Source organism: Streptomyces sp. NPDC093801, from assembly GCF_040701585.1.
Classification (GTDB): domain Bacteria; phylum Actinomycetota; class Actinomycetes; order Streptomycetales; family Streptomycetaceae; genus Streptomyces.
The window spans coordinates 260894-317911 of record NZ_JBFBDP010000002.1 but is presented as its reverse complement, the minus strand read 5'-3'; the positions used below and the strand labels follow the sequence as shown (position 1 = coordinate 317911).

50 protein-coding genes and 2 pseudogenes (1 of these 52 running past the window's edge) are annotated in these 57018 nt (G+C 75.0%); 33 read left to right on the top strand and 19 right to left on the bottom strand.

Annotation, left to right across the window (positions count from 1 at the left end):
- Positions 1-429, bottom strand: the 5' portion of a protein-coding gene (locus AB0469_RS03315) for an alpha/beta hydrolase (protein WP_366449596.1). Its footprint begins 306 nt before the window's first position; only the first 429 of its 735 coding nucleotides appear in the window; it begins with the start codon at positions 427-429; the stop codon falls past the left edge of the window.
- A gap of 415 nt (positions 430-844) precedes the next feature.
- Between AB0469_RS03315 and AB0469_RS03310 the strand changes: the two genes are divergently transcribed.
- Together AB0469_RS03310 and AB0469_RS03305 are read left to right on the top strand one after the other, a co-directional pair.
- Positions 845-1057: a hypothetical protein gene (locus AB0469_RS03310; RefSeq protein ID WP_366449595.1), complete on the top strand. Its 213-nt coding sequence runs from the start codon at positions 845-847 to the stop codon at positions 1055-1057.
- A 1-nt stretch (position 1058) separates the two neighbouring features.
- Positions 1059-2429 (top strand): cytochrome P450, encoded by a 1371-nt coding sequence (locus tag AB0469_RS03305; protein WP_366449594.1) that lies wholly within the window; start codon positions 1059-1061, stop codon positions 2427-2429.
- On the opposite strand, the gene AB0469_RS03300 is transcribed toward AB0469_RS03305, so the two are convergent.
- The 4 genes from AB0469_RS03300 to AB0469_RS03285 all read right to left on the bottom strand — a co-directional run bounded on the left by AB0469_RS03300 (position 2399) and on the right by AB0469_RS03285 (position 6311).
- On the bottom strand, positions 2399-3265 hold the full coding sequence (locus AB0469_RS03300; RefSeq protein WP_366449593.1) for a hypothetical protein: 867 nt from the start codon (positions 3263-3265) through the stop codon (positions 2399-2401). The genes AB0469_RS03305 and AB0469_RS03300 overlap by 31 nt on opposite strands.
- Positions 3262-5076, bottom strand: a complete 1815-nt coding sequence (locus AB0469_RS03295) for a GMC family oxidoreductase (RefSeq protein WP_366449592.1) — start codon at positions 5074-5076, stop codon at positions 3262-3264. The genes AB0469_RS03300 and AB0469_RS03295 overlap by 4 nt, the downstream gene beginning before the upstream one ends.
- Complete coding sequence (locus tag AB0469_RS03290; protein ID WP_366449591.1) at positions 5073-5462, bottom strand: hypothetical protein; 390 nt, start codon at positions 5460-5462, stop codon at positions 5073-5075. Before AB0469_RS03290 ends, AB0469_RS03295 begins: the two co-directional genes overlap by 4 nt.
- Before the next feature lie 198 nt (positions 5463-5660).
- Complete coding sequence (locus AB0469_RS03285) at positions 5661-6311, bottom strand: DUF998 domain-containing protein (protein WP_366449590.1); 651 nt, start codon at positions 6309-6311, stop codon at positions 5661-5663.
- 280 nt (positions 6312-6591) lie between these two features.
- On the opposite strand from AB0469_RS03285, the gene AB0469_RS03280 reads away from it, so the two are divergent.
- Positions 6592-6996, top strand: a complete 405-nt coding sequence (locus tag AB0469_RS03280) for a VOC family protein (protein ID WP_366449635.1) — start codon at positions 6592-6594, stop codon at positions 6994-6996.
- Positions 6997-7022: 26 nt separating this feature from the next.
- Here AB0469_RS03280 and AB0469_RS03275 read toward each other — a convergent pair whose 3' ends face one another.
- Positions 7023-8267 (bottom strand): DUF4041 domain-containing protein, encoded by a 1245-nt coding sequence (locus tag AB0469_RS03275; RefSeq protein ID WP_366449589.1) that lies wholly within the window; start codon positions 8265-8267, stop codon positions 7023-7025.
- 562 nt (positions 8268-8829) lie between these two features.
- Here AB0469_RS03275 and AB0469_RS03270 point away from each other — a divergent pair.
- The gene (locus AB0469_RS03270) at positions 8830-9540 is read left to right on the top strand and encodes an SDR family oxidoreductase (protein ID WP_366449588.1); all 711 of its coding nucleotides are present in this window, start codon (positions 8830-8832) and stop codon (positions 9538-9540) included.
- Positions 9541-9563: 23 nt separating this feature from the next.
- Here the strand turns inward: AB0469_RS03270 and AB0469_RS03265 are convergent, their stop codons facing one another.
- Entirely contained in the window at positions 9564-11597 is a 2034-nt protein-coding gene (locus AB0469_RS03265) for an NAD-binding lipoprotein (RefSeq protein WP_366449587.1), read from the bottom strand.
- Positions 11598-11836: 239 nt separating this feature from the next.
- Between AB0469_RS03265 and AB0469_RS03260 the strand changes: the two genes are divergently transcribed.
- Complete coding sequence (locus AB0469_RS03260) at positions 11837-12346, top strand: GDSL family lipase (protein ID WP_366449586.1); 510 nt, start codon at positions 11837-11839, stop codon at positions 12344-12346.
- Here AB0469_RS03260 and AB0469_RS03255 read toward each other — a convergent pair.
- Positions 12262-15252 (bottom strand): AAA family ATPase, encoded by a 2991-nt coding sequence (locus AB0469_RS03255; protein ID WP_366449585.1) that lies wholly within the window; start codon positions 15250-15252, stop codon positions 12262-12264. The two genes, AB0469_RS03260 and AB0469_RS03255, sit on opposite strands and share 85 nt — an antisense overlap.
- A 316-nt stretch (positions 15253-15568) precedes the next feature.
- Between AB0469_RS03255 and AB0469_RS03250 the strand changes: the two genes are divergently transcribed.
- The 3 genes from AB0469_RS03250 (at position 15569) to AB0469_RS03240 (ending at position 19135) form a co-directional block, all read left to right on the top strand.
- Positions 15569-16231, top strand: a complete 663-nt coding sequence (locus tag AB0469_RS03250) for a response regulator transcription factor (RefSeq protein ID WP_366449584.1) — start codon at positions 15569-15571, stop codon at positions 16229-16231.
- 166 nt (positions 16232-16397) lie between these two features.
- Positions 16398-17114: a DUF4255 domain-containing protein gene (locus AB0469_RS03245; protein ID WP_366449583.1), complete on the top strand. Its 717-nt coding sequence runs from the start codon at positions 16398-16400 to the stop codon at positions 17112-17114.
- A gap of 20 nt (positions 17115-17134) precedes the next feature.
- Complete coding sequence (locus AB0469_RS03240; protein ID WP_366449634.1) at positions 17135-19135, top strand: AAA family ATPase; 2001 nt, start codon at positions 17135-17137, stop codon at positions 19133-19135.
- Positions 19136-19163: 28 nt separating this feature from the next.
- Here AB0469_RS03240 and AB0469_RS03235 read toward each other — a convergent pair whose 3' ends face one another.
- Positions 19164-20561, bottom strand: coding sequence for an RICIN domain-containing protein (locus AB0469_RS03235; RefSeq protein ID WP_366449582.1), 1398 nt, complete (start codon positions 20559-20561; stop codon positions 19164-19166).
- A gap of 80 nt (positions 20562-20641) precedes the next feature.
- On the bottom strand, positions 20642-22366 hold the full coding sequence (locus tag AB0469_RS03230; protein ID WP_366449581.1) for a DUF4157 domain-containing protein: 1725 nt from the start codon (positions 22364-22366) through the stop codon (positions 20642-20644).
- 265 nt (positions 22367-22631) lie between these two features.
- On the opposite strand from AB0469_RS03230, the gene AB0469_RS03225 reads away from it, so the two are divergent.
- The 15 genes from AB0469_RS03225 to AB0469_RS03155 all read left to right on the top strand — a co-directional run bounded on the left by AB0469_RS03225 (position 22632) and on the right by AB0469_RS03155 (position 40180).
- Positions 22632-24236 carry a phage tail sheath family protein gene (locus tag AB0469_RS03225; RefSeq protein ID WP_366449580.1) on the top strand — a complete coding sequence of 535 codons (1605 nt, stop codon included), beginning with the start codon at positions 22632-22634 and terminating at the stop codon, positions 24234-24236.
- An 81-nt stretch (positions 24237-24317) separates the two neighbouring features.
- A complete protein-coding gene (locus AB0469_RS03220) occupies positions 24318-24761 on the top strand; it encodes a phage tail protein (RefSeq protein ID WP_366449579.1) in 444 nt (147 codons plus the stop codon).
- The gene (locus AB0469_RS03215) at positions 24761-25273 is read left to right on the top strand and encodes a hypothetical protein (RefSeq protein WP_366449578.1); all 513 of its coding nucleotides are present in this window, start codon (positions 24761-24763) and stop codon (positions 25271-25273) included. The genes AB0469_RS03220 and AB0469_RS03215 overlap by 1 nt, the downstream gene beginning before the upstream one ends.
- A complete protein-coding gene (locus AB0469_RS03210; protein WP_366449577.1) occupies positions 25270-25428 on the top strand; it encodes a DUF6760 family protein in 159 nt (52 codons plus the stop codon). The genes AB0469_RS03215 and AB0469_RS03210 overlap by 4 nt, the downstream gene beginning before the upstream one ends.
- A gap of 3166 nt (positions 25429-28594) precedes the next feature.
- Complete coding sequence (locus tag AB0469_RS03205; protein WP_366449576.1) at positions 28595-29077, top strand: hypothetical protein; 483 nt, start codon at positions 28595-28597, stop codon at positions 29075-29077.
- Between the two features lie 92 nt (positions 29078-29169).
- Positions 29170-29592 (top strand): phage tail protein, encoded by a 423-nt coding sequence (locus tag AB0469_RS03200; protein ID WP_366449575.1) that lies wholly within the window; start codon positions 29170-29172, stop codon positions 29590-29592.
- Between the two features lie 32 nt (positions 29593-29624).
- Positions 29625-30347, top strand: a complete 723-nt coding sequence (locus AB0469_RS03195) for a LysM peptidoglycan-binding domain-containing protein (RefSeq protein ID WP_366449574.1) — start codon at positions 29625-29627, stop codon at positions 30345-30347.
- A complete protein-coding gene (locus AB0469_RS03190) occupies positions 30347-32260 on the top strand; it encodes a VgrG-related protein (RefSeq protein ID WP_366449573.1) in 1914 nt (637 codons plus the stop codon). The genes AB0469_RS03195 and AB0469_RS03190 overlap by 1 nt, the downstream gene beginning before the upstream one ends.
- Before the next feature lie 61 nt (positions 32261-32321).
- Positions 32322-32750, top strand: a complete 429-nt coding sequence (locus AB0469_RS03185) for a GPW/gp25 family protein (protein ID WP_366449572.1) — start codon at positions 32322-32324, stop codon at positions 32748-32750.
- On the top strand, positions 32750-34708 hold the full coding sequence (locus AB0469_RS03180) for a putative baseplate assembly protein (protein ID WP_366449571.1): 1959 nt from the start codon (positions 32750-32752) through the stop codon (positions 34706-34708). The genes AB0469_RS03185 and AB0469_RS03180 overlap by 1 nt, the downstream gene beginning before the upstream one ends.
- Complete coding sequence (locus AB0469_RS03175; protein ID WP_366449570.1) at positions 34705-35277, top strand: phage tail protein; 573 nt, start codon at positions 34705-34707, stop codon at positions 35275-35277. Before AB0469_RS03180 ends, AB0469_RS03175 begins: the two co-directional genes overlap by 4 nt.
- Complete coding sequence (locus tag AB0469_RS03170) at positions 35274-36908, top strand: zinc ribbon domain-containing protein (RefSeq protein WP_366449569.1); 1635 nt, start codon at positions 35274-35276, stop codon at positions 36906-36908. Before AB0469_RS03175 ends, AB0469_RS03170 begins: the two co-directional genes overlap by 4 nt.
- Positions 36909-37092: 184 nt before the next feature.
- Positions 37093-38208, top strand: a complete 1116-nt coding sequence (locus tag AB0469_RS03165) for a hypothetical protein (RefSeq protein ID WP_366449568.1) — start codon at positions 37093-37095, stop codon at positions 38206-38208.
- 108 nt (positions 38209-38316) lie between these two features.
- Complete coding sequence (locus AB0469_RS03160; RefSeq protein WP_366449567.1) at positions 38317-39450, top strand: serine hydrolase domain-containing protein; 1134 nt, start codon at positions 38317-38319, stop codon at positions 39448-39450.
- A gap of 136 nt (positions 39451-39586) precedes the next feature.
- The gene (locus AB0469_RS03155; protein WP_366449566.1) at positions 39587-40180 is read left to right on the top strand and encodes a hypothetical protein; all 594 of its coding nucleotides are present in this window, start codon (positions 39587-39589) and stop codon (positions 40178-40180) included.
- Positions 40181-40497: 317 nt separating this feature from the next.
- Here the strand turns inward: AB0469_RS03155 and AB0469_RS03150 are convergent, their stop codons facing one another.
- Positions 40498-40860 carry a carboxymuconolactone decarboxylase gene (locus AB0469_RS03150; protein WP_366449565.1) on the bottom strand — a complete coding sequence of 121 codons (363 nt, stop codon included), beginning with the start codon at positions 40858-40860 and terminating at the stop codon, positions 40498-40500.
- A 139-nt stretch (positions 40861-40999) separates the two neighbouring features.
- Positions 41000-41533, bottom strand: coding sequence for a hypothetical protein (locus tag AB0469_RS03145; RefSeq protein ID WP_366449564.1), 534 nt, complete (start codon positions 41531-41533; stop codon positions 41000-41002).
- Between the two features lie 415 nt (positions 41534-41948).
- Between AB0469_RS03145 and AB0469_RS03140 the strand changes: the two genes are divergently transcribed.
- Positions 41949-42221: a hypothetical protein gene (locus tag AB0469_RS03140; RefSeq protein ID WP_366449563.1), complete on the top strand. Its 273-nt coding sequence runs from the start codon at positions 41949-41951 to the stop codon at positions 42219-42221.
- 150 nt (positions 42222-42371) lie between these two features.
- Entirely contained in the window at positions 42372-43766 is a 1395-nt protein-coding gene (locus AB0469_RS03135) for an EF-hand domain-containing protein (RefSeq protein ID WP_366449562.1), read from the top strand.
- A gap of 99 nt (positions 43767-43865) precedes the next feature.
- Here AB0469_RS03135 and AB0469_RS03130 read toward each other — a convergent pair whose 3' ends face one another.
- From AB0469_RS03130 to AB0469_RS03120, 3 genes are all read right to left on the bottom strand, one after another.
- A complete protein-coding gene (locus AB0469_RS03130; RefSeq protein ID WP_366449561.1) occupies positions 43866-44939 on the bottom strand; it encodes a GNAT family protein in 1074 nt (357 codons plus the stop codon).
- A gap of 105 nt (positions 44940-45044) precedes the next feature.
- On the bottom strand, positions 45045-45713 hold the full coding sequence (locus AB0469_RS03125) for a hypothetical protein (RefSeq protein ID WP_366449560.1): 669 nt from the start codon (positions 45711-45713) through the stop codon (positions 45045-45047).
- Positions 45714-46139: 426 nt separating this feature from the next.
- Entirely contained in the window at positions 46140-46478 is a 339-nt protein-coding gene (locus tag AB0469_RS03120) for a PadR family transcriptional regulator (protein ID WP_366449559.1), read from the bottom strand.
- Positions 46479-46647: 169 nt separating this feature from the next.
- Here AB0469_RS03120 and AB0469_RS03115 point away from each other — a divergent pair, with 169 nt between their 5' ends.
- Positions 46648-47121, top strand: a complete 474-nt coding sequence (locus tag AB0469_RS03115; RefSeq protein ID WP_366449558.1) for a tRNA adenosine deaminase-associated protein — start codon at positions 46648-46650, stop codon at positions 47119-47121.
- Positions 47122-47126: 5 nt separating this feature from the next.
- On the opposite strand, the pseudogene AB0469_RS03110 reads toward AB0469_RS03115, so the two are convergent.
- Positions 47127-47282 (bottom strand): annotated as a pseudogene (locus AB0469_RS03110) (sulfite exporter TauE/SafE family protein); the annotation flags it as partial.
- Between AB0469_RS03110 and AB0469_RS03105 the strand changes: the two are divergent.
- Positions 47269-47433 (top strand): annotated as a pseudogene (locus tag AB0469_RS03105) (helix-turn-helix domain-containing protein); the annotation flags it as partial. The pseudogenes AB0469_RS03110 and AB0469_RS03105 overlap by 14 nt on opposite strands.
- A gap of 111 nt (positions 47434-47544) precedes the next feature.
- Here the strand turns inward: AB0469_RS03105 and AB0469_RS03100 are convergent.
- The gene (locus AB0469_RS03100; protein WP_366449557.1) at positions 47545-48939 is read right to left on the bottom strand and encodes a S53 family peptidase; all 1395 of its coding nucleotides are present in this window, start codon (positions 48937-48939) and stop codon (positions 47545-47547) included.
- 396 nt (positions 48940-49335) lie between these two features.
- Here AB0469_RS03100 and AB0469_RS03095 point away from each other — a divergent pair, with 396 nt between their 5' ends.
- The 3 genes from AB0469_RS03095 to AB0469_RS03085 all read left to right on the top strand — a co-directional run bounded on the left by AB0469_RS03095 (position 49336) and on the right by AB0469_RS03085 (position 52828).
- Positions 49336-51375: a M4 family metallopeptidase gene (locus AB0469_RS03095; protein ID WP_366449556.1), complete on the top strand. Its 2040-nt coding sequence runs from the start codon at positions 49336-49338 to the stop codon at positions 51373-51375.
- Between the two features lie 246 nt (positions 51376-51621).
- Positions 51622-52194 (top strand): hypothetical protein, encoded by a 573-nt coding sequence (locus AB0469_RS03090; protein ID WP_366449555.1) that lies wholly within the window; start codon positions 51622-51624, stop codon positions 52192-52194.
- 388 nt (positions 52195-52582) lie between these two features.
- Positions 52583-52828, top strand: coding sequence for a PQQ-binding-like beta-propeller repeat protein (locus AB0469_RS03085; protein ID WP_366449554.1), 246 nt, complete (start codon positions 52583-52585; stop codon positions 52826-52828).
- On the opposite strand, the gene AB0469_RS03080 is transcribed toward AB0469_RS03085, so the two are convergent.
- Positions 52782-53516 carry a TetR family transcriptional regulator gene (locus AB0469_RS03080; RefSeq protein WP_366449553.1) on the bottom strand — a complete coding sequence of 245 codons (735 nt, stop codon included), beginning with the start codon at positions 53514-53516 and terminating at the stop codon, positions 52782-52784. The two genes, AB0469_RS03085 and AB0469_RS03080, sit on opposite strands and share 47 nt — an antisense overlap.
- 111 nt (positions 53517-53627) lie before the next feature.
- Here AB0469_RS03080 and AB0469_RS03075 point away from each other — a divergent pair, with 111 nt between their 5' ends.
- Together AB0469_RS03075 and AB0469_RS03070 are read left to right on the top strand one after the other, a co-directional pair.
- Entirely contained in the window at positions 53628-54821 is a 1194-nt protein-coding gene (locus AB0469_RS03075) for a cytochrome P450 (RefSeq protein WP_366449552.1), read from the top strand.
- A gap of 5 nt (positions 54822-54826) precedes the next feature.
- The gene (locus AB0469_RS03070; RefSeq protein ID WP_366449551.1) at positions 54827-55045 is read left to right on the top strand and encodes a ferredoxin; all 219 of its coding nucleotides are present in this window, start codon (positions 54827-54829) and stop codon (positions 55043-55045) included.
- Positions 55046-55049: 4 nt separating this feature from the next.
- Here AB0469_RS03070 and AB0469_RS03065 read toward each other — a convergent pair whose 3' ends face one another.
- Positions 55050-55904, bottom strand: coding sequence for an MOSC domain-containing protein (locus AB0469_RS03065; RefSeq protein ID WP_366449550.1), 855 nt, complete (start codon positions 55902-55904; stop codon positions 55050-55052).
- Between the two features lie 205 nt (positions 55905-56109).
- Here AB0469_RS03065 and AB0469_RS03060 point away from each other — a divergent pair, with 205 nt between their 5' ends.
- On the top strand, positions 56110-56964 hold the full coding sequence (locus AB0469_RS03060) for a methyltransferase domain-containing protein (RefSeq protein ID WP_366449549.1): 855 nt from the start codon (positions 56110-56112) through the stop codon (positions 56962-56964).
- Positions 56965-57018 lie beyond the last annotated feature (54 nt).

Here is a 57018-nt window from a genome sequence, read left to right as displayed (position 1 = left end):
GTACCCGACCGGGCCGCCGATCCCGGGCAGCGCCAGCAGGGCGTCCAGGGCTTGCTGCCATTCCGGGACCGCCCGGTCGACCAGCGGGAGGACGAGGGCGTCGACGATCTCGTCGCCGACCGGCTCGCCGGCGTCGATCGCCCGCCGCAGGTCGGCGCGGGCCTGCTCGATGGCGGCCCATCGGGGCCGGTCGCCGCTCCCGGGGAGCTCGATGGTGGCTGCGGCGAAACCGTCCGCCACGGCGCGCCGGGCCCGGGCCACCAGCCGGGGGTACATCCGGCGCAGTCCGAGCGGGGGGTGGCCGAGCAGGATCAGCGGCACCGGTGCGGATGCGGACGCGGGGGTCCACAGGACGCCGGGAATCCCGCCGAGGGTGAACTCACGTTCGAGGACGCCGTCGTCGAGGTGCTGTTCGGAAGTGAAGTGCACGGTCGTGCCTTTCGGGAGTGCTGTTGAACGGCGCTCCCGGACGACCTACCGCCCGACCGTGACCCCGGAGGGGAGCACCCATGTCGATACTGCGTTCACGGGTACCACCTCCTCGTTCTCCTGCACGGCCGGCCGAAATCTAGCAGCGGCCGCGGTGGTGCGCCAAACGAATTCCCGGTCACCGAGGGCCACCACCTGGGTCCCTTACGCGACCAACCCTGTGGGACCTGGCTCTGACCTGCACGGACGCGCCATGCGAGGCCGTGGGAGGTCGGCAGGCGCGGCATTGTGCCAGACGCGGCGGCCCGGGACACGTCACGCGTCCTCGGGGCATGCCCGTACGGCCCCGGTCCGGCGAAATGGAGGCAACGGACCGGGCGGAAACGCCGCCCGGCAGTACCGGAAGGAACCAGCCATGGCTGCCCTGATCCCCCTGCGCAAGTCGCTCCTCGTCGCGGTCTCCGCCGTAGCCGCGCTCCTCGCCGGCGGAACGGCCTTCGCCGCGTCGAACGCCGCTCCCCTGTCCAACGACCCGTCCGGAGCGAGGGTCCAGCGCACCAGCCCGCTGACGAAGCTCGGCACGCAAGACCGGCTCAGTGCGTATTACTACTACGTACAGGGGCAGTGACGTGGCTCTGCTCCGTGTGACGCCCGGCCCCGCCGGGGCCGGGCGTCACGGCGGCCGACGCGCCTTCGAGCGGGACCCGCTCGGCTTCCTGCTGCACCAGCGGCAGTACGGCGACCTCGTCCGCCTCGACGACAGCCTGTACCTCGTGAACGCGCCCGCCCTGGCGGAGGAGGTCTTCAAGCACACCAACACCACCTACTCCATCAGCCGGGACCTGCTGGGCCAGGAGACCGACGGCGGCCGCGCCTCGGAGGAGCTGGCCCTGTGGATGCGTGCCCGCAGCCTGGCCGGGCGCGGTGTGAACCGCACCGGCATGCGCGCCGCCGGGGACCGCCTCGCGGCCACGGCAGCCCGTCACGCACAGGACTGGCAGGCCCGCGGCGGCACCGTCGAAGCGATCCCGGCACTGGAGGACCTCACCGCACATCTGATCGCCGAGTTCTGCCTCGGGCCCGACACCGGCCGGGTGCCGGACCTGCTGGCCCGGTTCCAGGACGCGCTGCTGCCCCCCGTCCTGCCGCTGCCCGCCCCGTGGCGGGCCCTGCGCAAGCGGCGTCTGCAGCGCGCCAACCGCGAGCTGGCCGCCGAGGTCTCCCGTCTGATCCGCCACCGGCGGACGACGTACGACGGCGCCTCCCCGCAGGTGGTCGCCGACCTCCTCAACGCCGCCCGCGACGACGGCGCCCTCACCCACGAAGGAGCGACCAGCATCGTCGTCGCCAACCTGTTCGCCGCCCACGAGACCACCGCCGCGGCACTCGCCTGGCTGCTGCTCCTCCTCGACCAGCACCCCGACGTCCGCCGGCAGGTGCGCGAGGAGGCCGAGCGGGAACTCGCGGGCCGTCTGCCGACCGCCGCGGACCTGCCCCGCCTGGCCGTGACCGAAGCCGTGGTGAAGGAGACGCTGCGCTTGTACCCGCCGCTGTGGCTGATCGAGAGGACCGTCGAGGAACCCGCCGTACTCGGCGGCCGGCCGTTGCACCCCGGGCAGCGTGTCGCCGTCAGCCCCTTCGCCGTCCAGCGGGACGCCCGCCACTACGACCGGCCGGACGCGTTCCGTCCCGGCCGCTGGACCGGCCGCTCCCCCGGCGCCCCGCTGCCCAAGTACGCGTTCATGCCCTTCGGCGGCGGACCCCGCACCTGTCTGGGGTCCCACTTCGCCACCGTCGCGATGACCCTCACCACCGCGACCCTCACCAGCCGCTACGACATCGCCCGCACCCCCGGAACGAAGCCCGTGTTCAGCACGCGCACCATCCTCCAGCCCCACGGCCTCGTCCTCGACGTCACCGCCCGCCCGGCCGGCCACAGGGCCGCCGGGGACGGGACCGTGCGCCCCGCTCAGCCGGTGGGCGGCCGGGCCGGCAGGTAGTAGGGGCGGTTGTGGGCGGCGACCGGAGCCGACTGGCAGGTCCAGGCGCCGGCGGCCGGGGCGTCCCCGAGCAGGGCGTGGACGTCCCGGCCGAGGTCGCCGTCCGGGGCGTGCACGGTGACCCCGGCCCGGGCGGCGAGGCCGGGGCCGGCGAGGTCGTGCCAGCGGTAGGGCTGGTAGACGTTCATGGGCCCGGCCAGCAGGCGGCCGGCCGGATCGGTGCCGTAGCCGGTGACCGGGGCGAGGTTGGCGGGGACCGAGGGCAGGCCGTCGAGCGCGGCCGTGAGGTCGAGGAGCGGCGTCGCGCCCCTGGCGAGGGTGTCGTCCGGGCCGATGGCGGCGGCGTTGCATCGTACGGTCCAGGTGTCGCCCGCCGGGCCGTTGAGGGAGGGCAGGGCGACCTCGAACCAGCCCGGGAACTTCGGCTCCGCGTACAGTTCGCGCCCCGCGCGGATGGCGAACGGGTTGTCGCAGACGACGTGGACACGGGCGATGCCGAGCAGCTTGGTCTGGTCCCAGCCCTGCGCGTACTGGGCGTAGCCGAGCTCCGGGAGACGGTTCCGGTCGGCGCTGGGGTGGGCGATGACGTTGAACTCGATCTCCTGGGTGACGCCGCCGCCGAAGGGGTACTGCGCGAAGTACAGCTGGTAGTTGAGCGAGACCAGGGCCCGGCCGTCGTCGAACGCGGCTGCCGAGAGGTCCGGGTGGTGCTTGGCGAGCAGGTCGTGGACCGGGCCCGGGTCCACCAGCCAGTCGACGCCGAGCTGGTGCAGCGCACCGTAGTGGAACGGGAGCCGGAACGGCTCGGGTACCGGAGGCAGGGGTATCGCGGTCATGGAGTGGCTCCTGGCGTGGTCGGGCTGACGGGGACGGGCCGGTCGCGGGCCGCGAGGTCGGCTTCGACGGCTTCGGCGCTGCGCAGGGCGAGGGCGGCCATGGTCAGGGTGGGGTTGGAGGTGGCGACGGAGGGCATGCTGCCGCAGCCGACGGCGTACAGGCCGGGGTGCTCCCAGCAGCGCTGCCGGGCGTCGACCACGGAGGTGGCCGGGGAGTCGCCCATGAGGTGCGTGCCGGCGGCATGGCCGGCGCCGCGGTAGCCGTAGGTGCGGCCGCCGTACTCGAAGCGGCCCGGCCAGGCCGCGGCGGGGGCGTAGTCGGTGTGGTCCTCGGCGCCGAGCAGGGCGAAGATCTGGTCGGAGACCGACCGGGCCGCGGCCATGCCCGCCTTGACGTGGTCGTCGAGGTCGTACGTGACCAGCGGCCTGGGCAGTCCCAGCGCGTCCCGCTCCGTGGGGTGCAGGGTGACCCGGTTGGCGGGGTCGGCTCCCTGCTCCATCTCGAACTGGAGGGTGAACTGGCGGCGGATACGGTCGCCGACGGCCCTGCGCAGTTCCGTCCCGAAGAGGCCCCGTGCGGTGAGGAGTTCCGCCACGTCCGTGTCGACGGGCCCCTTCGCCCAGACCCATCCCCAGTTGCCGATCTCGATCCGGAACGGTGCGCGGGCGCGGCGTGCCGGGCCGGCGCGGAAGCCCTCCAGGCCGGAGGTGGAGCCGGGCCCGCGGTAGGCGCCGACGGCCTCCGGCATGAGGCCCCAGGTGAGGAGCACCGGGTGGTCCATCAGGTTGCGGCCCACCTGGCCGCTGCGCCCGGCCAGGCCGGACAGGAGCAGCAGCCGGGCGTTCTCCACGGCGTGCGCCGCGAGGACGACCACGTCGGCGCGGGCGACGGACACCGTCCCGTCGTACGCCCTGTACTCCACGCCGGTGGCGCGGCCGGTGCCGTCCACGAGCACGCGGGAGACCACGGACCTGTCCCGGAGCGTCACGGAGGCGCTCCACCGCCCCTGGGTCTTGAGGGGCGTGTACTTCGCGTACGAGGGGCAGTGCGGGATGCAGCTCGCGTGGCCCGCGCACCTGCTGTCCGGGGCGTCCCTGCCGTCCTTGCCGCGCGGGACGTAGCCGCGGCCGCCGTCGTAGCGGGGGTCGGGGGCGCCGTTGCGGGCGTGCGGGGTGCCGACCACCCGCAGCTCCGTCTCGTGCAGGGCCACCGGGTCCTTGACCCGGCGCCCGTCCAGTCCTGCCGCGAGGACCCGGTCGAGGTGGCTGGAGGGGATCGGCCGCATCGGGAAGACGTGGCCGGCGGGCAGCGGCAGGCCCACGTGCTCGCGCTGTTCGTCGGCGTCCGCGGCCACCCCCAGCTCTTCCTCGGCCGCCCGGTAGTACGGCTCCACCTCGTCGTACGTCAGCGGCCAGCGGCGGCCGTACCCGAAGGACTCGGTGTCGAAGTCCTCCGGCAGCATGCGCGGTGCGAGGCCGGTCCAGACGTTGCCGGTTCCGCCGTTCACCCGGACGTAGCCGCTGGCGTACGGCAGCGCACCGTCCTGGAGGAGATGGCCCGCGGCCCGGAAGCCGGGGGCGCCGTCGGCTCCGGCGAGGTCGGTCACCTCGGGCCAGGCCGCGGCCGGGTGCGGCCGGTAGGCGGAGCCGGGCACTTTGGCCGCGGCCGTGAGGTAGGCGGTGTGCGGGTCGGTGGCGTCGGCGGCCCCGGCCTCGAGGACCAGGACCCGGCGGCCCGGGCGGCCGAGCCGGTGGGCGACGAGCGAGCCCGCGATGCCCGCGCCGACGACGATCACGTCGTACCGGTTCACCGCCGGACCTCCGCGACCGGGGCGGGCTCCGCCGCCCAGCTGCCGTGGCCGGCGGCCCCGGTGCCCGGCGCGGCGACTCCGGCCGCCTTCCAGACGAGGCCCTCCGCGTAGGCGCGTGGCGAGACCACGAACGGCGGGGGTCCCGGCCAGCCACCCGTGTACCAGAGGATCGTCACCGCTCGGGCGGCCGCCACGTCGTCGTCCGCGACCTCGTCCGACGGCCCCGCTCCGCCCAGCAGCCGCTCGTACCGGGCCGGTCCGAGCTGCTCCGCGGCCACCGCCGCGTAGGTCTCGGCGAGTCCGGTGGCTTCCAGCTCCGCCGCGTCGAATCCGGTCAGCCGTTGCGACAGCGCCACGAAGCGGCTCGCGTCCTGCGGCGTGCTCACGAGAGGTCACCGCGCGCGCGGGCCCCGCGGGCCCCGCCCCTCAGGCAGCACCGGTCCGGTCCCGGCCGTAAACCCCCGCCGACCACGTCCACCATTCTCCCCACCCGGCCTCTCCCCGGTACGGCAGGGCACGCTCGTCGCACCCCCTGACGACGGTAGCGAGCAACCCGCCCCGCACACGATCACTCTTCCGAGTGATCATTGCGGCCCTGCAACGGGACTTGCTCCGCGGGTGATGCCGCGCACGGCGACGGCCAGTGCCCAGAACAGGAGAGGAAAGGCGGCGGCCCGTTCCATGCCTCCCATGCCGAGACCGAGGTAGCGGTGGGAGAGGAAGAGCCCGAAGGCCGCGATCGCCGCGCATCCCAGCAGCGTCGTGCCCCGCCGCAGGGCGGGCGGTGCGTGGTCCGCCATGCCGAATCCGGCCAGGACGAGGCCGATGTTGCCCACCGCCATGATGAGGAGGGCACCCAGGACGTGCTGGTTCTCGTTGACGTCCGCGGGTGCCAGCCCGGCCAGTACGAATCCGGCACCGGCACCCGCCAGCCCCAGGCGGCCCGCGGCGGCGGCCGGCCCGCTGCGCCACAGCGCGCCGCCGGTCAGGGCGGCGCCGACGACGAGCAGCACCCCCAGGGCGACGAACGAACCGTTCATCAGGCCGTGTTCGGGAGAACAGACGTACCGCGGCCCGGGCTCCGGCTGGAAGGCGCAGTGCGCGTTGCCCAAGTCGCTGATGTTGTTCCGCGCCCAGTCGTACGGCCTGGACCAGGCCGACTCGGCGACCCGGTGCACCACGAAGAACTGCACCACGCCCACGACCCACGCCCAGTACCCGATCCGGCCCCTCACCCGTCCCCCCTCCGCCACACGGTGCGCATGCGGACAGCCGATCACGCGACACCGGCCCCGGGCACTCCGACGAGCCCCAGGAAGGGGGGTGGGGCAGGCCCTACCCCGGTCGGGAAAAGGGGAGTTCACGGGCCGGGGGCCCACCGCGCCGCGCTTGACCTCAACCTCGGTTGGGTTCCTATCGTCGCGACCACCGGCAACCACGCCGGACGAGGAGGGGATTCCCGTGACCGCATCCGTCGTTCCCGAGGCCTACCGCAATGCCGTCGTCGCCCACATCATGATCGACGGCGCCGCCGCCGCGATCGACTTCTACGTCGAGGCGTTCGGCGCCGAGGAACTGTTCCGCCTCGGCCGCCCGGACGGCCGCCTCGCACATGCCGAGGTCCGCATCCAGGGGTCCACCCTCATGCTGGGCGATGCCGAACCGCCCGTCTTCAGGGCCCCTGCCGCAGTCGGCGGCACCGCGGTGGCCCTGCACGTCTTCGTCGACGATGTCGACACGCTCACCCGGCGGGCCGTCGCGGCCGGTGCGGAACTCCTCCAGCCCCCGACCGACCAGTTCCACGGAGATCGCACCGCGATACTGAGGGACCCCTTCGGGCACGTGTGGATCTTCCTGACGCACCTGGAGGACCTGGAGCCTGCCGAGATCGCCCGCCGGGCGGCAGACCTCGCCCACTGAACAACGGCCGCCCGCCGTCGGCGCGCTCAGCCCGTGGTGCTGCTACGCCACTCGAGCGCTTCGGCGACCTCGTTGAACTCCACCAGGTGTTCACCGGCTCCGCGTTCGAGTACCGCCTTCACCTCGGCGGGTGTGACGTGGAAGAACTCCTTGCGGCTGTTGACCCGGTTGACGCGTCGTGAAGCGAACTCCTGGTGGAGACGGCTTTCGAGACCGACCGCGTCCTTGCTGAAAATCAGAGCGTGGACGTCGAAGCGGAACGGCACGGCCGCACCGCTCAGCTCGTAGATCCGCTCCAACGGTTCCAGCCGCCGCGTCATCCCGATCTTGACGACGCTGTCACCGAAGGCTCCGATGTTGGAGATGACGTACACGTACCCGGTGCGGACGTTGGCAGCGCGGGCCTCCACATCGTCGAGCGCGCCTTCGATCTCGGCCAGCTTCGCCGAGATCTCGGCAGCTCCCACATGGTCTCCCTGCGCTCGGAGACGGTCGAGGGCGCTCTGGTAGTGGCTGAGCTCCTTGTTCAACTTCTCCCGCTCGCGGTCCAGCTCACGCTGGGCGGCCGCCTCCTCGCGCTCGCGTGCGCGGGCCTCGCGCTGGGCCTGCTTCTCCTCCTCCTTGCGCTGCATGAAGTCCGCCGTCAGTCGCAGTTCCTCTACCCGGACGTCGTGATAGGCGTCCGAGATGCGGATGTCCATGGTGGCGCCGAGTTTGGCGATGGTCTCGCGGCTCTTGTAGAGCCGTTCGACGAGGGAGGTCAGGCGGTGCGGCCGCATGCTGCGCACCGCGTATTCGGCCTCGGCGTTGTAGGCGCGGAGCATGAGCTTGGAGTAGTCGCGGATCATCTTGGTGCCCTGGCGGGCCGAGCCGTTCACGGTCCAGCCGGTGGCAGCCAGCACCGCCTGCTGTGACCGCGTGAGCTCCTTGATCCGGTCGCGGATGGCGTCCAGGCGAGCCCGGTAGGCGAGGGCATCGTCCAAGGGGTGCCGGTACGCATAGATTCCCACCTGTTGGAGCAGCAGGCTCTCGTCCGTGGTCACGATCCTGGTGCGCAGGTCGTTCAGACGGCTCTCCGCCCGGAAGATCTCCGTGCGGTGCTCCTCCGCCTGCTTGCGGAGCTTCTCCGCGGCCTTGGCGGCCTCCCGCTCCGCGGCCCGCGCGTCCTTGGCGCCCCTGCGTGCCTCGCGCAGGATCTCCTCGGCTTCCCGGTGCGCGCGGCTGCGCACCTCGTCCGCCTCCCTGCGCACCTGTTGCGTCAAGAGGGCCACCGTGGCGGCATCCGCGCCCTGGGTCCGGGTAATCCAGTCCCGGAGCTGGTCCGCCTCGCTGCCGCCCTCGCCGCGACCGCGCCGGAACCAGCGTGTCCGCCGCGGCACCGGTACCTCCGGTGCCGACTGCGCTCCCGGGCTCTCCTCGCTCCGCTGAACGGGCAGCCACAACTGCCATCCTGCCGGAGGCGGCGGCCAGGACGGGTCCGGCTTCCAATCGGCCGAGGGTGTCCAGCCCGGCGGTAACAGCCAGTTCGGCGGCGGATTGAAACGGTACGGGCTCACGAATCCCCCAGGATCAAGGAAAGCGCCGGACGCGGACGCCGGCCGGCTGACGCGATCATGCATGTGTGGCCGGTGCGGCGACAAGGGCGCACGGGAGCGGCCGTCGGCACGACCGGTCGCGGTCCGTCCGGTCCGGGCGGCCGTCGGCCGGCGCGGTGGGTCTTGAGGGGTACGTCCGAAGGTGTGGTCCGTCTGCGTCTCGGGGCTGATCACGGACGGCGGGGCGGCGGCATAGCCTGCCGTCCGGGTCCGGGTTCGTCCGTGCAGAGGAGAGAAGATGAGCACCGCCGCCGCACCGGTATCGCTGGTCACGGGTGCCAACCGGGGAATCGGCCGGGAGACGGCGCGTCAGCTCGCCGTGCTCGGGCATACCGTGCTGCTGTGCGCCCGCCGCCGGGAGGACGCCGAGCGGGCCGTCGCCGACCTCGCGCCCGGCGTGTCCGGCAGGCTGCTGCCGCGCCGGCTGGACGTGACCGACGCCGAGGGCGTCCGTGCCCTCGCGCTCGACGTGGAGGCGCAGTTCGGGCGCCTCGACGTCCTCGTCGACAACGCCGCCGTCAATTACGACACCGCCAGGCGGGCCGTCTCCGTCGACCTCGACGAGGTCCGGAGCACCCTGGAGACCAATCTCCTCGGTGCCTGGCGCACCGCGCAGGCGTTCCTGCCGCTGCTGCGCCGCTCGGCCCGGCCCCGTCTGGTGAACGTGTCCAGCGAGTCCGGCGCTCTGGAGCACATGTCGGGCGGGACCCCCGCCTACGGGGTTTCGAAGGCGGCGCTCAACGCCCTCACGCGCAAGCTCGCCGACGAACTGCGCGCCGAGCGGATCCTGGTGAACGCCGTCTGTCCGGGGTGGGTCGCCACCGACATGGGCGGCGCGGGCGGGGCACCGGTCGAGCAGGGCGCCGCCGGCGTCGTCTGGGCCGCCACCCTGCCCGATTCCGGTCCCACCGGCGGCTTCTTCCGGGACGGCGAACCCCTGGCCTGGTAGGGCCTCCGCGTTCGTACGGACGGTCACCGGGCGCCGTCGGGGACTTCGTCCCGCCCCGGGGGTCCGGGCGGGGGCGGGAGTCCGTCGGTGCGGGCTCCGGGGACGGTGCGGCGGCGTTCACGGGGCGGGGCGGCGCCGGTGGCCGGGGCGAGCGCGATCACCGCGTCCTCGGGGCCGAAGGCCAGCCGCTCCCTCTTGTCGGGGTTCAGCCGCACCCCGTACGAGGGGCCCTGTGCGACGGCGTCGTGGAGCCGGTAGCCGATGACGCAGTGCCCCTGGCGGCGGCCGGACTCCACGACGGTGGCGAACGCGACCGGGCGGCCGGGCCGGACGTACTCCGTCGCGGGCCTCAGGTGGAGGGTGTCGCCGTCGGCCGAGAACAGGCCGTCGAAGACGGCGGCGAGGTGCCGGTTCTCGGCGATCTGCGTCATCAGGAGGCTGATGAGCCGGCCGCCCACGATGAAGTCCGCGCCCTCCCGTGCGGGGGCCAGCAGCCGGGTCCGGTCGTCCGCCATCTCGGTCACGACGGCCAGTTCGCGACCGGCGGCCTGCTCCAGCGCGCGCAGGTGGAGGAGGGTCACCAGGGTCCTGTCGTCGCCGGTGAGCGCCCCGGGGGCGGTGTCCTGGACGTCGTATCCGAGGACGACGGCCCGGTCGAAGGACAGGACGTCCAGGTCGTCCAGGACGCGCGGATCGGTGATGTCGCCGCTGTGGACGTCGACGCGCATCCGCCGGCCCGGTGCCAGGGCGCAGCGGTCGGCCTCGCGGAGGAGCTCCGCGCCCTGCGCCATCACCGTGAGCACGGATCCCGGCGGGGCGCACGCGTCGAGCTGCTCGACGATCAGCGGGGCACGGTGGTTCCAGCCGAGCAGCAGGAAGCGCTCGGCCGCGCTGGGCGTCCCGGCCGGTGCGACGATCGCCGGCTCGTCCACGGCGGGCGGCTCGGCGGCCGGGGTCGCGGTGTCGTCGTCCGCGGTGATCAGGACGATCCGGTCGCCGTCGCCGAGGACGCTGTCGGCGGCGGGGTTGAGTTCGACGCGGCCGCCGTCGGAGCGCAGGAGTCCGATGACGCTGGAGGTGTCGTACGCGAGGAGCAGCTCGCCGAAGGTGCGTCCCGTCAGGGAGGGGTCCGCCACGGTGTAGATCTCGTCGCCCCCGAAGTCGAGCAGTTCCCGGTAGACGAGGGAGAGTCCGGGCTCGCAGGAGGTCTGGGCGATGAGCCGGGCGGTCACGTCCTCGATGTCCAGCACCCGGCCGCGGCTGCCCGCGGCGAGCTCCGCGGCGCGTCGGTGGCGGCCGTCGCGTACCGCCGCGACCACGGCGGGGCCGCCCCGCCCTCGGACGGCCGCTTCCACGGCCAGCAGCGTCTTGACCACGTGGGCGTCGCCGTCCTCGCCCTCGTGGGTGAGGACCAGGACGGCCCGGGCCGATGCGGGGCTGACGAGGGAGACCACCGCGGGGTCGGTGGTGACGCCGCTGCGGCAGATCAGCCGGGTGCGGCCGAGCCGGCCGACGGCGGTGGCGATCTCGTCCTCCATCTCGGCCTTGTCCTTGGGGCCGAGGACGGCGATGACGGCCCGGCGCCGGTTGGAGTTGGCCTCGACCAGTTCGGAGATGATCGGGAACACCTGGTCGGACCATCCGAGCAGCACCGTGTGGCCCGCCTCCAGGACGGTGGACCGGCCGCGGCGCAGGTCCAGGACCTTGTCGTTGAGTCCGTTGGTGATGAGGCCGACGAGGGTGGAGACGAACAGCAGGGCGACGAGGGCCAGCAGGACCGACATGAGCACGTACAGGGGGCTGCCGACGGCGCCGCCGATCTTCAGTGTCTGGCCCACGCTCACCCACACGGCCACGATCCGCTCCGACCAGGTGGCCGGGCCGTCCCGTCTGGCCCACACCAGGGCCGCACTGGCCGGGACCACGACGGCCAGGCACATGAGGGTGAGCCAGCCGATCAGTACGGCGGTCCCCCGGGCCACGATGGTGTCGAACCAGTAGCGCACCCGTGGCCAGGCGGGGCCCGCACGTCGGGTGGTCGTCCTGCGTCCCGTCAACCGGAGTTCCTCGCTCGGCTGGGATCCCGGAGCGGACGCTGAGCTGCGTTCTGCCCGGCATCGGCGGTTTTGTACGGTCTCCAGGTTAGTGACGGGGACACGCACCCGGGCGCCGCAGCCGTGAACTCCGCCCTACGCGTGACGGTTCGGCCCTGCTTTCGCCCCACAAGGTCGTTCTCGGTTCCGGCTGCCCGCTGCGCATAGCGGGCGAATGGGGGTTCCGCCGTCCGGACCGCCCCGTGGTCTGGCGGAACACGGCGCACGCCGGCGACAAGGTCGGCGACCTGGAGGCCCGCTGGCGGGCGGACGTGCTCGACGCGCGACCTGACCTGGTGTCCGTCCTCGTCGGGGTCGACGACACGGGCTGGCGCACCCTCGACCCGGCGGGACACGTCATCCCGCCGGAGGAGTTCGAAGCGACGTACGACCGGCTGCTCGCGCCCCTCGCCGGGGCGGGCACGCAGCTGGTCCTCGTCGAACCGTTCCTCCTGCCGGTCGAGGGCGTCGTGGAGGCCGGTGAGGGCGTGCTCGCCGGGGCGAAGGAGCGCGGCGCCTGGCGTACCGACCCGGCCCCGAAGATCCAGGTCGTGCGCCGGCTCGCCCACAGGTACGGAGCCCATCTGCCGGCCGCCGTCCCGATCCCGGCGCGGGTCCGCGCCGGGCATCAGGACCGTTCGGGAGTGACGACGGGGCCGTGGCCCAGGGTGGCGGCCAGTTCCGACCTCCGGCGTATGCCCAGTTTCCGGTAGGTGCTCGTCAGATGGGTCTCCACGGTGCGGCGGGCCACGTGCAGGAGATCGGCGATCTCGGTGTTCGTCCGTCCCGCCGCCGCCAGTTCCGCGATACGGCGCTCGCTGCCGGTCAGCGCCCCCGAGCCGGTCCGGGCCGTCGCCGGGACCCGGGCGCCGCCGTCGCGCAGGGCCTGCTCGGCCAGGGCGAGCAGCCGCAGGCCGCCCCGGCGTTCGGCCAGGTCCGCCGCCTCGCGCAGACGGTCGCGGGCGCGGGCGCGTTCGCCCGCGGCGAGGAGCTGGCGGCCCTGGGCGAGGAGGGCCTCGACCAGCTCCATGCCGGCGTCGGCCGGTGCTCCCCTGAGGGTCTCGACCGCCTCCTCGGCGAGCTCCAGACCGCGCCGGCCGCCGGTCGCGGCACCGAGGACGCGCAGCGCGCGACCCACCGTGCGCGGGGTGTTCCACACCCGGGCCAGCCGCAGTTCCTCGGTGGCCAGGGCCAGTGCCTCCGGGCCGCCGCCGAGGGCGAGGCGGCACTGGGCCACCGCCGTCCGCCAGGGGGTGACGATGGGACTGAGCACCTCCCGGGCGGTCTGGCGCCGGCCGCACTCCAGGAAGTCGTGGAGCGCGGCCGCCGGGTCACCGGCGGCCAGGCGCTGCACTCCCCGCGCGTAGAGGAAGCGGTTCAGCTCCCAGGATTCCGGGGCGCGGCCGAGGTCGAAGGCGTCGGCGAGCCGTCGGGCCTCCTCGGCGCGTCCCGTGTGGACCAGGGCCATCAGCACGTGGGCGTCCCGGTTGGACGGTCCGCCGTGGGCGTGCGCGGCGACGGCCGCGCCGTCGTCGCGCACGGCGATCAGCCGGGCGATGTCCCCGCGGGCCGCGGCGATGTCGGCGCGGGTGTTGAGCAGCGCGTCCTCCATGGGGTGGAGCAGGCCGGGGTGCTGGCCGACGAGGCCGCGGTCCACGAGCCGGTCGGCCTCGTCGAGTTCGCCGGCCCATTCGGCCACCGCGGCGGCCGTCCCCAGCAGGAACGGTTCGGCCAGCGGGTCGGAGGGCTGTGCGAGCAGGGCCCGGACCCGGTTCATGGCCTCGCCGGCGGAGATCAGCCCGGCGGTCGCCTCGTAGCGCACCAGCAGGGCCCGGCCGGCGGTGCCGACGCGTTCGGGGGCGCGTTCCCCGCTCTCGGTGAGCCTGCGGTAGGTCTCCTGGCGGGTCGCGAGGTCGGCGTCGGACAGCAGGGCGGTGGCGGTCCGCACGGTGCGGGTCAGGCCCGGGTGTCCGTCGAGGCTGCCCTCGGTGCGCCGCAGCACCTCCAGTGCGGTGGTCACCTCCCCGCGGCCGACCAGGGCCGTGCCGAGGGCGACGGCCGCGCGCACCCGGTCGCGGGGGGCGGCCGGCAGGTGCTGTGCCTCCGCCAGGCGGGCGATCGCCACCGCGCCGCCGGCCGAGGCGTACTCCAGAGAGCCCAGCTCGGTCAGCAGCCGCTGGCGCCGGTCGCCGGAGAGCGGTTCGTCCAGGGCGCGGCGCAGGTAGCCGGCGGCGTCGCCGGGGCGGGCGTCGTGGACCGCGACCGTCGCCGCGTCGCGCAGCACGCGCAGGGCCCAGGGCAGGCCGATGCCCGGCGCGCGCAGCAGGTGGGCGGCGACCGCCTCGACCGGATCGCCGCGCCGCAGCATCGTCTCCGCCGCCGCCCGGTGCGCGGCCTCCCGCCGGGCCGTCGGCCAGCCGGTCAGTACGGCGTCCCTCAGCAGCCGGTGGGCGAAGCGGGGCCGGCCGGCGGCGTCCGGGCGCAGGATGCCGATGCGGGTCATGGCGGTGAGCCAGCCCGCGACCCGTGCGTGATCGGCACGGGCCGCCCGGGCGAGCACCGCGGCCACGTCCGCGGCCACCGCCGCGGCTACGCCCGCAGCCACCGCCGCCTCCGGGGCCGTGTCCAGGACCGTGCCCGGAGCCTCGCCCGGGGCCGTGTACGAAGCCGTGCCCGGAGCCTTGCCCGGGGCCGTGTACGAAGCCTTGCCCGCAGTCGTGTCCGGGGCCGCCGTCACGCCGGGGCCCGGAGGGGGCCGCCGGTCCCACGTCCCGTCGGGCCAGGCCTCCTCCAGGGCCGCCAGGCAGCGGGCCACCTCGGCCGTCGCCGTGCCCGCGCTGTCCAGCCACCACGAGACGGCGGCCGGATAGCTTCCGGGATAGAGCGCGGCGCAGGTGTCCGGCAGCGGCGGGACCGCGTCCGGCAGGGAGCCGGCCGCCCGCGCGCCGCCGCCGAGGTCGTCTGTCAGGGCGTCGAGCAGCAGCGGGTGGCCCGCCCCCGCCCGGACGAACTCCGCGGTCCAGTCGGGTCCGGCCGCGGGCCAGACGGCGCGGACGAGTTCCGCGGCCGACGCGTCGCCGAGCGGGTCGATCGTGTGGGAGCGGACGAGGGACCGGGGCAGGGACCGCGCGAGCCCGTCGTCGCGGGGGAGGATGTCGTACTGGCTGCGTTCGCCCACGACCAGCAGTACCGGTAATCGGTCGATGCGGCGCGCCGCCTCCCGCAGCCAGTGGCGTGACGGGGCGTCGGCCAGGTGGACGTCGTCGACCGCCAGCAGCAGCGGGCCCCCGTCGGCGTAGGCGCGCAGCAGCCGCCACAGCCGGGCGGCACTGCCGCGGTCGTCACCGTCGGGCGTGATGTCCGTGAAGTCCGGTACGGGTCCCAGGAGTTGCAGCACGGTGGCGAACGGCACCCCGGTGTCCTCCTGCGAGCACCTGGCCCGCAGCACTCTCAGGCCCCGGTCCTCGGCGTCCCGGACGGCGGCCTCCAGCACGGAGGTGCGGCCGGTACCGGTGGCTCCCCGGAGCAGCACCAGTCCGCCGGATCCGGCGCGGGCCCGCTCCGACTCGGCCGCCAGCAGGGCGCGGACGCCGTCGCGTTCGCGGAGCGGTCCGGTCATCAGTGCCTCCTGTGGCGGTCGGGGTGCCTCACCCCGGGTGAGACGTCGCGAACCCGGTCGGGGTGCTGTGGAGTGGCGTACCTCACTGCCGGTCCCTCCGGCCTGCCCGGCGGCCCTCGGCAACCGCGGTGACCTGCGGCGATCCGGACGGTCTCGTGGTGGTCGCCCCGGCGGCCTCGTGGTGGGCCCCGTGGTGCTCCACGATTGCGGCCGGCGCGGGGCCCGCAGAAGGGTTGAGGGAGCTCATCGGCTACCGGCCCGCGCTCCGCGGAGGGCCGCTGAACAGGGGAATCGGTTGCTCAGCACATCCCGGACCATGATCACGTCCTTTTCCGCCGCGAGCCGGAGCGCCGGCCCCGCGGACCGGCGCGTCCCCGTGGCGGTGTCCGCCTCGGACCCGATCAGCCACGAGGGCGCGGTCAGCCAGCTGCGCAGACACCCGGGGATCGAACTGCGCGAGGAGTCCGGCCCGGGCACGGTGGCCCTGCTGGTGGAGGACGCCCTCGACGAGGCGGTCCTGACCAGGCTGCGCCGGATCGTGCGCAGCGAGGGGGCGCGCGCCGTGCTCGTGGTGGGCACGATGCGCGAGAACGAGCTGCTGGACGTGGTGGAGTGCGGTGTCGCCGCGATCGTCTGGCGCCGCGAGGCCACCGCCGAGCGGCTGGTGCAGGCGGTGCTGGCCGCGTCCCGCGGTGACGGCGACCTGCCCGCCGACCTGCTCGGCCGGCTCATCCAGCAGGTGGGCACGCTGCACCGGAGCGCGGCGGGCCGCTCCGGCGGCCCGGTCCTCGGGCTCACGCCGCGTGAGGTGGACGTCCTGCGCCTGGTCTCCGAGGGCCTGGACACCGGTGAGATCGCGGGCAAGCTGTCCTACTCCGAACGGACCGTCAAGAACGTCATGCACGGACTGACCACGCGGCTCCACCTGCGCAATCGCGCCCACGCCGTTGCCTTTGCCCTGCGGGAAGGCTACATCTGACCGTCCGGGCAGCGGACGGGGGCTCCAGGCGTCCGCGAGGGCAGGGGGCACTGCCCGGACGCCGTCCCCCGTGCCCCTGCGGCCCGGGCGGCCGCGCGGGGCACGATCGGCGGTGGGATACGGGCCGGGCAGGCCGGCGCCGTGCGGGCAGGGCGGGAGCGCAGGCGTGATCCACGAGGTGGACGAGACACTCAAGGGCCTCCTCGGCGGCGGGGCGCTGACGGGGTCGGGCATCGAGGTGTCCTTCGAGGCGCCGACCCGCGCGTGGGCGGCCCGGCGCAACGCACCCGTGGTCAACGCCTACCTGTACGACATCCGGGAGGACGTGGCGCTGCGCCGGCGCGGCCACATGGCGGTGCGCGACGAGCGCGACGTGGTCGTGCGGCGGCGCCGGCCGCCGCGCTGGTTCCGGCTGTCGTACCTGGTGACGGCGTGGACGAAGACCCCGCAGGACGAGCACCGGCTGCTGTCCGCCGCGCTCGCGACGCTGCTGCCCCACGAGCTGCTGTCGCCGGACGAACTGCCGGTGCCGCTCGGGGCGCTGGGGCTGTCCGTGCCGCTGACGGTGGCCGGCGGGGAGGCGCAGTCGCGCTCGCTCGCCGAGATCTGGTCCGCGCTGGGCGGCGAGCTGAAGCCCTCCCTCGACCTGGTGGTGACGGTGCCGTTCCCGGCCTTCCCGGAGTACGACGCGGGGCCGCCGGTCACCGAGGGCGCCACCGTCCGGGTGGGCGGGCTGGACGGCGATCCGGCGGTGTCCGAGGGCCGTTCGCACCGGCCCCACCAGGTGGCGGCCGCCCGGGAGGCCCGGGCCTCCCGGGCGGAGGCGGCCCAGCGCCGGGCGTCCGCCCGCCAGGAGCCCTCCCGCCGCCCGGACGCCCGGTGAGCGCCCCGTCCGCCGTCCCGGTGTCGGCTCCGGGGCCGCAGGCGGCCGTCACCGACTCCGCCCGCGCGCTGCTCACCCGCCTCGGCGCACTGCGCGGACGGGTGTCCGCGCTGGTCGAAGGGCGCTCCGCCGACGATCCCACGGCCGGCGACCCGCTGCGCGGCCTCTACCTGTCCGAGGAAGCGGTGCGCCATCTCCTCGACAGGCGGCCCGAGGTGGCGGACGGACTCCCGGGCGGCGCCGGGCAGCAGGACGCTCCCGGCGACCGGCTGGCCCGGCTGGCCGGGAGCGCGGACCTGACCCCACTCGACGTCGCCGTCCTGCTCGTCGCCCTCGCCCCCGACGTCGACCGGACCTTCGAACCCCTCTACGGCTACCTCAACGACGACGTGAGCAGGCGCCGGGCCACCGTCGGGCTGGCCCTCGACCTGTGCGGGGCGTCCGCGCAGTCGGCCGCCGCCCGGGCCCGGCTCCACGCCGGCGCACCCCTCCTGGCCCTCGGCCTGCTGGAGGTCGACGAGCCCGAACGCCCGTTCCTGACGCGTGCGCTGCGCGTGCCCGACCGCCTGGTCGGACACCTCCTGGGCGACGACACCCCGGACGCCGCGCTGCTCGGCCTGCTGCGCCCGCTGCCGGAACCGCTGCCTCCAGGCGCGGGCGCCGACGGGTTCACCGACCGGCTCGCGGCGCTCCTGGCTTCCGGCCGCGCCACCGTCTACCTGCGGGAGCGGCGCGGGGGCGACGGCCTGGCCGCGTACGCCGCCGCCCTGCGGGCCGCGGGCCTGGACGGGCTGTGCTGCGCCGAACCGGGCGAGCACGTCGCCGCGCTGCTGCGCGAGGCCCGTCTGAGCGGCCGGGCCGTCGTCGTACCGGCGCTGCCCGAGCAGCCCGGGCCGCTGGTGCGGGCGCTCGGCGCGGCGCCCGGCCTGACCGTGCTCATGGCCGACCCCCGCCCGTACGATCCGTACTGGTGCGCGGAGGATCCCCTGGTCCTGGACGCTCCGGGCCGCCGGGACGGCGATGCGGCCGCCTGGCGGGCCGCGCTGGGCGCGGACGCCGACGGCTTCGACCTCGCCGCGACCGTCGCCCCGTACCGCCTCGGCGCGGACCGGGCGCGCCGGGCCGCGCGGGCCGCACGCGCGCTGGCCGCCTTCGACGGCGGTCCGCTCACCGCCGCCCACGTGCGCAGCGGCGCGCACGGCCAGTCGGCCTCCGGGCTCGAGGGCCATACCCGGCGCATCCGGCCCGCCGTGGACTGGAACGACCTGGTCCTGCCCGAGGGGCCCCTGGAGCAGCTGCGCGAACTGGCCCTGCGGGCCCGCCACCGCGACCGTGTGCTCGGCGACTGGCGCCTGAGCGCGGGCGGCGGCCGCGGCCGGGGCGTCCTCGGCCTCTTCGCCGGGGATTCCGGCACCGGCAAGACGCTGTCGGCGGAGGTCGTCGCGGCCGACCTCGGACTCGACCTGTACGTGGTCCAGCTGTCCTCGGTGGTGGACAAGTACGTCGGCGAGACCGAGAAGAACCTGGAGCGGATCTTCACGGAGGCGGACCGCACCGACGCCGTGCTGCTCTTCGACGAGGCCGACGCCGTCTTCGGCAAGCGCTCCGAGGTCAAGGGCGCGCACGACCGCTACGCCAACATGGAGAGCTCCTACCTGCTCCAGCGGCTGGAGTCGTTCGACGGCATCGCGCTGCTCACCACCAACCTCCGGGCGAACATCGACGAGGCGTTCACCCGGCGGCTGGACCTCGTCGTCGACTTCCCGTTCCCGGACCCCGGGCAGCGCCTCGCCCTGTGGCGGCACGGCCTGGCACACGTGCCGTCCGTCGAGGGCGTCGATCCGGCCGCGCTGGCGCGGGACTTCGAGCTGGCCGGCGGTTCCATCCGCAGCGCGGTGGTGACCGCCGCCTACCTCGCCGCCGGGCGCGGCGGCGAGGTGACGGCGGAGGACCTCCTGGAGGGGGCGCGGCGGGAGTACCGCAAGGCGGGGCGGCTGGTGCCGGGCGAGGGGACCTGGTGATCCGCCGGCCGCCCCGGGAGCGGCCGTCTCAGCCGGCCTTGGGGTGGACGATCTTCCACTCCTGGTTGCCGGTGTTCGTGCAGTCGGAGATGTTCAGCTTGTCGTCGACGTTCGCCCCGCCGTTGACGTTCAGGCACTTGTTGTTGCTGGCGTAGTTGCGGATCCAGTAGTCGCCGCCGTCCTGCTTGTCGATCCACCACAGCTGGTTGTCGGCGGTGGTGCCGTCGCAGTGGAACTCGCCGATGCCGGTGCCCACGGGACGGCCGCCGTACTCGCCGAGGTCCATGCAGAACTGGTCCTTGACGTTGCGGATCTGGAAGAGCGGGGTGCCGCCGGGGCCGAGGTCGGGGTACTTCACCTCCAGGTTCCAGAGCTGGTTGTCCGCCTCGCTGCCCGTGCAGCCGGCCTGCTGCACGGCCAGGTTGATCCGGCCCTTGTCGTTGCCCGGCAGGTCCGCGCACATGCGGGTGGCCGCGTTGCGCAGCAGGACCTTCTCGGCCGGGACGACGGGCGCCGGTCCCGCCGGCTTGGCGGGCTTCTCGTCCCCGCCGTCGCCGCCGTCGTCCTTGGGCTTCTCGCTCTTGGCCGGTGAGGGGTCCGGGCTCGGCGGCGGGGGCGGCGAGGAGAGGGGCGGGGCGGGGGGCAGGACGGCGCCGGCCTGCTCGGTGGCCTCGGTGGCCGCGCTGCGCAGCTGGGGCTTGTAGGAGATCCAGACCATCACGAAGGCGAGGGCCAGGGCGAGGAGGAGCCCGGAGAACGTGGCCAGCCAGCGCGGGAGGAACCCGCGCTGGACGTAGGTCCCCTCGACCTCCAGCGGCTCGGTGCCGGAGCGGCGCACCGCGAGGGTGTACGGCCGCTCCTCCTTGGAGCCGAACCAGATGATCCGCCGGGGCCGCAGGGTGGTGTCGACGAACGCGGCCCGGCCGGGTTCGATCTGGACGTTCCCCGGACGGATCTCGTACGCGAGGTGGTCGCCGTTGTCGCTGCCCGCGACCGACGCCGTCACCTTGGTGTTGCCGAGGTTGTCGACGGCCAGCCTGGGGCGTCCGCGGAAGCGGCCCTTGACGGTCGGCGGCACCAGCTCGGCGCGCACCTCGGTGAACGGGGTGATCGTCAGGTTCCCCTCCGGAACCGTCACGGCTTCGGGGTGCTCGGTCGGCGTGATCCGCACCGCGTACGGGTTGGGGCCGGCGGTGGCGTCGGGGGTCCGGGGCGGTGCGAAGGTCAGCTCGACCGTGCCGGTGGTGCCCGGGTACAGCCGCAGGGTCGCCGGCTCCACCCCGGTCCAGGGCGCCACGTCGCCGACGGGTTCGAAACGGTATTCGTCCACCACGTCGCCGGTGTTGCGCACCCGCAGGCGCACGCGCGTGCTGCTGCCGGGGGCGACGGTGGCGGAGGCGGGTTCCAGGGAAGTCCAGAGGCTCACCCCCGGCACGCTAACCGGGCCCGCGCCCGCGGGCAGGAGCCGCGAGGGCAGACCCGTTGCCCCCGGGGACCCGCCCGCCGTCAGTACCGGGGCGCGCGCTCGCCGTTGGCGATCAGGATGAACTGGGCGTAGGAGTCGGCGTTCATCAGGGCGCGCCGTCCCATCGCGTACCAGTTGGGCTGCCGGTCCCCGTCGTTGTTCCTGCCGCTGTACTCGCCGGGGGCCCTGACGGCGCGCCTGTCGAGGTTGGTCTTCTCCTGCCGTGCCGCGTCCTCGTCGAGGCCCAGGGCGGCCAGGCGGCTGACGCCGCCCTCTTCCGTCAGTTCCGTCTCGCGCGGGCTGTACTGGTAGTCCAGGGTGCCGGCGAACCGGTGGGTGGCCTCGTGGACGAAGTACCAGGCGATCTGGCCCTGCTTCGTCAGGTGGATCGGACCGGATCGGGCCGTGTCCATGGGCGGCAGCTTCTCGCTCTTCATCGGATGCGGCACGAGCTTCTCCGCCAGCGGCCATTCGACCCAGCCCATGACGGAGGAGGGAGCGACCCCCTCGCCGATCAGGGCGATCTGCGCACCCTCGGCGTCCAGGCCGGCCTTGATGCGCCGTACGACCTCGGCGATGTGGGGCAGGAAGGCCGCGATCTGCGGGGGCCGCATGTCCCGGAAGGCCGGGAAGCCGGATCGCAGGCCTGCCAGGAGCGCGCCGCCGGGTGCGTCCCCGGCGGTGCTCAGCATGGTGAGCGCCGACGCGATGTACCGCTTGGCCCGTACCAGTTCGCGGCGGGCGCTCGACTCCCGCTCGGGCCGTTCGCGCTCCGGGGTGCGCCCCTGCCACGAGAAGGACGCGTTCCCGCTGCCGTAGAGCTCGCCCGTCGCGTCGTCGTAGACGTCCGCCGGTCGTGATCCGGTCCCCGCGGGCACGCCCAACTGGGCGGAGGTGCGGATCTCCTGGGGGTCGGCCTGGCTGCGCCAGCGCGTCTGCGGCCCGTCGTCGGCGTGGGTGAAGGAGCGGCCGGGGTCGTGCTCCCAGAGCGTGCGCTGGACGGCTCCGGGGGCGGTCGCGGTCCGGGCCGCCTCCTCCGGAGGCGGTCCGTCCGTGTCGTGCGTGTCGTGTGCGTCCCCGACGGGGGCACGCTGGGCGACGGACAAGGCGGTGCCGCGTCCGGCCGTGAAGGCGGCCCCGTCGGCCGTCGCGGCGCGCTCGGAGCCCTGCCCGGGGTCGGTCACGGCCATGCCGTGGCCGTTGTCCCGGCCCGTTTCGGGGATGCCCCGGAGGTTCTTGTCGAGGTGGCTGGCCTCGTGGGCGAGGATCTCGGTGTTCCCGGCCGCCCCGGGGCCGAGCAGGATGTGGCTGCCGACCGTCACCGCGTGGGCGCCGAGCGCCTCGGCGGCTCGCTGGGCCGTCGGGTTGTCGTGGACGCGCCCGGCGCCCAGGCCGTCGTTGCGGTAGAACGCCTTCGCCCTGCTGAGGAACGGGTCGGGGAGCGGGCTGCTCGGCGTGGCGAGCGCGGACCGCAGGAGGCCGAGCTGCGCCTGCGGCCCGAAGTCCCTCGTTTCCTTCTGGTCGTGCTCGTGCTCGTGCTCGTGGCCGTGGTGCACGGCCTCCCGGCGCTGTACGGGCCCCGGTTCCGGATGTCCGCAGCCCGGGCCGTGCCGGTGCCGCCGCTCCTCCACGGCGCGGGCCACCGCCGCGTTCCCCGCCGCCTGGCCCAGGTCCAGCATCCGCTGGACCGGCGCGCTCGGCGGCACCGCCCGGCGGGTGGTCTCCCGTCCGTCCGGCGACGGGTTCCGCTGACCGTGCGCGCGCATGGCGTTCCCTCTCGGCTGTCCGGGCGGTGGCCGTCCAGCCTTACCCGGGGGCGGGGCCGCCCCACAGGTCCCGGAGGGCAGACCTCGGGGCAGCCGGGTGCGTCCCCGCCGCCGGGGCCCGCCCGCGGCCGCCCCGGAACTGCCCCCGCGGGCGGGCCCCGGGGGCAACGGCGGTGCCCCCGGTCGGGTACCGGGGGACGTTTCGGCGGCGACGCGCGCGCGTCAGGGTGGAGGTGTCCTGTCTCGTATCCGAGGAGAGCAGAGCATGCCGTCCTATCTGTCGCCCGGCGTCTACGTCGAGGAGGTGGCGAGCGGTTCGCGCCCGATCGAGGGAGTCGGCACGTCGGTGGCCGCCTTCGTCGGTCTGGCGCCGACCGGCCCGCTGAACGAGCCCACGCTGGTGACCAACTGGACCCAGTACGTCGCGGCCTTCGGCGACTTCACCGACGGCTACTACCTCGCGCACTCGGTCTACGGGTTCTTCAACAACGGCGGCTCGACGGCGTACGTGGTGCGCGTCGGCGGCTCCGCAGAGGACGCCGGGGGCCAGGACCGGGCGTCCGCACCCGCCGCGGTCGCCGGCGGGAACGCGCCGGCCGCGCTGCCCGCCGCCGAGCCCCGCCGGCTCGGTACCTTCGCCGTGACCGCCACCGCGGAGGGCGGCGCCGGTCCGCTGTCCGTCGAGGTCGCCGACGCCGAGGGCGAGGGCCCCGCCGAGCGTTTCCGGCTGGTCGTCAAGGACGGCGACACCCCGGTGGAGACCTTCGACGTGACGGCGAAGAAGGGCAGCCGCTCGTACGTCGTCACGCAGGTCAAGGAGCGCTCCCGGCTGATCGCCGTGACCGAGGCCGCCCCGGCCGCGCAGCTGGCGCGCCCGGAGAACCAGACCGTGGCCCTGCCTGCGCCGGCGCCCGCGCCCGTCGAGCCGGCCGTGGCGGCCGGCCGCGGCGAGGACGCCCACCCCGGGCCGGCGCAGTACCTCGGCGACTCGGCCGACCGCACGGGCTTCGGCGGCCTGGAGGCCGTCGACGAGATCTCCATGGTCGCCGTGCCCGACCTGATGGCCGCCTACCAGCGCGGCGCCATCGACCTGGAGGCCGTCAAGGCGGTCCAGCTCGGTCTGATCGCGCACTGCGAGCTGATGGGCGACCGGGTCGCGATCATCGACCCGCCGCCCGGCATGAACGCCCGTGACATCCGGGTCTGGCGCCAGGAGACGGCCAACTACGACTCCAAGTACGCGGCCCTGTACTACCCCTGGATCAAGTCCTTCGACCCGGCGACCGGGCAGTCGCGCCTGGTCCCGCCGAGCGGCCACGTCGCCGGCATCTGGGCCCGCAACGACTCCGAACGCGGTGTGCACAAGGCCCCCGCCAACGAGGTCGTGCGCGGCGCCGTCGACCTCGAACTCCAAATCACCCGGGGCGAGCAGGACCTGCTCAACCCGATCGGCGTCAACTGCATCCGGGCCTTCCCCGGCCGCGGCATCCGCATCTGGGGCGCCCGCACCCTCTCCTCCGACCCGGCCTGGCGCTACCTGAACGTCCGCCGCTACTTCAACTACCTGGAGGAGTCGATCCTGATCGGCACCCAGTGGGTGGTGTTCGAGCCGAACGACCACAACCTCTGGGCGCGGATCCGCCGCAACGTCTCCGCGTTCCTGGTCAACGAGTGGCGCAGCGGCGCCCTGTTCGGGCAGAGCCCCGAGCAGGCCTACTACGTCAAGTGCGACGAGGAGACGAACCCCGCGGAGTCGGTCGACCTCGGCCGGGTCATCTGCGAGATCGGCATCGCCCCGGTCAAGCCGGCCGAGTTCGTGATCTTCCGGCTGGCGCAGTTCTCCAGCGGCAACGGGGAGCTGGAGGAGTAGCCGGGCGGCCGGGCGCGGAGCCCGCCTCCGCCCCCCGCCGCCTCCCCGTGCCCCTCCCCTCTCCAGAAGGACAGCGAACACATGAGCCTCCAGCAGGGTGACTCCCTCACCTCGCACAACTTCGGCCTCCAGATCGACGGGGTGATGGTCGAGTACCTCGCCGAGATCAGCGGTCTCACCCTCGAACAGGACGTCATCACCTACCAGCAGAACAGCGCGCAGGGCCGGCCCGAGATCGCGCTGCTGCCCGGCGTGCAGAAGAACGGCCAGTGCACGGTCGTGCGCGGCATGACCCAGTCGACGTCGTTCACGGAGTGGATCAACGACTCGATCCGGGGCCAGATGAGCACGGCCCGCAAGAACGCCTCCATCATCATGATGGACTTCGAGGACAACCCGGTGAAGCGCTACAACCTGCGCAACGCCTGGTGCAGCAAGATCGAGACGAGCACGGTGAAGGCCGGTGAGGCCGCCGCGCTGACCGAGACCGTCACCATCGTGTTCGAAGAACTGGTCATCGAATAATGCGGCGTTCGGCTGCCAAGGCGCCCGCCCCGGCAGTACCCCAGACCGCGGCGGCGGGGACCGGGATCCCCCACTCGGCCCCCGCCGCCGCACCGGACCGCGCACCCGCCGGACCGCCGGCCGACCCGGCCCCGCGGCAGTCGCTGCGCACCGAGTTCCCGTTCGAGCTGCCGCGCGGGTACGTCGACGACGCGGGCACCGTGCACCGCGAGGGCGTCATGCGGCTGTCCACGGCGCGCGACGAGCTGGTCCCGCTGCGGGACGTGCGGGTGCAGGAGAACCCGGCGTACCTGTCGGTGGTGCTGCTCGGCCGGGTCATCACCCGGCTGGGCACGCTGCCGATGGTGCACGACGGGATCGTGGAGAACATGTTCGCGTCCGACCTGGCCTTCCTCCAGGACTTCTACCGCCAGATCAACGCGGAGGGCCACACCCGCGCGGCCGTGCGGTGCCCGCACTGCTCGGAGCCCTTCGAGGTGGAACTCGGCGGGAGCCGCCTGGGGGAATCGTGACGTACGCGACCGACCGGCTGCACGAGGAGATCGCGTACGTCGCCTACCACTTCCACTGGGGCCCGGACGCGATCCTGGACCTGGAGCACCGGGACCGGCGCCGGTACACCGAGCAGATCGCGTCCCTCGTGACGCGCGGCGCGACGGAGGGCTGAGCGGGTGGCATTCCTGGACCGGCTGCGGGGGCGGCGCGACGACGACCGCACGGCGGCGCCGTCGGGCGGCCACGCGGCTCCGGACACCGCCCCGGCGGGGGCGGAGACCGCCGGGGCCGCCGTGCCCGGGCCTTCCGCGGGCCCGGTGGCCCTCGCCGGCTGGGTCGGCCTGCCGCCGCTGCGGCGGACCGCCGGCGAGGTGCCGGCGGGCGTCGCGGACGCCGGGTTCGGCGGGCGGCTGCCGACCTGGCAGAACCCGTCGTTCACCCGGGCGCCCTCCCCCACCGTCCTGGACCCGGCGGCGGGCGCCGGCATGCTCTCGGGTGCGCTGACGGCATCGGCCCGTCCGACCTCGGGGCTCGAACGACCCGCCCCCGGCCCGCCGTCGGGCCGCCCGGGCGGTGCGCCCGCCGTGCAGCGCGTGCCGGTGGTGCCGCTGCGGGCGCTCCCCGTGCGCACGCCGTCCGCCGCGGCGGCCGGGACCCCGCCGGTACCCGCCGCGGCCCGGCCCGCCGGGCCCGGACCGGCGGTGCCCGTGGCCCCGGCGTCCGCGGCGCCGCGTCCGCACCCCGGCCGGCCGGCACCGGCGTCGCCCCGTACGCCCGGGGCCACCCGGCCCGTCCCGGGTCTTCCCGCGGCACCGGTGTCCCGTTCACGCGCCGTGCAGCCGGCCCCGTCGCCGACTGCCGCGCCGGGCCCGGCGCGAGCGGCGGGCCGCGGCGTCCGGGTGACGCCCGTGCCGTCGGTGCCGGCCCCGGCCCGGCAGCCCCTGACCAAGGCACCGGCCGTACGGGCCGCCGTCCAGCGGGCCCTGCCCGCGACGCGCCGGACCACGCCGGCGGTTCCGGCCCCGACGCCGCACGCGGCGTCCCCGTCGGCCCCCGTCGAGCGGGGCGGGCCCGGCACGCCGACCGCCGCGCTCCCGGCCCGGCGCGCCACCGCTGCCCGGCCCGACGGCCCGTCCGCTCCGTCACCGCAGGCGCCCCCGGCACCGGCGTCGTCCTCGGGCGACCCCGTCCTTCCGGGGGCCACCCGTGCCCTGCGGGACCGTCAGGTGCCGGACGGTCCGGTAGCCAGCGCGGCCCGACCCCCGTCGGTGGAACGCACGGACCCGGCCCCGCGGCGCACGGGGCTCGGCGCACCGGTACGAAGCGGGGCGGTTCCCCCACCCGGAGGCTCCGCCCCGCGCACCGACCTGCCGGGCGGCTCCGGCGCGCCCGGCGATCCGGGCACGGCGGGGCGTTCGGCAGCCGAAGCGGCGCGCCCTGCGACGCCACGAGGAGGCACGGCGCCCGCCGCACCGCAGACGTCCGGCACGAACCCGCTCGACACGGGCGTGAGGTCCCGCGCGAGTGACACGCCCGCCTCCCGACGGGAAGCGGCACCCCTCTCCCCGACGCCCGCGTCCGAGCCCGGCGCGCCCGTCCGGCGAGCGGAGCCCACGCCCGGCCCCACCCCGCCCGCCCCAGCCGCCCGTCACCGCACCCCCACGACCCCCGACGCCACCGCCCCGCGACCCGCCGTCCAGCGGGCCGTCCGCCCCCACCAGGCCACGCCGGGAACCACCCCGCCCGCTCCGGACGACCACCGCCCCTCCGCGACCCCCGGCAACACCGCCACCGCACCGTCCGCCCCACGGTCCGTCCGACCCCACCAGGCCACGCCGGGAACCACCGCACCCGCTCTGGCCGGCAGCCGCCGGGACTCCGCGACATCCGACAGCGCCGCTACCGGACCGGTCATCCAACGGGCCGTCCACCTCCACCCGGCCACCCCGGGAACCACCCCGCCCGCTCCCGTCGGCAACCACCGCACCCCTGCGACCCCCGACGCCACCACCCCCGGACCCACCGTCCAGCGGACCCACCAACCCCACCCGCCCACACCGAAAGCCACCCCGCCCGCTCCGGCCGGCAGCCGCCGGGACTCCGCAACACCCGGCAACCCCACGACCGGGCCGGCCGTCCAACGGGCCGTCCGACCCTACCCGGCCACCCCGGGAACCACCCCGCCCGCTCCGGCCGGCAGCCGCCGGGACTCCGCAACACCCGGCAGCGCCGCTACCGGGCCGGCCGGCCGGCCCACGCCCGAAGTGAACCCGCCCGCTCCGGCGGGCCATCACCACGCCCCTGCGCCGGCCGACGCCGTCCGGCACCACCCGCCCGCACCCGGATCCGTCCCGTCCGCTCCGGTCGGCGGTCCCCGCGTCGCTGCGGTGACCGACGGCGCAGTTGCCGGACCCGCCGTACAGCGGGCCGTCCGCCCCCACCCGGCCACGCACGCGCCTGCCGGGACCGGCCTCCCGGCGGGCCCCGACGCTCCCGCGACGCACCCCGCTGCCCCGCAGGCACCTCCCGGCGGCCGCGTCGAGCGGCCCGCGGCCGCGCCGGGGGCGGAGGTCCCGGCGCCAGCCCGCCCGAGGCATCTGCCCGGCACCCCGCCCGGCCAGCGTGCCGCCGCCCCGGCCGCCCCCGCCGAGGCGCCTCCCGCCGGGCCCGTTCCCGCGGCTCCGCGCCCGGAGCCGCAGGCCTCCCGGTCCACCGCCGGGCTGCCGGCCGCCCGTCCGGGCACGGCGACGCCCCCGGTGCAACGCTCCGGGCCCCTCCCGACCGGTGCTCCGTTACCCGTGGTGCGCCGCGATTCCGCGTTCGTGCCCCCGTCCTCCCCCGGCCGTACGCCGGTCCCCCGACCCGAGCGGGCGACCCCGGCCGTGGCCCGTCACCCCCTCGCCGCCCCCGCGGCCCCCCGTACAGGGCTCGGTGCACCGCTGCCGTCCCCCGCGCACCCGGCCCCGGCGCCGCACGCCGGCCAGGGCAGCGCCACGGGCCCGGCGACCGGTCCCGGGACCGATTCCGGTCCTGGCGCCCCGCGCTCCGGCCCGCCCGCACGGACGGCGCCGCCCGCTGTAGCCGAGCCCCGCGTTCCGCAGGCCGGGGCCGCCGCTCCCCCACCGGTCCAGCGGGCCTCGGCACCGCGCGCACCCCTCACGCCGCCCACGGCCCGCCCGACGGTCGCCGCACCCCCGAGACCGCCGGCACCCGCCGCCGTACGGACCGCGCCCGCGCCGGCCCTTCCCGTCCAACGGAGCCTCCCCGCACGCGGCGTTCCGCTGCGCCGGCCCTCGGCACCCGGCGCGGACGCCGCGGGGCGACGCGGTCCGCTGCCCGTGGCGCCGCTGAGCCCGCCGCCCGCGGACGGGCACCCGGCTCTGCCCGCCGCCCCGGCGGCCGGGCCGACGGTCCAGCGCTTCCCCTCCTTCGGAATCGGATCCGGAGGCGGCAGGACCATCGGTGCGCTGGCGGCCGCCGCGTCGGCCACCGCGGTCTCGGCACTGGGGCACCTGGGGGCGTCGTCCCGGCCCGCTCCGGCGGCCGAACCGCCGCCGCCGTACGAGCCGCCCGCGGCGCACGCCGGCACTGCCCCGCCGCCGTCCGGCGGGCGTCCGGCTCCCGGGGCGGCGGTCTCCCCGCAGGATCCGCCGCCCGGGTACACCGCGGTCCCCTCCGGCGCGTTCGATCCGCGGGAGCTGACCGAGTTCCAGCTGGACGAGCTGGTGCACCGGATCATCGACCGCGTCACCCGCCTCGTCCGCACCGAACTGCGCATGGACCGCGAGCGGATCGGCAGGCTCCGCGATCCGCGCGCCTGAACGACCCGCCCGACCCACCCGGCCGGCCCGGCCCCCACCGCCGCCGCCGACCACGCGCGCCACCACCGCAGAACCACAGAAAGGCCACTTCGATGCCCCGCCAGGACCCCGGGTCGACCATCTGGTTCACCCTCACCATCGACGGCGAGAGCCTCGGAGACTTCAACGGGTGCGAAGGCCTGTCCTCCCAGGTGGAGGTCGAGCACCGCCAGGAGGGCGGCAACAACGGCTTCGTCTGGCACCTGCCCACCCGGGTCACGTTCTCCACGATCCGGCTGACCCGCCCGCTCACCCCGGACACCGCCAAGGTCGCCCAGTGGATCTCCTCGGTCCAGACGGGGATCAAACGGCCCACCGCACAGATCGCGGCGCTGCGTGCCGACGGGTCGCTCGTGGCCCGCTGGGGGCTCATCGACGTCCTGCCCGTGAGCTGGCAGGGCCCCACCCTCGACCCCGCGAACCCGGCCGTGGCCACGGAGGTCCTGGAGATAGCCCACCACGGGTTCACGGACTGACGGCGCGGCGGAGCGGGAGAGGAGGCACAGCCATGGCCATGAGCAGCAGGGACGCCGGCAAGAGCCTGGTGCGCGCGACGCTGGCGATCCACGAGCCCCCGGTCGGCACCAGTACGACCCCCGGGGCGCTGATGCGGACGTTCGGCTTCGAGTTCAATCCGGCGCAGCTGTCGCTGAGCCAGCGCGCGCAGTGGAAGGCCACGCCGACGATGGCGGTGCGCGACGGCTCCAAGCCGGAGTTCATGGGGGCCGAGCCGCGGGAGATGACCCTGGAGATCTTCCTGGACTCGTCGACCGCGCCGACCGGCAACACGGTGCTGAAGAAGGTCGAGTCGCTGCTGGACTGCTGCGAGGTGACGGCGAAGAGCATCGCCGCCGACCAGCCGTCGCCGCCGTGGGTGGTGTTCGAGTGGGGGTCGTTCTCGACGGCCCGCTTCGTGGCGTACGTGAGCTCCGTCGAGGCCTCGTACAGCCTGTTCGGCACCACGGGGATACCGATCCGTGCCACGTGCCAGGTCCATCTGGTGGAGATCCCGGGGAAGACCAAGGGACAGAACCCGACGTCCGGGGCGCTCACCGCGCAGCGCGTGCACCGGGTCGTGGCGGGCGACTCGCTGCAGTCGCTGGCGTGGCGGGAGTACGGCACGGCCACCGTGTGGCGGGCGATCGCCGAGCTCAACGGGATCGACGATCCGGCCCGGCTGGCGCCCGGCACCACCCTGGTGCTCCCCGCGCCGGAGGAGGTGGTGCGCTGATGGTGCAGCCCGCGTTCTCCAGCATCATGCAGGTGCGGATCGGCTCCGCGAAGCTCCCGGACGACATCGCCCCGCTGCTCGTCGAGGGCTGGGTGGACCAGGGCGTCGGCGTGCCCGCCGCGTTCCGGCTGACGTTCCGCGACCCGTACCGCCTCGTCCTCGGCAGGCTCGGCGCCACCTTCGGCACGAGGGTGGTCCTCACGCCGATCGCCGACGGCCAGGGCGGCGGCAAGCCCCTGCTGACCGGTGAGGTGACCGCGCTGGAGGCCGACTACGACGGCACCGGCAGCTTCACCGTGATCCGCGGCTACGACCTCGGGCACCGGATGATGCGCCGGCGCCGTGTCGCCGCCTACCGCAACCAGAAGGCGTCCGACATCGCCCGCAAGCTCGCCGCCTCGGACGGGGTGCCGATCGGCCGGATCGAGCCGACGAAGGGGGCCTACGGCTTCATCAGCCAGGCCAACGTCTCCGACTGGGACTTCCTCTCCCGGCTCGCCGACGAGAACAACATGGTGATGTCCCTGGACGCCAAGGGGAAGTTCCGCTTCGTCACGCCGACCCCGTCGGCCGCGGGCCCGTCCCCTCGGACCGACGGCGACAAGAGCCCCTTCGTGCTCCAGGCCGGCCACGACATCCTCCGGCTGCGCGCCGCGGTCACGGCCGCCGACCAGGTCGCCTCGGTCGAGACGCGCGGCTGGAACGTCACCACCAAGAAGAAGATCGTCGAGACGGCCCCGGCCACCACCGATCCGGGGATCTCCATCGGCCTCACCCCGGGCCGGGCGGCCGGGAGCTTCCCGCCGGCGCAGCTCGTCGAGACCGCCACCCCGTACGACCGGCAGGACGAGGTCCGGCACGCCGCGAAGGCCCTCGCCGCCGACGTCACCTCGTCCTTCGCGGAGCTGGAGGTGGCGGTGCACGGCAATCCGCAGCTGCGGCCGGGCGTTCCCGTGGCCCTCGGCGACGTGGGCCGGCCCTTCGAGGGGAAGTACACCGTCACCTCCGTGCGGCACGTCTTCGGCGACGGGAAGCACTACGAGTCCTGGATCACGGTGAGCGGCCGGCAGTGGCGCTCCCTCTACGGCCTGGCGTCGGGCGGGGGCGGCGCACCGGCGGCGGGCGCCGCCCGGCTCCCGGGCGTCGCGAACGCGATCGTCACCGACGTGCAGGACCCGTTGAAGCAGGGCCGGGTCAAGCTCCAGTTCCCGTGGCTGGACAACACCTACGTGAGCGACTGGGCGCGCAGCGTGCAGGGGGGAGGCGTGGGCGGCGGCGGGGTGTTCCCGATGGACGTCGGCGACGAGGTGCTGGTCGCCTTCGACCGGGGCGCGCTGGACCACCCGTTCGTGATCGGCGGCCTCTACAACGGCCGTGACCTGCCGACCCGCGTCGACGACGTCCCCCTGCACGACGGGCTGAAGCGGAAGGCGGCCCGGCACACCCTGTCCGACCGGCAGGGCAACCGCGTCGACCTGCTGAGCCAGCGGACCGGGGGGCGCAAGCGGGGCGTGCGCATCGCCAGCGGCGACGACCGGCTGACCATCAACCTCGACCGCACCGAGACGGAGATCACAGTCGACAGCGCGGGGTCGGTGACCATCAAGGGCGGCCGCTCGGTGTCCGTGGAGGCCGGGACCGACCTGACGCTCAGCGCACGGCGCCGGCTCACCATCAAGAGCGGCGGCGTCCTCGACATCGAGGGCCGCGGCCTCGTCAACCTCAGATCGCTCATGGGCGCCGTCGACGTCGACGCGAAGGGCGCGCTCCTCCTCAAGGGCCTGGGCGCCGCCACGCTCTCCTCCCTGGGCACGGTCCAGGTCAACGGCGGCGCCAGCCTCGGCATCCGCGCGGCCCGGCTCGACCTCCAGGGCCTCGTCTTCGTCAACACCGTGAAGTACCCCTTCGGATGACCGGACGACCGCACCGGCGCACCCGCGGCGCCGACGGCACGAAGAGACAGGTGGCCCCCTGATGGCCGAACAGTTCGTCGGCTCCGGCTGGGCGTTCCCGCTGCGCATCGGCCCCACCGGGGGCATCGCGCTGGTCAGCGGCGAGCGCGAGGTCGAGGAGGCCATCCGGCTCGTCCTGGCCACCTCGCCGGGCGAGCGCCCGATGCGCCCGGAGTTCGGCTGCGCCATCCACGACCTCGTCTTCGCCCCGGTCAACGAGCAGACCGCGGGGCGCATCCAGCACGAGGTGTACGTGAGCCTGGACCGCTGGGAGCCCCGGATCGAGGTGCACGACGTGGAGGTCTCCGCCGGAGCGGACCGGAGCGTCCTGTTCATCGACGTCCGGTACTCCATCCGCGGGACCAACAACCCGCGCAGCCTCGTCTTCCCCTTCTACGTCATCCCCTCCCACGACGAGCCGGGCGCGCCGGACTCGGAAAGCGACCTCTGATGTCCCTGCCCTCCCCCAACCTCGACGACCGGCGCTTCCAGCAGTTCGTCGACGACGCGAAGCGCTACATCCAGCAGCGCGCCCCGGAGTGGACCGACCACAACGTCTCGGACCCCGGCGTCACGCTCGTCGAGACGGTCGCGCACATGGCCGACCAGATCGTCTACCGGCTCAACCGGGTTCCGGAGAAGAACCACCTCGCCTTCCTCGACCTGGTGGGCATCACCCTCTTCCCGCCGTCCGCGGCGCGCACGGACGTCACCTTCTGGCTGTCCGCGCCCCAGGAGGACGTGATCCTTGTCCCGGCCGGCGCCGAGGTCGCCACCCTGCGCACCGAGCGGGAGGAGGCCGTGGTCTTCGCCACCGAGCGCGACCTGGCCGTGGTCCCGTGCGCGCTGTCCCACGTGGTGGTGCAGCACCGCGGGCAGGCCGTCGCGGACCGCACCACGGAACTCGTCGAGGGCAAGGACGTGCTCTGCTTCGCCGAGGCCCCGAACCCCGGTGACTGCATGCTCATCGGTCTGAGCGCGGCCGCTCCGCACTGTGCGCTCGCGCTGGAGCTCGACAGCCGCGTCGACGGCGTCGGTGTCGACCCCCGCCAGCCGCCGCTGGTGTGGGAGGCGTGGACGGAGGACGGCTGGCAGCCCTGCGAGGTCGACCGGGACGGCACCGGCGGCCTCAACCGGCCCGGCGACGTCGTCCTGCACCTGCCCGGCGGCCACGTGCTCTCGCGCAACGGCGGCCACGAGGCCGGCTGGGTCCGCTGCCGGGTCACCGACCCGCTGCCCGGCCAGCCCTTCTACACCACCTCGCCGAGCATCCGTTCCGTCGAGGCCTACACCATCGGCGGCACCACGCGGGCGGTGCACGCCGAGACCGTCCGCGACGAGGCCCTCGGCGAGGCCACGGGACTGCCCGGACAGCGGCTGCGGCTCGCTCACGCGCCGGTCGTCGCCGACGACCCGCCGCTGCTCCTGCAGACCGCCGAGGACGACGGCTGGCAGGACTGGCGGGTGGTCGCGCACTTCGCCGCCTCCCGCCCCGGCGACCGCCACGTCACCCTGGACGCCGCCACCGGCGAGGTCGCCTTCGGACCGGCCGTCCGCGAACCGGACGGGACGCTGCGCCAGTACGGGGCGGTCGCCCCCAAGGGCGCCGTCGTCCGCGCCCGCCGCTACCGCACCGGCGGGGGACGCGCCGGCAACGTGGCGCGCGGCGCCGTCCAGGTGCTGCGCACCTCCATCCCGTACGTCGCCGACGTCGTCAACCGCGAGGCGGCGCGCGGCGGCGTCGACGGCGAGACGGTCGAGGAGGCCAAACTGCGGGCGCCGATCACGCTCCGCGCCCAGGACCGCGCCGTCACCCTGCGCGACTACGAGGAGCTCGCCCGCCGCGCCGCGCCCGAGACGGCCCGCATCACCTGCCTGGAGGGGGAGGAGGGCGCGTACGGCGCCTACGCGGTCCGCGTCCTCGTCGTCCCCCAGGCCGTCCCCGACCCGGGCGGGCGGCTGCGCTTCGAGCAGCTCGTGCCCGGCGACGCCCTCCTGGACCGGATCACCCGCCACCTCGACGAGCGCCGTCTGATCGGCACCCGGCTGGCCGTCGGCCCGCCGTACTACCAGGGCGTCACGGTCGTCGCCACGGTGCACGCCTTCCGCGGCGTCGACACCGAGCGGGTGCGCCGCCGGGCGCACGACGCCCTGTACCGCCACCTCGACCCGCTGACCGGCGGCGCGGACGGCCGGGGCTGGCCCTTCGGCCGGCCCGTGCAGGCCGGCGAGGTGTTCGCGGTCCTGCAAAGGGTCCCCGGGGTGGAACTCGTCGACCAGGTCGTCCTGCACCCCGCCGACCCCCTCACCGGCAAGCGCGGCGACCCGACCGACCGGATCGACCTGGACCGGCCCGCCCTGGTCTTCTCCTACGACCACCGCGTCCGGGTGATCGGGGACGGCGGATGACGGCCGCTCCCTACCGGGGCTCCGTCGACGGCCTCGGCTCCTCCCTCCCGCTGGGCTCCATGCTGCCCGCCGTCTTCGCCGACGACGACCTGGCCCAGCGGTTCGTCGGCGGCCTGGACGACGTCCTCGCACCCGTCCTGAACGTCCTGGACTGCCTGGACACCTATTTCGACCCGGCGCTGACCCCGGCCGACTTCGCACGGTGGCTCGGTACCTGGGTGGGCGCCGAGACCGACGGGAGCGAGCCCGAGCCGCGGCTGCGGGCCGCCGCCGCGTCCGCCGTCGCGCTGCACCGGGTCCGCGGCACCCGCCGCGGCCTCGCGGAGGCGGTACGGCTGGCGTTCGGGGTCGCGCCCGAGATCACCGAGAGCGGCGGGGCCGAGTGGAGCGCCCGCCCGCTCGGCCCCTTCCCCGGTGCCCCGCGCCCCGGCCTGCACGTCGTCCTCCGGCTGCCCGACCCGACACCGGCCGACACCCATCGCCTGGACGCGCTCGTCGCCGCCGCCCGCCCCGCCCACATGCCCTACACGGTCGAAGTGACGGCCGCCGAAAGGACCCCGCAGACATGACCACGCAGAACTGTGCCGAATGCGGAACGCGCGCAGAACCGGGCCAGTCCTTCTGCGACGCGTGCGGCGCCGTGCTGACCTGGGACCGGCCGGCCCGCGCCGCACGGTCCGCCGGCCCGTCGCCGCACGACGGCGCTCCCGCCGCGGACCCGCGGACGGCCAGCGGCGCGGAGCCGGCTGCGCCCCCGCGCACGGGCGGGGGGACGGACACGCGTGCGGGCGTCGGCACGGCAGCCGGGCCCGCGGGCGCCGTGGGTGCCGTGGGTGCCGTGGGTGCCGCGGGTGCCGCGGGCGCCGGCCCCGTGGCACCCGGCGCCTCCGGCAGCCCGGGGACCGCCCCGGCGTCCGCCTCCCGCGATCCGCGGGGACCGGGGCCGGGTCAGGAGGGGGCGCAGCCGACGCGCGACCGGGGGACGGCCCGGAGCCCGCACGCCACGACAACGCCGGGAACGACGGGCGGTACGGGACCGTCGGGAGGCGCGGGGGCACCGGGCACGCCGGGCCGCTCCGAGCCGGCCCGGCACGCCGGGCCGTCACCCCGGCCCGAACGACCGGTACGGCAGCCCGAGTCGGAGGGAAGGGGGTCGGCCGGTCCGGCCCGGTCCGTCGACGGCGGGCACCCCGACGACCCCGCGCCCGGACATCAGGGCACCCCCTCGCCACAGCACACCGGACCCACCGATCCCGCGCCGCCGGCCGGCGCGGGCCCGCACGCGCTGAGCGACACCCTGTCCGACCGGGCGCGCTCCCTCCTGGTGCCCGTGGCGGACGCGCAGCAGCCGCACCCCGCTCCGGCCGCCGCCGGGCCCGTCCTGCCCGGTCGGCCGGACGCCGACCGGCCCGCCGTACGCGCCCCGGGGGAGCAGCCCGGCCTCGTGGGCGGCCCGCCCTGCCGGTGGTGCGCGACGCCCAACCGCCCCGACCGGCACTACTGCGTGCGCTGCGCGATGCCGCTGGCCGAGACCGGCGGGGCCGCCGCACCGGCACGGGCGCCCTGGTGGCGCCGCCTCTTCGGCGGGCGGCGCCGCGAGACGCCGTGGGTGGGCGACCGGCCCCGGCTGCGGCGCGTCTTCGACCGCATCGGCACCTGGACCACCCTCGCCGTCGTCGTCACGGTCGCGGTCCTGGGGTTCCTGTACCTGCCCGACGGCGTCCGGGTGGCGCTGGACCACTTCGCCAAGCGCGCGCCGGTGGCCCCGGACCGCATCACGGCCTCCCGCTCGTACCCGGGCCACCAGCCGGAGCTGGCCTTCGACAAACGCAGCAACACCTGGTGGGGTCCGGGCGTTTCGGAGTCCGGGAAGGGCGAGTGGATCGAGGTCGGCTTCAGCGAACCGACCCGGCTGCTGGACGTGATCATCACCCCGGGCGTCTCCGCGCGGGCGGACAAGATAGGCGAGTCCGCCCTGCCGCACCGCGTCACGGCGACGATCACCGGGAAGGACGGCAAGGTCACCACGAGCCGGCTGACCCTCGATCAGGGGCCGGGCGGCCAGCGGCGCCCGTTCCGCGTCGGGGAGGTCACCAAGGTCCGCCTCACGGTCGACTCCTCGCACGCGGCCTCCGCCGACAAGCAGGTCGCGATCGCGGAGATCGAGTTCTTCGGCCCGTCGAACGCCGGCCGTTCCTGACCACCCCGCCGGAGCCCGGGCGTCCCGCTCCGGCGCCCCGGCCGCCGAACGCCGGTGGTGAACACGGCCGCGGCTCCGGTCTCCCCCGGGCGGGGGAAGGCTGATGATCCGTCGGACGGATGTGACCGGCGCGGGTGGCGGCGAGCCTTGGAGTCTCGGCAGTCCGGAGAACTCGGAGGTCACGGTGGCTGTTCCAGCGAGCGCGGAGACGGGCGGCGTTCCCCGGCCGCCGGCGGCGGGCACGGGGCGGCGGTGGTGGTGGCGGTGGCCGTCGTGGGCGCCCGGGGCCGCCGCGGCGTGGGGGGTCGGGTACGCCGCCGTCGAGGTCGCGTGGGCGGTGGCGGGCACCACCGTGCCGTGGACGGCGCACGCGACGTACGCGCCAGCGGTCCAGCTGCTCCTGGCGGCCCTCGCCGTCCTGGCGGGCGGGGCGTCCCTGGCCACGGCCGGGGCGCTCCCCCGACGGGGACGGGCCGCGGTGGCGGCCGTACTGATCGCGGCGGTCCCGGTGTTCGGCCTGGGGACGGTCGGGCTGCCGATCCACTTCGTGACGCTGGTGACGCTCTCGGGGGTCGAGAGCGCCACGGGGCTGGCGCAGGTGCTGTCGAACACAGCCGGCGCGGTGCTCCTGCTCCTCGTCGGCGTGTCGTACCGGCGCCGGCTCCGCGGCGACTGCCCGCGGTGCGGACGGCCGCATACCGGTGCCGTCGACGGCCCGCTCGCCCACCCGGACGCCTCCCCCGCCACCCGGCGGACCCGCTGGACGGTGTACCTGCTCATGTGCGGGCTCCTGCCGTGGGCGGGGGCCAAGAGCGTCTGGACGCTGGGCGGCGACGCGCTCGGGGTCGCGGGCGACGACTGGCGGAGGCTGACGAGCATCGGCACGTCGGGCCCGTCGAGGGCGGCCGCGGCGGCGGGGATCGACGTGACCGTGCTGGCCGCCCTGGTCGGGGTCTTCCTGCTGCTGGGACTCCTGCACACCTGGGGGCAGGTGTTCCCCCGCTGGTCGACGCCGCTCCTGTCCGGACGACGGGTCCCGCGCCTGCTGCCCCTGGTGCCGGCCCTGCTGACCGGTGTCCCCCTGACCGTCTACGGGGCCGTCCTCACGGTCACGGCCCCGCTCATCGCGGTCGGGGTGCTGCCCGGGATCGAGCCGTCCCCGCCGTTCACCACCGGCTCGGGAGTCATCTGGATGGTCGCCTTCGGCGGCCTGGCCTTCGCCGGCCTGGGCACCGGCCTCGTCGTGGCCGCCCGCTCCTACGCCGCCCGCACGCACCCCGTCTGCGCCACGGCAGGGTGACGCCCGCCGCCGCGGACGACTCCGTGGTGCGCGGCAGGCCCTGGGAATAGGGGCGCGGGGTGGCGGGTTGCCGGGACTGCAAGATCAAGACGGGATTCGGGAGGGGTCATGGCGGTCCACGGCACGGTGGTCACCGGTTTCGAAGGGGTGCGGGAGGAGTTCGCCGCCTTCCTCGCGGCCGAGGAGCACGCGCCCGGCGCGCAGCTGGTGGTGTACCGGGGCGGCGAACGGGTGGTGGACCTGTGGTCGGAGGGGGTGGACGCCGACTCCCTGCTGGGCGTCTTCTCGTCCACCAAGGGCGCGGCCTACCTGGTGGCGGCCCTGCTGGTGCAGGACGGCCTCCTGGACCTGGACCGGACCGTCGCCTCGTACTGGCCGGACTTCGCCGCGCAGGACAAGGGCGGGATCACGCTGCGCGAGCTGCTGGCCCACCGGGCCGGCGTGATCGGCCTGGACGCCGGGTTCACCGCGCAGGAGCTGGCCGACGACCGGGCGATGGCGGCCCGCCTGGCGGGGCAGCGGCCGTTCTGGCAGCCGGGCCGGTTCTTCGGCTACCACGCCCTCGTGATCGGCGCCCTGGTCGGCGAGGTGGTGTTCCGGGCCACCGGGCGCACGCTGCACGCCTGGTACGAGGAGCGGGTCCGCGCTCCGTACGGGCTCGGCCTGTGGCTGGGCCTGCCGGAGTCCGAGGAGCCGCGTTTCCTGAGCACGCAGCCGATGCTGCCGACGCCGGAGCAGGCGGCCGAGATCGAGGCGGCCGCCGCGAGCCCGTACACCCTGGGCGGGATCGCCTTCAACGAACACGCCGACGGCAACGGCGAGTTGTACGCCTTCCCCAACGCGCGTGCCGTGCGCGCCGCGGGCCAGGCGTCGGCGGGCGGGGTGGGCTCGGCGCGCGGGCTGGCGGGCCTCTACGCGGCGGCCGCCTTCGGCCTGGACGGGCGGGCGCCCCTGCTGAAGCCGGACACGGCGGCCGAGTTCGCCCGGATCCACTCCGAGGGCACGGACCTCGTGGGCGGCACGGCGAAGGCGTTCGGCCTCGGCTTCCAGAGCTACGGCGCGCGCTACCCCTCCCTCGGCGCGGGCGCCTTCGGCCACAGCGGCGCCGCGGGCTCGCTCGGCCTCGCCGACCCCCGGCAGGGCTTCGCGTACGGCTACACCCGGCGCCGGTTCGCCTTCCCGGGCGGCGCGGCCCCGGAGAACGAGCGCCTCTTGTGGTCGGTGGTCCGCGCCCTCGCCTGACGCGGCCACGGCCCGACGCGGCGCCAACGGATCTGCTGACGCGCAGGGGTGACGGCTCGTCATCGACGACCGCGCCCCTCCCGGAATCCGTGCGTACCGCTGCGCGCCGGGGGCGGGCGGAGTAGCGTGGCAGGGTATGAGCGAGGTTGTGGAATCCAAGGGTCCGCAGGTTCCGTCGGGTTCCGCTCCCCCGTCGTCGCCCGCGCGCGGAACACCCGTCGAGGCTCCGCGGCCGGCGGCCACGCCGCAGTCCGCCACCGGAATCGCGCCGCGGCTCGTGGTCACCGGCCGGCGGGCCCGGGTGCTGACCTTCCCGTCGGACCGGTGGGCGCCGCGGAAGGCCGCCGGACGGGCCGCGCTGGCCGTCGCTCCCTGGGGCTACCCGGGGCTGGACGAGCACGACTTCCTGAAGGCCGTCCACGGCCTGGTCGAGGCGGCCGTGGCGGCGGGCGGGAAACGCGTCAGCGTCCACCTCGCCGACCAGGACGCGAAGATCCTCGTCATGGCCCTCAGCCACCGGACCGACGGGGACGGCGGCACCGGCGACGGGGGGCGGGTGCCGACCGAGGTGGCGCTGCTGCGCACCGTCGAGGCCTGCGGCACCCACACCGACCACGACGGTCACGCCTGGTGGGCGCTCCTGAACGCCGAACCCCGGCCCCGGCGGACCCAGGCCCAGGACCTGTCGTCGAAGTCCCGTCGTCGCCCGGCGGGGCAGACGGGAGTTTGACGACGGGCCCTGGCGGCGGAGGGCGACGGGGCCGCCCAGCGGCGGCAGGGAGGCGACGGCCGCCCTCGGAGGATCCGCCGGGGGCGGCCGCGAAGGCGGTGTGAAACCGGCCGCGCACACGGGCCGGGCCACATCGCCGCGCGCGGTGCGCCGGGGCGGGTGGCCGTGCGTTCCCGGTCGCGGCGTGCCCCCACCCCGGCTCCGCTCCACTGCCGCGGAGGGGGTGCGGGGGCCGGTCCGGGAGACGCGCGGCACACCGCGGTGTTCGTGCCCGCCGGAGCCCTGACGGCTCTCGGGCAGGGGGCGGGAGGGATCCTTCAGGACATGGTGCGGCTGGCGGCCTCGGCCTGGGCTATCGCCTCGGCCTCGCTCTCGGCGAGCGCGAGGGCGACGCCGAAGGCCTGTGCGATGTGCCCGGCCGCGGACATGACGCGCGCCGTTCCCACGACGGGCGCGATCGCGACCAGCAGGTCCTGCAGCTGCTCGACCGTGAAGTCGGCCTTGACCGCCGGGTTGATGTGGGCCAGGTAGGAGATCGCGGGCGCGTCCATGGCCACGAGCGCGGCGATGCGGCTGATGATCAGCGTGCGCTCGTCCATGTGGCAGTGCTCGAGGGAGTCGATCGTCATCGCGGCGATGGTGTCGAGGACGGGGGTGTCGAATTCGGGTGCAGTAGCCATGACAGGGCCGCCTTCCGGTTCCTGTGCAGCAGGGAGCCGGACCACCACCCCGTTGGTGCAGGGGTCCCCCCGAATGCCCGGCGGTGACCCGTCAAGCGTAGGCACCGCCCCCGGGTGCCGCACGCCGGACGCCGGACGGTCAGGCTGCGCGGCACAGCGCCGTCGGGTCGCCGGGGGCCCCGGTGCAGGAGACGGCCGCGGACGCGGGGCGGTCCGTGCGGAGGAGCGCCGAGGCCCCCCGCGCCCGGTGGCGTGCGAAGACGACGAGGCGCAGGACCGCGAACCGCGCGACGCCGGCCAGTGCGGAGGCGGCGAGGTAGACGGCCTGTTCGAGGGCCGCACCGGGTGCCGCGGCCAGATGGTGCAGGACGAGCATCGCCACGCAGGTGACCGCGTAGGCGGCGGCCGCCGATCCGGCCGACTGCGCGTGCTGCCGCCGGGTCGCACGGCCGCCCGCGCCGAAGGTGATGCGGGCGTGCAGTTCGGTGGCCAGGAGGGTGGACGCCGCGGTGATGACGGCGTTGGCCACGGCCCAGGGCATCCAGGGGTCGAGGGCCGCCACGGCGAAGCTGGAGGCGACCCCCACTCCCCCGCCGCAGAGCACGAAGCGGGCGAAGGAGTCGAGGGCGCCGGGCGCCGCCGCCCGCTTCCGGTTCAGTGCCGCTGCCTCCATGACCCACCCCTTCGGACGTGCGCTCCGCGGGACGCGTGCCCGGCCCATCGGCAGGCCCTGCGCCCCTTCGTTTCTGACGATAGAAACGCTACGTTGCGTTCATGGATGAAGGAAGCGAGATATCACCTTCGATGGCAATCGAAGCAGTTCAGAAGCCTGAAATCGTTGCATCGGATCTGAATCTAACGCAACATCCGGAGGGATCGCGTTGCAACCACCTGGCGGTGAACGCTACAGGCGAGGGGAGCCCCGTGTCCCGGCGCAGGGACACGGGGCTCCCCTCGCCCGGTCCGACGAGCCCCAAACACCTCTGACGTCACCGGGCAGAGGTGCCTGGACACCCGGCGCCCGCCCTTTGTTCAATGGCCCCACAGAAGGGACTTCACCGCAGTGTGGCCGAAGGAGAGGGATGCACATGCGCATGCGTGACGCGGTGGTGGGTCTGACCCTGGGGACTTCGCTCGCCCTGGGAGGAACCGCCGTGACCGCCCGGGCAGCCGAGCTCCCGCAGCCGACGGGCAAGACCGGCAGCACACCGAGCGCCACGGCCGAATGGCATTACCACAGCACGTACTACAACTCCCCCACGCCCTGCGAGAACGCCGGAAAGGCCACCGGCCTCCCCTACACATGCGTCGCGGGCCTGCCCGGAGCGGTTCTGCCGTTCCACCTGTACGTCTGGTACTGACCCCGTACACCGGCCGCGGACGGGACGGGCGGGCGTTCGGGCGTTCGGGAGGACGCACGTCCGGGTGGAGGACGGCGTGCGGGTGGGCCGGGCGACCGGACGGGGGCGTTGTACGGGGTGTCGGCGTCCCCGTGAGAAAAGGAAGCTCCCGTGACCTCTGTGGCCTTACCCGCTGTCGAGACCCTGTTGCGGCGGACCCTCGGTGAGCGGCGCATGGGGCTCGTGGCATGGCGGTTGCTCGTGATGCAGATCGCCCATCCCGTCGTCGCCGCGGGGATGGACCGGTACTCCACCTACCGCGCCCATCCCTGGCGGCGGATCGAGCACACCATGGAGAGCGGCAGCCGGCTGTTCTTCGCCGGCCCCGGGGAACGGCGGCTGGAGGTGGCCCGCCTCCAGCGGACGCACCGGCGCATCCACGGGACCGACGCGGCCGGGCGGGCGTACAGCGCCGAGGATCCCGAGGTCCGCGGCTGGGTGATGGTGACGCTGTACGAGTCCATGACCGCCATGCGCGAGCTGTCGGGGGACCCGCTGTCGCCCGCCGAACGCGACGTGCTGTACGCGGAGTTCCTGGACGTGTGCACCGCCCTCGGGATTCCGGGCGAGGTGCTCCCGGCGAGCGCCGCCGACGTCCCGGCCTACGTCGAGCAGACGGTCAGGGAGGTCCTGGAGTACGGACCCGAGGTCCGCGACCTGCTCCACGGGATGCTCCGCCAGGCCCCCGCCCCCCGCCGGCTCGGGAGGCTGGCGCCGGCGTGGCCGGTGCTGCGGGTGGTGCTCGCCCGTGCGCTGGCCGCCCTCACCGTCAGCGATCTGCCGCCGGCCTGGCACGAGAGGTTCGGGACCTCGCGCGGGCCCGCGGGCGCCGCGCTGTCGTGGACCCTGCACCACGGACTGCGCCACGCCATGGCACTGGCCCCCGACCGGGTGCGCTACCGCCACCGGTCCGTGAGCGGCGCGCCCGCGCCCGCACGGGTGCCGGTGCCCCGGGCCCGGAGCGGCGGCGACTCACGTCCGGCCCGGCTGGAGGCGTTCTTCCGCCGGGTACTGGACCAGACCGGGAACGGCCGGGTCGACTCCGCCGACCTCCAGGCCATGGTGCACACCATGTGCTGGAGGCTCGAACTCCCCGCCGAACGGGAGGACGAGCTCTACGCCGCGTTCGAGGGCTGGTGGCGGCAGCTCCGGGAAGCGGCCGACACCGACGGCGACGGGGGCGTGGACTGCCGCGAGTTCGTGTCCGCGATGACGTCCGGTGTGGACCGTGACCCGGCGTACCTGGAGAAGGGCCTCGTACCGGCGGTGCGGGCCCTGTTCCGCGCCGCCGACGCCGACGGCGGCGGCGCCCTGGGGGCGGACGAGTACCGGGCTCTGTTCGGCGGGCCGCGGGTGCACCCGGCCGAACTCAACGACGGGTTCCGCGCGATGGACGCGGACGGGGACGGACAGGTCGGGGAGGAGGAGTTCGTCGCCGCGTTCTGCGCGTTCTTCACGGCCCGGTCCGACAGCTCCGCGGGAGCGGGCCTCCTCGGCCGGGCCTGAGGCGCCACGGCCGGATCCGCGCCGGGGCGCGGATCCGGTCCGGTGGGCCGGCGGCCGCCGTCCGGTCGACGGGCCGGCGGCCGGCTGCCCCGGGCGCGTTCAGCCCCGGGCGGCTCGCAGGACGTAGCGGACGCCGTCCCCCTCGGTGGAGCCGGTCCGCTCGAAGCCCACCCGGCCGACCACGCCGTGGGAGGGGGCGTTGTCCGCGTCGACCGAGGCGTGCAGCGCGGTCACGCCCGGCTGGGCGAAGGCCCAGGCTGCCAGGCCGCCCAGCGCGTCGGTGGCGTAGCCGTTGCCGCGGGCGGACGGTACGAGGTCGTAGCCGATCTCCGCGTTCCCCTCCGCGTCCGGGGCGCCGTGGAAGCCGATCCCGCCGATGGCGCGCCGGTCCTCGGTCCGGACGATGGCGTACGGGCCCCACCCCGGGCGGTGCGTGCCCTGCTCCCCGGCCTTGAGCACCATGCCGGACGCGACCCGGGTGCCCTCGCCGGGCCCGTCCCCGGCCCAGGCGAAGCCGCCGGTGCCGCCCGCGTGGAGGTCGGCGGCGATCTGGGGGGAGATCTCGCAGAGGACGACGCGGCCCGCCGGGACGGGTTCGGCGTACCAGCGCCAGACCGGCCGGCGGGGCAGGTCCGCGAGGGCGGCCCGGCCGGTCACCCACAGGAGGGTCGGCCACGGAGCGGCACCGGCGCGCGGCGCCTGCGGGAAGAGCCGGTCGAGGACCTGTTCGCAGAGGGCCGGGTCGGGCTCCCAGTCGTGGACGCCCAGGGCGCCCAGGATGTCGTGGGTGTGCAGCAGGGTCTCGACGACGCCCATGGCCGCGAAACCGTCCGCGTCGGCCATGCCGGACGGGTGCCAGGCCCGGACCTCCGGGCGGGCCGCGGCCACGACGGCGGACAGCAGCCCTCCGGTGGCCTCGATGACCTCGATCAGGCCGTCGGGGGTGGTGCCGGGGTCCGCGCTGATCTCGAAGGGGACCCACCCGCCGGTCGCGTGCCCCGTGAGCTGGGCGGCGTACGCGGTGAAGTCGCCCGCGATGTGGACGGCGGTGTCGTAACAGCTCCACTCCAGCCCGGCGGCGGGGGTGGACCAGTCGAGGTGCGCCACCCCTCGGAGCGCCTGCGCGGTGAGGGACACGGACCGGTCCACGGCATGGGGGGTCATGATCGTCATGGGCTGCACCCTAAGGTCACCACCCGCGGCCCGGCCAGCGGATATCCCCCGCGACCACGGGCATCGTCGCCGATGCCCGGGTGCGCGGGCCGGTCGTCCGGGGGCTCAGCGGGGGGCGGACAGGCCGGCGCGCTCCAGTGCGCGCAGTGCGGCCCGCCGGTCCTCCGGCGCGTGCTCGTCCGCGGCCTCGTCCGCTTCCTCCAACGCCGCCTCGACGTCGGAAGCGCTGAGGCGGTACGCCTCTGCCGCCGCCAGGAGTTCCGCCGCCCGCCCCGGGAGCAGGCCCCGGTCTGAGTGCACCAGCAGGCTCAGGGCCTCCTCGCGCACCGCGAAGCGGCTCATGCCGCAGTCGAGTCCATCGTCCTTCAGCCCCTCCGGGTAGGGCGCGCGGGCCCAGGTGCCGTCCTCGTACCAGTAGACGCAGCCCAGTTCCCAGCCTTCCAGCAGACCCCGCAGCCGTTCGAAGGGCAGCCAGTGCGGTGCCTGCGCCAGCATGTCGATCGCGGGCTCGTGCCACTTGACGCCGCTGGACTCGTCCTCGCCGTAGAGCACGTAGCGGCCCCCGCCCATCGGCGCGAGGGTCCACCAGGTGCAGCCGCAGTCGTCGAGGTGCAGCCCCTCCCCGTCGATCCAGGTGCCGGTGCGGTGGACGCGCGGCGTCTCCTCCGCCTCCTCGGTGGCCTCCAGGACGGCGGCCAGGGCCCAGCGGGCCCAGAGCAGTTCGGCCGCCGGCAGGTTCTCGGGCCTCCCGGGCCTCTCGATCTCCGTCTCCACGTGTGCCGGCGCTCCTTCGCTCCTCGTGCGGTGCCTCCCGGTGATCGTAGGGCAGCCGTGTCCCGGGGCCGGCCGGGGCCTGCGACGCGGGGTCGGTCGCCCGGCGGCCGCCGGGCCGACGCCGGTGCGGGGAGGGGGTCGAGGGCGGTGGTGAGCCGGCGCCGGAGGACGGGCCCGAGCCTGCGGTCGACCAGGCGGTTCAGTGCGGCGGCCAGGAGGAGGGAGAAGAGGAGGCCGAGGGCGATCGACGGAAGCAGGCCCAGGAACGGCACCGTCCTGAGGACGCCCCGGGTGACGGGTATGCCGACGCTCTGGTGGACCAGGCAGAAGGGGTAGGTCAGGGCGCCGGCGTGGACGAGGGTCCGCCAGGAGAGGTGGCGCAGCCGGCTGAGGGAGGCCAGGGCGGGCAGCGCAGCAGTACGGGGTTCACGCGGTGGCCGCCTTGCCGGTGACACCCAGGCGGCGGGTCGCCTCGCGCGCGGTGGCCGTGATCCGCTCGGCCTCGGCGGCCAGGGCCGCGCGTCCGGGTGCGGTCAGGGTGTAGGTGCGCCGCAGCCGGCTGTCGACGACCTCCTCCTTGTGGACCTCGATCAGGCCTTGCTGCAACAGCCGTTCCAGCGCGCCGTAGAGCGTGCCGGTCCGCATCTTCACCCGCCCGCCCGAGATCCCCTCCACCTCGCGTGCGATCGCGTAGCCGTGACGGGGTTCGTCCGCGAGCGCGGTGAGGAGGAGCAGGGTCGGTTCCTGCATCGCACGATCAGTCATGTGATCACTATATGCCGGTCAACGACATATGCAGTCGGGGGGACCTCCCGTACGGCCGGCGAGGGTGGCCGCCGGGGGCGGTCCGGCCTGCCGCAGGGGTGTGCTCCGTGCGGGCCACGACAGCCCCCGCCATGGCTATCGGGTGCGCCGGCGGGGCACCTGTGGGGCCGTGACAGCACACAAGAACCACCGGTACGCGGTCGCCGTCGTCCAACGGGACGGCCGCCGGCACTGCACTCGACTGGACCGCACCGCGCTCACGGGCCTCGACGAAGCGATCGCCGCGGTGCGCGGCGAGGGGGCCACGGACACGGTGTTCGGCTTCTTCAACGCGGACGAGGCGTTCTTCCTGATCCTGCGCTCCGCGCCGACCGGCACGGCCCTCCTCCTGTCGGACGCACGGGCCGCGCACCGGCACACGCTCGCCGCGCAGGCCCTCGACGCCCTCGGCGCCGGCCCTCCCGGCGCCGACGCACCGCAGGGGCGCCCGACGGGGGACCTCGGCATCGTCGCCGCCCTCGGGCTCACCGCCGACGGCATGGCCGCCGTCCTGTCCGGGCCGGACCGTCTGCCGGACGACCAGCTGCGGCTGATCGCGGAGCGGTGCGGCTTCGCCGCCGAGTTCGACCGCGTGAAGGCGTGAGGTCCTCACGGGGTCCGGGCCGGCACGGCCGTCAGCACCGGGCACGGGAGGACGACGCAGCCCCCGGCGTGCAGGCGGTCCGGGATGCGCGGGGGCCTTCGGCGCAGGAGGACGACGGCCGGGAGGGCGCCGAGGAGGAGCGGGGCGGCGGCCTGGCGGTCCCGGGCCCGGCTGCTCGCCTCGATCCCCCTCCTGCGCCACAGGACCGTCACCGAAGTCGCGACCCTGCTCGGGTACGCCTCCCCGGCGGCGTTCTCCTGCGCCTTCACGCGCGCCTTCGACGTGCCGCCGTCCTCCATGAGGCGGCGCTGACCGGCGGCACGTACCGGCAGGAGGGTCACGGGCCGCGGCCGGCCCGGACGGTTGGCGCACCGCCCTCCCGGGGCGACGCGCCGACCGTGCCGGGCCGGCCGTGGCGGGGCGTCAGCCGCGGCGCCCTTCGCGGGCGAGGGCCGGTACGAAGCGGGCCGCGTCGAGGGTGCCGACGCCGGTGGCCATGTCGTAGCCGTTCACCGCGGTGTAGCCGGTGACGCCCTGGTAGCTGTTGTCCGTACCGTCGTTGACGTCGACGATGCCGGTGGAGCGGTCGTACGCGGAGCGCCCGTACAGGCGGTACAGCGCCTCGTGGATGTCGCCCAGGCGCTTGCCCGCGGCCTGGTCGGCCAGGGCCACGATGCCGGCGAACAGCGGGCTGGACTCGCTGGTTCCGCCGGAGACGTCCCAGCCGGTGGCCGCCGGGTCGTAGCTGGAGTAGAGCCACGCGCCGCCGTCGACCGCGGCGGCCATCGAGATGTCCGGGGTGCCGCGCCGTCCGCCGACGACGCCCTTGACGCCGTTCTGGAAGGCCGGACGGGTGAAGACGTGGGACTGGCCGCCGCCGCCCGCGCCGTTGTCGTTGTAGACGCTCTCGGGGGCGGTGCGCCTGCCCGCGTCGTCCAGGTGCAGCCGGGTCCCGCCGACGGAGGTCACCAGCGGGTCGGAGGAGGGCCAGGAGTTGACGCGCTCGTGGTAGTAGCCCGTCCCGTCGGCGGTGTTGTCGGTGGCTCCTCCGTCGCCGGAGGAGGCGAGCACCGTGACGTGGTTGCGGGCGGCGGCCTCGAAGGCGTAGCGCAGCTTCCCGATGCTGGAGAAGTCGCCCTTGTCGAAGCCGGGGAAGGTGTTCTCGGTCGCTCCGAAGCTCTGGGTGATGACGTCGCCGACGCCGTGGTCGATCAGGGCCTTCTCGGCGTCCATCATCTCCGGCAGCCCGGTGGTGCCCTCGGTCTCCGCGACCGCGGTCTCCACCAGGACGATCCTCGCGTCCGGTGCCACCGCGTGCGCCATCTCCACGTCCAGGGTCGTCTCGCCGGCCCAGCCCAGCATGTCGGCGTTCTCCGGGTCCCACCGGGGGACGTTGCCCCACTTGACCACCTGCACCTTGGTGCTGGGCATCCCGAACTGCCTGCTGTAGACGTCCAGGTCGTGCTGGACGGTCGGCGAGCCGAAGGAGTCCACGATGACGATCGTGCGGCCCCTGCCGGTGATGCCCGCCCCGTAGAGCGGGTTGAGGTCGTACGCCTCGCGGTACTGCAGCGGGGTGTAGCACGCGATCTTCCACTTGGTCCGGCACTCCTCGATGGAGAGCGGGCTTCCCACGGCGCGGACCAGTTGGTGGCCGGCGACGGCGGGACGGGCCGCGGTGCGCGGGACCGTCCGGGTGTGCGCGGAGGCGGTCGGGGTCCCGGTCACCGGGGCGGCCGCCGCCGCGGTGAGCGCGAGGCCGGCTGCCGCGGCCGTGGCGGCCGCGGCGCGCGGCCACGTTCGACGGGCTGGATGCATTGCGGACTCCCTCGGGGGGTGGCGCCGCTCGGAGCGACTTGTCCGCGATCAGACCCGCCAAGTCATGTTCAGAACAAGGCTGTTTGACGCTTGATGCCGAACGCTTTACCTGTTCGCGAATTACGCCATTCACGGTCTTGACTCGGGGCAAGTCATGCCCGGAATCTGGCGAGTTGAACCTGAATAAGGCCATCCATACAGGCGCTGCGCGTCCGCTCAGCGGACGCGGTAGGGCGAAATCCGGACGCCTTTCGGCCAATACCTGACGTGTCCATGGCGATCTTGGAGATCGCTGGCAACCTCTCCACATCCCCAGCACGACGAGATCGACACGCTCCACCCGGCCGGCCGCATCCCGGCCGCCGGTTCCACCCCCCACGCACCGAAGGAGTCCGCGTGAAGTCCACGCACCGGCGGAACGCCACCGCCACAGGGGCCCTGCTCGCCGCAGCCGCCCTCCTCACCGTCGGCGTCCAGGCCGGCACCGCCAGCGCGCAGCCCGAACCGTCCGCGAACGCGGCCGCCCCCAAGGGCCAGGTCCGCAACCCGGGCGCGCTCCCCGCGCAGCTCACCCCCTCGCAGCGCGCCGAGCTCATAGCCAAGGCGCAGAGCACCACGGCCGCCACGGCCAAGGAGCTCGGCCTCGGCCCGCAGGAGAAGCTCCTCGTCCACGACGTGGTCAAGGACCAGGACGGCACCACCCACACCCGCTACGAGCGCACGTACGAGGGACTCCCCGTCCTCGGCGGCGACCTGGTCGTCAACCGCACCGCGGCCGACAAGACGCAGAGCGTCAGCAAGGCGTCCTCCGCCCAGCTGCAGGGCGTCTCCACCTCCGCCCCGGCCGACGCTCCGGCGGCCGCCTCCGCGAAGGCCCTCGACGCCGCCAAGGCGGTCGGCTCCAAGGCCGACAAGGCCGACGCCGCTCCCCGCAAGATCGTGTGGATGGCGAACGGCGTGCCGACCCTGGCCTACGAGACCGTCGTCGGCGGCCTCCAGGACGACGGCACCCCCAACCAGCTCCACGTCATCACCGACGCCAAGACGGGCGCGAAGCTGCACCAGTGGCAGGGCATCGAGACCGGTGTCGGCAACACCCACTACAGCGGCCAGGTCACCCTCGGCACCTCGTCGTCCGGTTCGAACTTCACGCTGAACGACACGGCCCGCGGCGGCCACAAGACGTACAACCTCAACCACGGCACGTCGGGCACGGGCTCGCTCTTCAGCCAGTCGACCGACACCTGGGGCAACGGCGCCAACTCCAACGCCGCCACCGCGGGCGCCGACGCCGCCTACGGCGCCGGGGTCACCTGGGACTTCTACAAGAACGTCTTCGGCCGCTCCGGGATCCGCGGCGACGGCGTCGCCGCCTACTCCCGCGTCCACTACGGCAACGCCTACGTCAACGCGTTCTGGGACGACGGCTGCTTCTGCATGACGTACGGCGACGGGACGAACAACAACGACCCGCTGACCTCGCTGGACGTCGCCGGCCACGAGATGTCGCACGGCGTCACCGCGGCCACCGCCGGCCTCGAGTACAGCAACGAGTCGGGCGGCCTGAACGAGGCCACCTCCGACATCATGGGCACGTCCGTCGAGTTCTACGCGAACAACCCGAGCGACCCGGGCGACTACCTCATCGGCGAGAAGATCGACATCAACGGCGACGGCACCCCGCTGCGCTACATGGACAAGCCGAGCAAGGACGGCGGCTCCGCCGACGCCTGGTACTCCGGCGTCGGCAACCTCGACGTCCACTACTCCTCGGGCCCGGCCAACCACTGGTTCTACCTGGCCTCCGAGGGCTCCGGCGCCAAGGTCGTGGGCGGCGTGAGCTACAACTCGCCCACCTCCGACGGCCTGCCCGTCACCGGCATCGGCCGGGACAAGGCGCAGCTGATCTGGTACAAGGCGCTCACCACCAAGTTCAACTCCACCACGGACTACGCCGGTGCCCGCGCCGGTACGATCGCCGCGGCGACCGAGCTGTACGGGGCCGGCAGCCCCGAGGTCAACGGCGTCACCGACGCCTGGGCCGCCGTCAACGTCGGCGCCCGTTCGGGCGGCGGCAACCCGAACCCGGGCAAGGTATTCGAGAGCACGACCCGCGTGGCCATCCCGGACTCCCCCGGCCCCGCGGTCACCTCGTCGGTCGCCGTCACCGGCATCACCGGCAACGCTCCGAGCACCCTCAAGGTCGGTGTGAAGATCACCCACACCTACATCGGTGACCTCCAGATCGACCTGGTGGCCCCCAACGGGACCTCGTTCCGCCTGCAGAACTCCTCCTCGGACTCCACGGCGAACCTGGACAAGACCTACACGGTGAACGCCTCGGCCGTGGCGGCCAACGGCACCTGGAAGCTGAAGGTCCAGGACAAGGGCGCCGCCGACACCGGCACGATCACCGACTTCAAGCTCACCTTCTGACCGGCCGACCGGCCACGGTCTGACACCAGGTGCCCGGAGCCCCACGGCTCCGGGCACCTTCTCGTGCCCGCGCACCCGCCTCCTCGGCCCTGCCGTGTCCGCGGTGCTGCCGCCGCGCCCCTCCGGCAGGGCACCACCCGGACGGAATCCGCCGGCGCGTCGCCGTCGTCCGACGGGATCATGAGCTGCCGCCGTGCCGTGCCCGGGACGGCGGTCGTCGCCGTGCCGATCCGGGAGGAACCCCCTATGACCCTGGTGCCGGCGCTCCGGCGCGTGTTCGGAGGCGGACCGTTCGCCGAGGTCGGGGAACCGGCTCTGGCCGTCGCCGACGAGCGCTCGCGGACGGTGGCCGCGGCCGGGAACGTCGGGCACCTCCAGTGGAACGGCAACGGGACCGCGGACGACGGGTGGACGGGGCACCGGATCGGCGTCTACGACCAGGACGGCCTGCGGTGCCGGCACCTCGTACGGTCGAGGTACCCCGTGCGGACCCTCGCCTTCCACCCCGTTCTCCCCCTGCTGGCCGCCGGTACGGGACGCTACGACGGCGGCTACTGCTTCGAGGGCGAGCTGCTGCTGATCCGCCTGGACTCCGGCGACGCGGTGTCCGCCCTGCGGTACCCGCGCGAGGTGCTCGACCTGCAATGGGCCGGTGCGACCGAACTCCGCCTGGTCCTGGCGCCGTGCTACGACCGGGAGAACCCGGCGGCCCACCGGCAGGGGCATCCCGTCGTCGTGGCCCGCCCGGACTGGGGCGCCGTCGGACCGGCACGGGCGCGCCCGCCGTTCTCGTCCCCGGTGGCCGCAGGACGGTGCTGAGGCCGCTGGGCCGCCGCCAGGGGCCTGCCGAGCGGCTGATGGCGTTCGACCTCGACGGTCCGGAGGTCGGTCCGGCGGACGGTCCGGAGGTCGGCGGCTTCGACCTGATCAACCACCCCTTCGACGTCCGACGCGCGAGCCGCCCGTACGTCCTGGTGGGCAGCGACCCGGACGAGCCGCACCGGGACGAGTGGGTCTGCGCCCTGGGCCCCGACGGGACGCTGCGGCGGCTCTTCCCGCACTCCTGGCTCCCGCAGGAACATCATTTCGGAGGTCCTGCGGCCGAGATCGGGCCGTCCCTGGTGTACGCCGGCACCGTCCACCACGGCCGGGGGACGCAACCCGGTGGCGCCTACGTGGTACGGCGGTCCCTCGACGGTGCGGTGCGGTGCGGTGGCAGCACCGCACCGACCATCCCGCCACCGCCCTCGACACCGACGGGGACAGCGTCTACGTGGCCTACAACTGCGGAGCTCTGACGGCGCTGGACGCCGACGACGGCTCGGTGCGGTGGCACACCGCCCTCGCGGTCGGCGGAGCGCCGACCACGGGCCTGTCCCTCGCCGTGGCCCCTGGGGGCCGCCTGCTCATCGGGACCGTCGACGGCCGGATCCTGGAGTATCCGACCGGCTGACCTCCGGGCCGCCATGACCGGCCGGGCCGCCATGACCGGCCGCCGGACGGTCCCCCGGCGGGCCGCCCGGCCCGTCGTCGGCGTCCGCCGGCGGGGGCTGCGCCGGCAGCGTCCAGAAGCGGTCCAGGGTGGTCAGCACGAGCCGGCACACCGCCTCCGGGTCCGCGCTGGCCAGGGGTTCGCGGGCGGTGACCGTGCGCATCAGGCCGATCCCGAGCAGCCAGGCCATGGCCAGATCCGCGCGGAGGGCGCCGTCCGGAGAGGGGGCCAGGCCGGCCAGCACCTTCTGGTACTCGCCGCCGAGCTCCCGCAGGGTCGCCGTCGCCTCGTCCCCCCGGCCGACGGACCGCAGGTACACCTCCAGGGAGCGGTCGGCTCCGGGGGCGCTGCGCGTGAGCATCGAGCGCAGGGCGGTCTCGAAGAGGTCCTCCGGAGCGGTCGCGTGCAGCTGTTCCAGGCCGCCCCGGGCCACGACCTCGGTCAGCAGCCCGTGTTTGGACCCGAAGTAGCGGAACAGGAGCGCCTGGTTGGCACCGGCGCGCTCGGCTATCGCCCTGACCGTCGTGCGCTCGTACCCCCGCTCCGCGAACAGTTCGGCGGCGGCTTCGAGCAGCCGCAGCCGGGTGGCGGCGGCGTTGCGGGGGCGTTCCACGGGCTGCGCCCGGGGGGATCGGGGGGATTCGCTCACGCTGTCGTCCTCTCGGAAGGCCCGTCAGGATAACGGCCACAAAGCGTCGTTGACCGGCCGGGTGGCCCGTCCTACGTTGTAAGCAGCTGCTTACAACCCAGGGAGTCCGACGTGACGAGCACCGGCACCACCCCCCTCGCCTACCCCTTCAACACCGCCGAGGGACTCCTGCTCGCCGAGGAGTACGAGCGCGTGCGCGACCGGCCCGGCCTGTTACGCGTGCAGATGCCGTACGGTGAGCCGGCCTGGCTGGTCACCCGTTACGCGGACGCCCGCCTCGTGCTCGGCGACGCGCGGTTCAGCCGTGCGGCGGCCGCCGCGCACGACGAGCCCCGGCAGTCCGAGGGCCGCACCGACAGCGGCATCCTGGGCATGGACCCGCCCGACCACACCCGGCTGCGGTCCCTGGTGGCCAAGGCGTTCACCGTCCGGCAGGTCGAGAAGCTCCGCCCGCAGGTGCGCGCGCTCACCGCGGACCTGCTCGACGAACTGGAGGCGGCCGGCCCGCCGGTCGACCTGGTCGACCGCTTCGCCCTGCCCGTGCCGGTGGCCGTGATCTGCCGCCTGCTGGGCGTGCCGGTCGGGGACCGCCCGCGCTTCCGGGTGTGGAGCGACGCGGCGCTCTCGACCAGCTCGCTCACGGCCGAGGAGTTCGAGGCCAACCTCGAGGAGCTGCGCGCCTACATGGCAGGGCTGATCGAGCTGCACCGCCGGGACCCGCAGGACGACCTGATGACGGCGCTCATCGAGGCCCGGGACACCGACGGCGACCGCCTCTCCGAACCGGAGCTCGTCGACCTGTGCGTGGCGGTCCTGGTGGCCGGGCACGAGACCACGGCCTCCCAGATCCCCAACTTCGTCCTCACCCTGCTCGACCACCCGGAGCAGCTCGCGCTGCTGCGCCGGGAACCCGCCCTGATCGCCAGGGCGGTGGAGGAGCTGCTGCGGTTCGTACCGCTGGGCAGCGGGGCGGGCCAGGCCCGCTACGCCACCGAGGACATCGAGGTCGGCGGCACGCTCGTCCGGGCCGGGGACCCGCTGCTCGTCGCGATCGGCGCCGCCAACCGCGACGCGCTGCGCTTCGCCGCCCCCGGGGTCCTCGACATCCGGCGCCCCTCCAACCAGCACATCGGATTCGGCCACGGCGTCCACCACTGCCTGGGGGCACCGCTGGCCCGCATGGAGCTCCAGGAGGCCCTCGGGGGACTGCTGGCGCGCTTCCCCGGGCTGAAGCTCGCGGGGGACGTCACCTGGAAGACCGAGATGCTGGTGCGCGGGCCGCGCGTCATGCCGATCGGGTGGTGAGCGGCATGACGTGGACCGTGCGGATCGACGCCGGTCTGTGCCTGGGTTCGGGCATCTGCGCGGGTACGGCCCCCGAGGTCTTCGCGCTCGAGGACGACCACGCCCGGCCGCGCGCCGACCGGGTCGCCGCGCAGGAACGGATCCTGGAGGCCGCCGACATGTGCCCGGCGCAGGCCATCACGGTGCACGACGGCACCGCCGTGATCGGCCCCCGCCCCGACTGACCGGTCACGGGCGCGTCCGGGCCGGGTGGGCGGTCACCGCGTCACCGGTCCGGACGGTGCCCGGCTCCAGCACCTCCAGGTACACACCGACGCACGAGAGCCGGCCCAGGTCGAGGACCGGCACACGGTGCTCGCGGGCCACGGTGCGCATGATGCCCGGGTCTGCGGGCAGTTCGCCGTGGGCCAGGTTCGGGACCGCGCAGCGGGGCGTGGGCACGGTCACCCGGAACAGGGCCCGGCCGATCCGCAGGGTGGCGCCGGGCCAGGAGTCCTCGGGGAAGTCCGGCCCGCCGGGGAGGTCGACGACCAGGTTGGGCCGGAAACGCCCGGGGTCGAAGTCCCCGGCGGGGTGGCTGCGCCGGAGCCTGCGCAGGCTGTTGGCGGTCACGAGGTGGACCCGGCCGAAGTCGAAGAAGGTCCCGGCGGCGACCCGTCCCGCGGTGATGGTCTCCCCGGTCCCGTCCACGGAGGCCCGCGCGCGCACCGCCTCGGGGATCCCGCCCTCGTAGGCGGGGACCGCGCGCTCCAGCAGCCCGTGGTCCGGGGGCTCGCCCGACACCGTCACCGGGCGGCCCAGCAGGCCGGACAGCCGCGCGTCCAGTTCCGCGGCCCCGGCGGGCAGCACGACGCCGCCGGGCAGCTCCACCCTGGCCTCCCCCGGGCCGGCCGCGCTGCTGCGGCAGTCCAGGAGGGCGCCCCACTTGCGGGGGTGCTTGGCGCTGCCGACCGCGCCCGCCCCGTCCAGCACGGCGAACGTCCGGTCCCCGGCCAGCCCTTCCTCCGTGATCCGGGCGCTCGTCAGCGCCTCGCCGAGCATGGACTTCACCGGATACCTGCGCAGCGCCACGAGAGTGCCCACCGCCGGATTATCCGATCGGTCCCGGCCGCGGGCCACCGGTTTTCCCCGCCCGCACGCTGCCGGACCGGACCGGGTGTCCCGCGGCCGACCGTGCCGCCGGGACCGCCCGCTCCCCCGGGGGACGCCCGGGAAATCGGAGGCGGCGCCGCCCGCGCGTCCCCTACCATCGGCCCGCACCGACCCGTCTGACACCACCAAGGACTTCGTGAACCACTCGGACCTCCAGGCCAAGGCCCCCGCACTCGCGGCCGCCATGGCCGCCGCCGGCCACAGCCCGGACGCCCAGCTCTCCCAGACCCGCCACCGCATCGCCCTCGTCTCGGACTGGCGGATCGAGCCGGGCTCGACGGTCCTCGAACTGGGCTGCGGGCAGGGGGACATGACCGCCGTCCTCGCGGAGGCGGTCGGCCCGGAGGGGCGCGTGGTGGCCGTCGACGTGGCCGCCCCCTCCTACGGGGCACCGGTCACCCTGGGGGAATCTGCGGCCCGGCTCGCCTCGGGGCCGCTCGGGCCGCGCATCGGCTTCCGCTTCGGCACCGACGTCCTGGACCCTTCGGTCGGCTTCCCCGCGAACGCCTTCGACCACGTGGTGCTCGCGCACTGCTCCTGGTACTTCGCCTCGCACGGACACCTGCGCGACACGCTGGCCCGGGTACGGCCGTGGGCACGGCGACTGTGCTTCGCCGAATGGGACTTGGCGTCCGGATCCGGCGACCGGCTGGCGCACCTCCTCGCCGTGCTGATCCAGGGGCAGATCGAGGCCGCCGGTTCCCACGGCCAGGGCAACGTCCGCACCCCGCTGTCCCGCGAGGCCCTGCTGCGGCTGCTGCCCGAGGCCGGCTGGACGGCCGACGGCAGCGGGCCGGTGGACACCGAGGGCCTGCAGGACGGCGACTGGGAGATCGCCGCCTGCCTCGACCCGGCCGGAACGCAGGAACGCGTGGACGCACTGCCCGAGCCCGTGCGCCGGCTCCTCCTGAGCCAGACCGACGTCCTGCGGGCCGTCGCCGAGCCGCACGGCAACCGGGCGCTCGCCGCCTACACGGTCACCGCGCACTGACACGCGTCCCGGCGGAAGGCGGGCGCGGGCGGGAGGGGCGGGCGGGCCCGTCGC

What these genes read in the sequence shown, in the direction of transcription:
- AB0469_RS03250 (WP_366449584.1), top strand. Translation starts at nt 15,569, where the DNA reads ATGATCACGTCCTTTTCCGCCGCGAGCCGGAGCGCCGGCCCCGCGGAC.
- AB0469_RS03195 (WP_366449574.1), top strand. Translation starts at nt 29,625, where the DNA reads ATGGCCATGAGCAGCAGGGACGCCGGCAAGAGCCTGGTGCGCGCGACG.
- AB0469_RS03145 (WP_366449564.1), bottom strand. Translation starts at nt 41,533, where the DNA reads ATGGAGGCAGCGGCACTGAACCGGAAGCGGGCGGCGGCGCCCGGCGCC.
- AB0469_RS03140 (WP_366449563.1), top strand. Translation starts at nt 41,949, where the DNA reads ATGCGCATGCGTGACGCGGTGGTGGGTCTGACCCTGGGGACTTCGCTC.
- AB0469_RS03175 (WP_366449570.1), top strand. Translation starts at nt 34,705, where the DNA reads ATGACGGCCGCTCCCTACCGGGGCTCCGTCGACGGCCTCGGCTCCTCC.
- AB0469_RS03155 (WP_366449566.1), top strand. Translation starts at nt 39,587, where the DNA reads ATGAGCGAGGTTGTGGAATCCAAGGGTCCGCAGGTTCCGTCGGGTTCC.
- AB0469_RS03180 (WP_366449571.1), top strand. Translation starts at nt 32,750, where the DNA reads ATGTCCCTGCCCTCCCCCAACCTCGACGACCGGCGCTTCCAGCAGTTC.
- AB0469_RS03100 (WP_366449557.1), bottom strand. Translation starts at nt 48,939, where the DNA reads ATGCATCCAGCCCGTCGAACGTGGCCGCGCGCCGCGGCCGCCACGGCC.
- AB0469_RS03185 (WP_366449572.1), top strand. Translation starts at nt 32,322, where the DNA reads ATGGCCGAACAGTTCGTCGGCTCCGGCTGGGCGTTCCCGCTGCGCATC.
- AB0469_RS03280 (WP_366449635.1), top strand. Translation starts at nt 6,592, where the DNA reads ATGATCGACGGCGCCGCCGCCGCGATCGACTTCTACGTCGAGGCGTTC.
- AB0469_RS03070 (WP_366449551.1), top strand. Translation starts at nt 54,827, where the DNA reads ATGACGTGGACCGTGCGGATCGACGCCGGTCTGTGCCTGGGTTCGGGC.
- AB0469_RS03130 (WP_366449561.1), bottom strand. Translation starts at nt 44,939, where the DNA reads ATGACGATCATGACCCCCCATGCCGTGGACCGGTCCGTGTCCCTCACC.
- AB0469_RS03150 (WP_366449565.1), bottom strand. Translation starts at nt 40,860, where the DNA reads ATGGCTACTGCACCCGAATTCGACACCCCCGTCCTCGACACCATCGCC.
- AB0469_RS03170 (WP_366449569.1), top strand. Translation starts at nt 35,274, where the DNA reads ATGACCACGCAGAACTGTGCCGAATGCGGAACGCGCGCAGAACCGGGC.
- AB0469_RS03225 (WP_366449580.1), top strand. Translation starts at nt 22,632, where the DNA reads ATGCCGTCCTATCTGTCGCCCGGCGTCTACGTCGAGGAGGTGGCGAGC.
- AB0469_RS03300 (WP_366449593.1), bottom strand. Translation starts at nt 3,265, where the DNA reads ATGACCGCGATACCCCTGCCTCCGGTACCCGAGCCGTTCCGGCTCCCG.
- AB0469_RS03230 (WP_366449581.1), bottom strand. Translation starts at nt 22,366, where the DNA reads ATGCGCGCGCACGGTCAGCGGAACCCGTCGCCGGACGGACGGGAGACC.
- AB0469_RS03270 (WP_366449588.1), top strand. Translation starts at nt 8,830, where the DNA reads ATGAGCACCGCCGCCGCACCGGTATCGCTGGTCACGGGTGCCAACCGG.
- AB0469_RS03255 (WP_366449585.1), bottom strand. Translation starts at nt 15,252, where the DNA reads ATGACCGGACCGCTCCGCGAACGCGACGGCGTCCGCGCCCTGCTGGCG.
- AB0469_RS03215 (WP_366449578.1), top strand. Translation starts at nt 24,761, where the DNA reads ATGCGGCGTTCGGCTGCCAAGGCGCCCGCCCCGGCAGTACCCCAGACC.
- AB0469_RS03160 (WP_366449567.1), top strand. Translation starts at nt 38,317, where the DNA reads ATGGCGGTCCACGGCACGGTGGTCACCGGTTTCGAAGGGGTGCGGGAG.
- AB0469_RS03310 (WP_366449595.1), top strand. Translation starts at nt 845, where the DNA reads ATGGCTGCCCTGATCCCCCTGCGCAAGTCGCTCCTCGTCGCGGTCTCC.
- AB0469_RS03220 (WP_366449579.1), top strand. Translation starts at nt 24,318, where the DNA reads ATGAGCCTCCAGCAGGGTGACTCCCTCACCTCGCACAACTTCGGCCTC.
- AB0469_RS03090 (WP_366449555.1), top strand. Translation starts at nt 51,622, where the DNA reads ATGACCCTGGTGCCGGCGCTCCGGCGCGTGTTCGGAGGCGGACCGTTC.
- AB0469_RS03200 (WP_366449575.1), top strand. Translation starts at nt 29,170, where the DNA reads ATGCCCCGCCAGGACCCCGGGTCGACCATCTGGTTCACCCTCACCATC.
- AB0469_RS03120 (WP_366449559.1), bottom strand. Translation starts at nt 46,478, where the DNA reads ATGACTGATCGTGCGATGCAGGAACCGACCCTGCTCCTCCTCACCGCG.
- AB0469_RS03190 (WP_366449573.1), top strand. Translation starts at nt 30,347, where the DNA reads ATGGTGCAGCCCGCGTTCTCCAGCATCATGCAGGTGCGGATCGGCTCC.